Source organism: Streptomyces sp. NPDC002787 (assembly GCF_053592095.1).
In genome coordinates this window covers 1-54,135 of record NZ_JBSFVC010000047.1, presented here as the reverse complement: position 1 = coordinate 54,135, position 54,135 = coordinate 1, and the positions used below count along the sequence as shown (strand labels likewise).

The 54,135-nt window shown below is 71.6% G+C and carries 47 protein-coding genes and 2 pseudogenes; 22 read left to right on the top strand and 27 right to left on the bottom strand.

Annotated elements, in window-relative coordinates; genetic code table 11:
- Positions 1-133: 133 nt before the first annotated feature.
- The 6 genes from ACWD26_RS40205 to ACWD26_RS40180 all read right to left on the bottom strand — a co-directional run bounded on the left by ACWD26_RS40205 (position 134) and on the right by ACWD26_RS40180 (position 11,709).
- Positions 134-5,332 carry a family 43 glycosylhydrolase gene (locus ACWD26_RS40205; RefSeq protein ID WP_451278059.1) on the bottom strand — a complete coding sequence of 1,733 codons (5,199 nt, stop codon included), beginning with the start codon at positions 5,330-5,332 and terminating at the stop codon, positions 134-136.
- A 249-nt stretch (positions 5,333-5,581) separates the two neighbouring features.
- Complete coding sequence (locus ACWD26_RS40200) at positions 5,582-6,541, bottom strand: GNAT family N-acetyltransferase (protein WP_451278058.1); 960 nt, start codon at positions 6,539-6,541, stop codon at positions 5,582-5,584.
- 409 nt (positions 6,542-6,950) lie between these two features.
- Positions 6,951-8,672 (bottom strand): SulP family inorganic anion transporter, encoded by a 1,722-nt coding sequence (locus ACWD26_RS40195; protein WP_451278056.1) that lies wholly within the window; start codon positions 8,670-8,672, stop codon positions 6,951-6,953.
- 200 nt (positions 8,673-8,872) lie between these two features.
- Positions 8,873-9,595, bottom strand: coding sequence for an FAD:protein FMN transferase (locus tag ACWD26_RS40190; protein WP_451278054.1), 723 nt, complete (start codon positions 9,593-9,595; stop codon positions 8,873-8,875).
- A 4-nt stretch (positions 9,596-9,599) separates the two neighbouring features.
- Positions 9,600-10,346: an FMN-binding protein gene (locus tag ACWD26_RS40185; RefSeq protein ID WP_451278052.1), complete on the bottom strand. Its 747-nt coding sequence runs from the start codon at positions 10,344-10,346 to the stop codon at positions 9,600-9,602.
- 19 nt (positions 10,347-10,365) lie between these two features.
- Positions 10,366-11,709, bottom strand: coding sequence for a ferredoxin reductase family protein (locus tag ACWD26_RS40180; RefSeq protein WP_451278050.1), 1,344 nt, complete (start codon positions 11,707-11,709; stop codon positions 10,366-10,368).
- 147 nt (positions 11,710-11,856) lie between these two features.
- Here ACWD26_RS40180 and ACWD26_RS40175 point away from each other — a divergent pair, with 147 nt between their 5' ends.
- Both ACWD26_RS40175 and ACWD26_RS40170 read left to right on the top strand, forming a co-directional pair.
- Positions 11,857-12,546: a response regulator transcription factor gene (locus ACWD26_RS40175; RefSeq protein WP_451278049.1), complete on the top strand. Its 690-nt coding sequence runs from the start codon at positions 11,857-11,859 to the stop codon at positions 12,544-12,546.
- On the top strand, positions 12,543-13,988 hold the full coding sequence (locus tag ACWD26_RS40170) for a sensor histidine kinase (protein WP_451278047.1): 1,446 nt from the start codon (positions 12,543-12,545) through the stop codon (positions 13,986-13,988). Before ACWD26_RS40175 ends, ACWD26_RS40170 begins: the two co-directional genes overlap by 4 nt.
- A 202-nt stretch (positions 13,989-14,190) precedes the next feature.
- Here ACWD26_RS40170 and ACWD26_RS40165 read toward each other — a convergent pair whose 3' ends face one another.
- The 4 genes from ACWD26_RS40165 to ACWD26_RS40150 all read right to left on the bottom strand — a co-directional run bounded on the left by ACWD26_RS40165 (position 14,191) and on the right by ACWD26_RS40150 (position 18,269).
- On the bottom strand, positions 14,191-15,648 hold the full coding sequence (locus tag ACWD26_RS40165; protein WP_451278045.1) for a DUF1996 domain-containing protein: 1,458 nt from the start codon (positions 15,646-15,648) through the stop codon (positions 14,191-14,193).
- 246 nt (positions 15,649-15,894) lie between these two features.
- Entirely contained in the window at positions 15,895-16,938 is a 1,044-nt protein-coding gene (locus ACWD26_RS40160) for a zinc-dependent alcohol dehydrogenase (RefSeq protein ID WP_451278043.1), read from the bottom strand.
- A gap of 162 nt (positions 16,939-17,100) precedes the next feature.
- Positions 17,101-17,871, bottom strand: a complete 771-nt coding sequence (locus ACWD26_RS40155; protein WP_451278041.1) for an SDR family NAD(P)-dependent oxidoreductase — start codon at positions 17,869-17,871, stop codon at positions 17,101-17,103.
- Between the two features lie 65 nt (positions 17,872-17,936).
- Positions 17,937-18,269 carry a hypothetical protein gene (locus tag ACWD26_RS40150; RefSeq protein ID WP_451278039.1) on the bottom strand — a complete coding sequence of 111 codons (333 nt, stop codon included), beginning with the start codon at positions 18,267-18,269 and terminating at the stop codon, positions 17,937-17,939.
- Positions 18,270-18,659: 390 nt separating this feature from the next.
- Here ACWD26_RS40150 and ACWD26_RS40145 point away from each other — a divergent pair.
- The 4 genes and pseudogenes from ACWD26_RS40145 (at position 18,660) to ACWD26_RS40130 (ending at position 23,072) form a co-directional block, all read left to right on the top strand.
- Positions 18,660-18,858: pseudogene (locus ACWD26_RS40145) on the top strand (ferredoxin).
- A 277-nt stretch (positions 18,859-19,135) separates the two neighbouring features.
- Positions 19,136-19,459 carry an SDR family oxidoreductase gene (locus ACWD26_RS40140; protein WP_451278037.1) on the top strand — a complete coding sequence of 108 codons (324 nt, stop codon included), beginning with the start codon at positions 19,136-19,138 and terminating at the stop codon, positions 19,457-19,459.
- A gap of 62 nt (positions 19,460-19,521) precedes the next feature.
- The gene (locus tag ACWD26_RS40135) at positions 19,522-21,354 is read left to right on the top strand and encodes a flavin-containing monooxygenase (RefSeq protein WP_451278035.1); all 1,833 of its coding nucleotides are present in this window, start codon (positions 19,522-19,524) and stop codon (positions 21,352-21,354) included.
- A 17-nt stretch (positions 21,355-21,371) separates the two neighbouring features.
- Entirely contained in the window at positions 21,372-23,072 is a 1,701-nt protein-coding gene (locus tag ACWD26_RS40130; protein ID WP_451278033.1) for an outer membrane protein assembly factor BamB family protein, read from the top strand.
- On the opposite strand, the gene ACWD26_RS40125 is transcribed toward ACWD26_RS40130, so the two are convergent.
- Entirely contained in the window at positions 23,057-23,935 is an 879-nt protein-coding gene (locus ACWD26_RS40125) for a LysR family transcriptional regulator (RefSeq protein WP_451278031.1), read from the bottom strand. The two genes, ACWD26_RS40130 and ACWD26_RS40125, sit on opposite strands and share 16 nt — an antisense overlap.
- 68 nt (positions 23,936-24,003) lie before the next feature.
- Between ACWD26_RS40125 and ACWD26_RS40120 the strand changes: the two genes are divergently transcribed.
- The 9 genes and pseudogenes from ACWD26_RS40120 to ACWD26_RS40080 all read left to right on the top strand — a co-directional run bounded on the left by ACWD26_RS40120 (position 24,004) and on the right by ACWD26_RS40080 (position 31,604).
- Positions 24,004-24,921, top strand: a complete 918-nt coding sequence (locus ACWD26_RS40120; protein ID WP_451278029.1) for an EamA family transporter — start codon at positions 24,004-24,006, stop codon at positions 24,919-24,921.
- A 100-nt stretch (positions 24,922-25,021) separates the two neighbouring features.
- On the top strand, positions 25,022-25,666 hold the full coding sequence (locus tag ACWD26_RS40115; protein ID WP_451278027.1) for a TetR/AcrR family transcriptional regulator: 645 nt from the start codon (positions 25,022-25,024) through the stop codon (positions 25,664-25,666).
- Positions 25,667-25,755: 89 nt separating this feature from the next.
- Positions 25,756-26,160 (top strand): annotated as a pseudogene (locus tag ACWD26_RS40110) (CocE/NonD family hydrolase); the annotation flags it as partial.
- 100 nt (positions 26,161-26,260) lie between these two features.
- Positions 26,261-27,274 (top strand): CocE/NonD family hydrolase, encoded by a 1,014-nt coding sequence (locus ACWD26_RS40105; RefSeq protein WP_451278061.1) that lies wholly within the window; start codon positions 26,261-26,263, stop codon positions 27,272-27,274.
- A gap of 87 nt (positions 27,275-27,361) precedes the next feature.
- The gene (locus ACWD26_RS40100) at positions 27,362-28,012 is read left to right on the top strand and encodes a GntR family transcriptional regulator (protein WP_451278025.1); all 651 of its coding nucleotides are present in this window, start codon (positions 27,362-27,364) and stop codon (positions 28,010-28,012) included.
- 80 nt (positions 28,013-28,092) lie between these two features.
- Positions 28,093-28,848, top strand: a complete 756-nt coding sequence (locus ACWD26_RS40095; protein WP_451278024.1) for a PIG-L deacetylase family protein — start codon at positions 28,093-28,095, stop codon at positions 28,846-28,848.
- Positions 28,848-29,558, top strand: coding sequence for a 4-carboxy-4-hydroxy-2-oxoadipate aldolase/oxaloacetate decarboxylase (locus tag ACWD26_RS40090; protein ID WP_451278022.1), 711 nt, complete (start codon positions 28,848-28,850; stop codon positions 29,556-29,558). The genes ACWD26_RS40095 and ACWD26_RS40090 overlap by 1 nt, the downstream gene beginning before the upstream one ends.
- Positions 29,555-30,643, top strand: a complete 1,089-nt coding sequence (locus ACWD26_RS40085; RefSeq protein WP_451278020.1) for a 4-oxalomesaconate tautomerase — start codon at positions 29,555-29,557, stop codon at positions 30,641-30,643. Before ACWD26_RS40090 ends, ACWD26_RS40085 begins: the two co-directional genes overlap by 4 nt.
- A 10-nt stretch (positions 30,644-30,653) precedes the next feature.
- On the top strand, positions 30,654-31,604 hold the full coding sequence (locus tag ACWD26_RS40080; RefSeq protein ID WP_451278018.1) for a catechol 2,3-dioxygenase: 951 nt from the start codon (positions 30,654-30,656) through the stop codon (positions 31,602-31,604).
- Positions 31,605-31,661: 57 nt separating this feature from the next.
- On the opposite strand, the gene ACWD26_RS40075 is transcribed toward ACWD26_RS40080, so the two are convergent.
- Positions 31,662-32,228, bottom strand: coding sequence for an AMIN-like domain-containing (lipo)protein (locus ACWD26_RS40075; protein WP_451278016.1), 567 nt, complete (start codon positions 32,226-32,228; stop codon positions 31,662-31,664).
- 126 nt (positions 32,229-32,354) lie between these two features.
- Between ACWD26_RS40075 and ACWD26_RS40070 the strand changes: the two genes are divergently transcribed.
- Together ACWD26_RS40070 and ACWD26_RS40065 are read left to right on the top strand one after the other, a co-directional pair.
- Positions 32,355-33,206 carry a maleylpyruvate isomerase family mycothiol-dependent enzyme gene (locus tag ACWD26_RS40070; protein WP_451278014.1) on the top strand — a complete coding sequence of 284 codons (852 nt, stop codon included), beginning with the start codon at positions 32,355-32,357 and terminating at the stop codon, positions 33,204-33,206.
- Between the two features lie 70 nt (positions 33,207-33,276).
- The gene (locus tag ACWD26_RS40065; RefSeq protein ID WP_451278012.1) at positions 33,277-33,795 is read left to right on the top strand and encodes a MarR family winged helix-turn-helix transcriptional regulator; all 519 of its coding nucleotides are present in this window, start codon (positions 33,277-33,279) and stop codon (positions 33,793-33,795) included.
- Positions 33,796-33,937: 142 nt separating this feature from the next.
- Here the strand turns inward: ACWD26_RS40065 and ACWD26_RS40060 are convergent, their stop codons facing one another.
- A complete protein-coding gene (locus tag ACWD26_RS40060; RefSeq protein ID WP_451278010.1) occupies positions 33,938-35,041 on the bottom strand; it encodes an NAD(P)/FAD-dependent oxidoreductase in 1,104 nt (367 codons plus the stop codon).
- Positions 35,042-35,176: 135 nt separating this feature from the next.
- Between ACWD26_RS40060 and ACWD26_RS40055 the strand changes: the two genes are divergently transcribed.
- Complete coding sequence (locus ACWD26_RS40055) at positions 35,177-35,665, top strand: phosphatase domain-containing protein (RefSeq protein WP_451278008.1); 489 nt, start codon at positions 35,177-35,179, stop codon at positions 35,663-35,665.
- A gap of 21 nt (positions 35,666-35,686) precedes the next feature.
- Here the strand turns inward: ACWD26_RS40055 and ACWD26_RS40050 are convergent, their stop codons facing one another.
- The 5 genes from ACWD26_RS40050 to egtA all read right to left on the bottom strand — a co-directional run bounded on the left by ACWD26_RS40050 (position 35,687) and on the right by egtA (position 40,563).
- The gene (locus ACWD26_RS40050) at positions 35,687-35,905 is read right to left on the bottom strand and encodes a dodecin (RefSeq protein WP_451278006.1); all 219 of its coding nucleotides are present in this window, start codon (positions 35,903-35,905) and stop codon (positions 35,687-35,689) included.
- Between the two features lie 269 nt (positions 35,906-36,174).
- Positions 36,175-37,137 (bottom strand): L-histidine N(alpha)-methyltransferase, encoded by a 963-nt coding sequence (egtD, locus tag ACWD26_RS40045; RefSeq protein WP_451278004.1) that lies wholly within the window; start codon positions 37,135-37,137, stop codon positions 36,175-36,177.
- Positions 37,134-37,946: an ergothioneine biosynthesis protein EgtC gene (egtC, locus tag ACWD26_RS40040; RefSeq protein ID WP_451278002.1), complete on the bottom strand. Its 813-nt coding sequence runs from the start codon at positions 37,944-37,946 to the stop codon at positions 37,134-37,136. The genes egtD and egtC overlap by 4 nt, the downstream gene beginning before the upstream one ends.
- Entirely contained in the window at positions 37,946-39,292 is a 1,347-nt protein-coding gene (gene egtB, locus ACWD26_RS40035; RefSeq protein ID WP_451278000.1) for an ergothioneine biosynthesis protein EgtB, read from the bottom strand. The genes egtC and egtB overlap by 1 nt, the downstream gene beginning before the upstream one ends.
- Positions 39,289-40,563: an ergothioneine biosynthesis glutamate--cysteine ligase EgtA gene (gene egtA / locus ACWD26_RS40030; protein ID WP_451277998.1), complete on the bottom strand. Its 1,275-nt coding sequence runs from the start codon at positions 40,561-40,563 to the stop codon at positions 39,289-39,291. The genes egtB and egtA overlap by 4 nt, the downstream gene beginning before the upstream one ends.
- 300 nt (positions 40,564-40,863) lie before the next feature.
- Here egtA and ACWD26_RS40025 point away from each other — a divergent pair, with 300 nt between their 5' ends.
- Positions 40,864-41,700, top strand: a complete 837-nt coding sequence (locus ACWD26_RS40025) for a TIGR02452 family protein (RefSeq protein ID WP_451277996.1) — start codon at positions 40,864-40,866, stop codon at positions 41,698-41,700.
- Between the two features lie 51 nt (positions 41,701-41,751).
- Here ACWD26_RS40025 and ACWD26_RS40020 read toward each other — a convergent pair whose 3' ends face one another.
- The 7 genes from ACWD26_RS40020 to ACWD26_RS39990 all read right to left on the bottom strand — a co-directional run bounded on the left by ACWD26_RS40020 (position 41,752) and on the right by ACWD26_RS39990 (position 48,094).
- The gene (locus ACWD26_RS40020) at positions 41,752-42,198 is read right to left on the bottom strand and encodes a type II toxin-antitoxin system PemK/MazF family toxin (protein ID WP_451277994.1); all 447 of its coding nucleotides are present in this window, start codon (positions 42,196-42,198) and stop codon (positions 41,752-41,754) included.
- A 98-nt stretch (positions 42,199-42,296) separates the two neighbouring features.
- A complete protein-coding gene (locus tag ACWD26_RS40015; protein ID WP_451277993.1) occupies positions 42,297-43,721 on the bottom strand; it encodes a flotillin family protein in 1,425 nt (474 codons plus the stop codon).
- Positions 43,722-43,878: 157 nt separating this feature from the next.
- A complete protein-coding gene (locus tag ACWD26_RS40010; protein ID WP_451277991.1) occupies positions 43,879-44,097 on the bottom strand; it encodes a hypothetical protein in 219 nt (72 codons plus the stop codon).
- 16 nt (positions 44,098-44,113) lie between these two features.
- Positions 44,114-45,538, bottom strand: coding sequence for an amidase (locus tag ACWD26_RS40005; RefSeq protein WP_451277989.1), 1,425 nt, complete (start codon positions 45,536-45,538; stop codon positions 44,114-44,116).
- A 163-nt stretch (positions 45,539-45,701) separates the two neighbouring features.
- Positions 45,702-46,754, bottom strand: a complete 1,053-nt coding sequence (locus ACWD26_RS40000; protein WP_451277987.1) for a helix-turn-helix domain-containing protein — start codon at positions 46,752-46,754, stop codon at positions 45,702-45,704.
- A 171-nt stretch (positions 46,755-46,925) separates the two neighbouring features.
- Complete coding sequence (locus ACWD26_RS39995) at positions 46,926-47,897, bottom strand: alpha/beta hydrolase (RefSeq protein ID WP_451277985.1); 972 nt, start codon at positions 47,895-47,897, stop codon at positions 46,926-46,928.
- On the bottom strand, positions 47,894-48,094 hold the full coding sequence (locus ACWD26_RS39990; RefSeq protein WP_451277983.1) for a hypothetical protein: 201 nt from the start codon (positions 48,092-48,094) through the stop codon (positions 47,894-47,896). The genes ACWD26_RS39995 and ACWD26_RS39990 overlap by 4 nt, the downstream gene beginning before the upstream one ends.
- A 348-nt stretch (positions 48,095-48,442) precedes the next feature.
- Here ACWD26_RS39990 and ACWD26_RS39985 point away from each other — a divergent pair, with 348 nt between their 5' ends.
- Positions 48,443-49,477 (top strand): LacI family DNA-binding transcriptional regulator, encoded by a 1,035-nt coding sequence (locus ACWD26_RS39985; RefSeq protein WP_451277981.1) that lies wholly within the window; start codon positions 48,443-48,445, stop codon positions 49,475-49,477.
- 231 nt (positions 49,478-49,708) lie between these two features.
- Here the strand turns inward: ACWD26_RS39985 and trxA are convergent, their stop codons facing one another.
- Complete coding sequence (gene trxA / locus ACWD26_RS39980) at positions 49,709-50,095, bottom strand: thioredoxin (RefSeq protein WP_451277979.1); 387 nt, start codon at positions 50,093-50,095, stop codon at positions 49,709-49,711.
- Positions 50,096-50,221: 126 nt separating this feature from the next.
- On the opposite strand from trxA, the gene ACWD26_RS39975 reads away from it, so the two are divergent.
- Positions 50,222-51,679, top strand: coding sequence for a dihydrolipoyl dehydrogenase family protein (locus ACWD26_RS39975; RefSeq protein ID WP_451277977.1), 1,458 nt, complete (start codon positions 50,222-50,224; stop codon positions 51,677-51,679).
- Between the two features lie 25 nt (positions 51,680-51,704).
- Here ACWD26_RS39975 and ACWD26_RS39970 read toward each other — a convergent pair whose 3' ends face one another.
- A complete protein-coding gene (locus ACWD26_RS39970; protein ID WP_451277975.1) occupies positions 51,705-52,361 on the bottom strand; it encodes a peptide deformylase in 657 nt (218 codons plus the stop codon).
- A 192-nt stretch (positions 52,362-52,553) separates the two neighbouring features.
- Between ACWD26_RS39970 and ACWD26_RS39965 the strand changes: the two genes are divergently transcribed.
- Positions 52,554-53,963 (top strand): PepSY-associated TM helix domain-containing protein, encoded by a 1,410-nt coding sequence (locus ACWD26_RS39965; protein WP_451277973.1) that lies wholly within the window; start codon positions 52,554-52,556, stop codon positions 53,961-53,963.
- Positions 53,964-54,135 lie beyond the last annotated feature (172 nt).

Genomic DNA, 54,135 nt, shown 5'->3' with positions numbered 1-54,135 from the left:
CCTGCTTTTCAGGGGCGCGGGGAACTGCGCGACCAGCCCCCACCGGACCCGCAGTTGACCACCCGCCCCCACACAAACCGAGCCGCGCCCGGACGGATCCGGACGCGGCTCGGGTCAGGTGTCGCGGGGAGGGCTACTTGCGGCCGATGGTGATGCCCTTCGTCTTCGCCGCCGTGGTGTTCTCGTAGACAACCGAACCCGAGGACTTCTTCCAGATCTTGATCTTGAAGGTGTCCGGGCCGTCGGTGGCCGTGATGCGGAAGGCGTAGCCGGTCTTGCCGTTGACCGTGCCGGAGCCCTGGTAGACCGCCTTCGAGCCGGTGACGACCAGCCAGTCGGAGCCGGTGGAGCGGAACTTCAGCTTGGCCTTGGCGAAGTCGAGCGCGGCCTTGCCGGACGGCTTGGTGTCGTACTTGCCGTACTTGGCGGTGAAGGAGAAGCCTGTCGTGCCGGTCAGCTTCGGGCCTGCCGGGAAGGACCCGGCCGGTGAGGTGAAGCTGCCCTTTCCGGTCGCGGAACCGGCGGCCCGGTCGTAGACGATCAGCTCGGGGAGGGTGCTGCTCGCCGAGGCGCCGTCGTCGTCGGTGACGGTGATCACCGGGCGGAAGATACCCGCCTTGCGGTAGGTGTGCTCGGCCTTGCAGACGCCGGCGGAGATCTTGCCGGTGGTGGGCTTGGTGCCGTCCTTCCAGTCGACCTTGCAGGTGTGGGTGTCGCGGGTGCCCGGGTCGGTGAACTTCGCCGTGACCGAGGTGCCCTTACCCACCGCCACCGGGGACTTGGGACCGGTCGCGGAGGTGATCTTCGGGGCCGCGTTGGTGACGGTCACGGTCGCCGTGTCGCTGCTGCGGCCGCCGGTCAGGGTGACCTCGTACGTGCCGTTGTCCGCGCAGGTGATCGTCGTCTTCGCGGACTTGGCGTCGGCGAAGACGCAGGGCACGTCGTTGCCGATCGTCCACTGGGCGGTGCCCGCTCCGGAGACGGTGCCGTCCAGCTGGATCTTGGCGCCTTCCTTGCCGGAGGCGTCCTCGCCGGCCCGGGCGATGGTGACCGGGTCGATGCTCTCCAGGGTCGGGACGACCTTCTTCAGCATGCCGTCGGCGTCGAACTCCAGCTTGTCGATGGTGGTTTCACGGTGGGTGCCGTCACCGCCGGGGATGGCGAAGCGGTGGTAGACGATGTACCAGTCGTCGGTGTTCGGGACGTGGACCACCGAGTGGTGGCCGGGGCCCTTGATGCCGAGCGAGAGGTCCTTCTCCAGGATCACGCCCTGCTTGGTCCAGGGACCGGTGGGCGAGGAGCCGGTGGCGTAGGCGACCCGGTAGTTCTCGTCACGTGTGTCGTTCTCCGACCACATGAAGTAGTAGGTGCCCTTGCGCTTGATGACGAAGGTGCCCTCGTTGTAGCCGCTCGGCGTGATGTCGGCGACCTTCGAGGCGTCGAAGGAGACCATGTCGTCGTTGAGCGGGACCACGTAGGCGCGGCCGTTGCCCCAGTAGAGGTACGACGTGCCGTCGTCGTCGGTGAAGACCGCCGGGTCGATCATCTGGCCCCGGTGGTCACCCGCCTTCAGCAGCGGCTTGCCGAGGGCGTCCTTGAACGGGCCGGTGGGCGAGTCGGAGACCGCGACACCGATGTTCGCGTCGGCGCAGAAGTAGAAGTAGTACTTGCCGTTCTTCTCCTCCATCGCCGGAGCCCAGGCCCTGCTGTCCGCCCAGGAGACGTCCGGACCGAGGTCCAGGATGACGCCGTGGTCGGTCCAGTTGACCAGGTCCTTGGAGGAGTACGCCTTGAACTGCGTACCGCTCCAGCCCTCGAAGCCGTCGGTGGTCGGGTAGATGTAGAAGGTGTCGCCGAAGCGGACGACGTTCGGGTCGGCGTTGAGACCGGGGAGGACCGGGCTCTTCATGACCACGGCCGAGACGGTCCAGGTGCGCTTCTTCCCGTCCGAGCCCGTGACCTCGTACGTCACCGGCTCGCTGAAGTCGCGCAGGGTGCCGGAGGCGGGGCTGATCGTCGCGCCGTGGGCCAGGGTGAACTGCGGTGCCAGGGCGGTGACATCACTGCCCGGGGTCAGCGGCAGGACGACCTTGCTGTCCTTGTCGTTGATGACCGCGTCGACCTTGAGCGCCGGGTGGGTCGCCGCGGCGATCCCGGTGGTGTTGCCGCTGAGCTCCAGGACCTCGGCGGGCGTCAGGGCCCGGTTGTAGATCCGGAAGTCGTCGACCTCGCCGCCGAAGTACGGGTCCGGGGAGTACAGGGACTTGCCGATGTAGCCGGAGTGGTCCTTGGCGGAGTCGTACAGGTCGGACGGCTTGATGGTGACGCCGTTCACGCGGGCCGTCTCGGCGCCGTCGACGTAGAGGACCGCCGTCTCGGTCGCGCCGTTCAGGGTGACGGTGACGTGCTTCCACTCGCCCGGGGTGAGCTGGGAGCCGCCGATCATCTGCTTCTCACCGGACCAGGTGGCCTTGGTGATCGCGGAGAACAGCTTGCCGCCGCCGTTGGACGGCGTGGCGAACAGGTACTTGTTGCTGTCCGGGCCGAGTCCGAACAGCCACTGGAAGTTGTCGCCGCCCTTCCACTTCACGTACGTGGAGACGGTGACGCTGCTCGTGTCCTTCAGGACGCCGTTCGGGATCTTGACGTACGGCGAGCTGGAGCCGCTGTTGCCGCCGGACATCTTGAACGAGCCGCCGTCGACGCCGGTCCCGAAGTCGGGCGTACGGACGTAGGTGCCGTGGTAGCCGTGGCCGCTGGAGTCGCGGGCGATGCTGCCGCCGGTCTCGTCGAAGTCGTAGTGCAGGAGCAGGTCGGCCGGGACGTCGGGGCCCTCGGCGGAGACCGTGACCTCGGCGGTGACTGCTATCGCCGAGTCACCGGCGATGTCGCCCTTCACCGTGAAGGTGCCGGCCTGCGCGTACTGCGACGCGTCCACGGCCTCCCAGGTGACCGCGACGGGCCGCTTCACGCCGTCCGCGGACTCGGCGATGACGGTGGCCGGCAGGACCGGGGCGTCACCGACACGCGTCTCGACCTTGACGTCCTCGACGTCGGTGATGATCTGATCCGGCTGGTAGGTCTGCAGCAGCCGGTCGTACTCGGCCTGCGTCACCGGCAGCACCGTGCCGTGCCGGGGCTTGGACGGCAGGTCGTAGCCGGTGGACGGGGTCCAGACGCCGGAGGCCAGGTCCGTCGTCTCGAAGGGGATGTAGCCGCGACCGCCGAACTCGTCCAGGAACGCGTACCACTTCTCCTCGGTGTTCGACTTGAACACCAGCGGGCCCTCGGCGGCGCTCATCTCGCCCTTGCCGATGCCCTCGGCGACGGCGGTCCAGGAGAGGTTGCGGAGCGTGTCGCTCTTCTCCTCGAAGATGAACTTGCTGTTGGGCGTGGAGGAGGTGTTGTTGCGCTCGTCCTTGGAGAGGCGGAAGTACTCGCCGTCGTGGCGGATGACCGTGGAGTCGATGACCGAGTAGCCGCGGTCGATCCAGACCTTGGGCTCGCTGAAGGTGTAGAAGTCACGGGTCGTCGCGTACATCATGCGGTTGTACGTGTCGCCGGAGTGGGCCTCGTTGTCGTACAGCTTCGACGCCCAGAACACGACGTACTCGCCACGCTCCTCGTCGTAGTAGGCCTCCGGGGCCCAGGTGTTGCCGGCCGAGTCGGGGGAGACCTTCACCAGGCGCTGGTTGGTCCAGTTCACCAGGTCGGTCGACTCCCACACCATGATGGACTTGCTGCCGGTGCGCTGCGAGGCGTCCCAGTCGCCGTTGCCGTAGATCTTGAGGTCCGTGGCGATCTGGTAGAACTTGTCGCCCTCGGGGGAGCGGATGATGAACGGGTCGCGCAGACCCTTCTCACCGAGCGTGGAGGTCAGGACGGGCTTGCCGTCGTTCAACTCCCGCCACTTCAGCGGGTCGTTGCCCTTGCTGAGGGCCGCGTAGAGCTGCTCGCCGTCCGAGGTGCCCTCGCCGGTGAAGTAGCTGAACATGTAGCCCTTGAGGGCTTCCTTCTTCGGCAGCTCCGGCACCTTCGCGGTGAAGGCACGGGTCTTCTTCGCGTCGCCCTTGGTGACGGTCGCGGTCAGCTCGACGGTGGTGGCGCCGTCGCCGTGTGCGGGACGCTTCACCACGCCCTCGGCGGAGATGACGTCCGTGTTCGCGGAGGACCAGGCGACCTTGGTGGCGAAGTCACCGGACGTCGGGAGCGTGAGGTTGCCGCGGACGTCGTCGAGGTTGTGCACGGTCAGCGCCTCGGTGGCCTGGTCGACGGCGGTCGTGTCGTCGAAGGCGGGCGGGACCGTGACCTCGAAGGTCTTGGTGGCGCTCGCGGGACCCTTCTTCAGGGTCGCCGTCAGTGTGGCGTGGCCGTCCGGCTGACCGGCGGCGGGGCGGGTCACAGCGCCGGAGTCCGAGACCACGTCGGTGTTGTCGCTCGCCCAGGTGATGGTCGAGCCGCCGGCCGTGCCCGTCTTCGGCAGGTCCAGGTCGGCGGTCACCGCGCTGGTGTCACCCAGGGTGAGGGCCGCCTTGTCGGCGGCGACGCCCTCCTCGGCGATGGGGAGCGAGAGCTGCTCGACCTCGGAGCCGGCGAGGGCCCTGTTGTAGACCCGGAAGTCGCGGATCTTGCCCTTGAAGAGCTTGTCGCTGGTGTAGACCGACTTGCCGATGTGGTTGGCGGTGGTCGTGCCCGAGCCGATCGATCCCGGAGTGATGGTGACCGAGGTGTTGCGGCCGACCTCCACGCCGTCCTCGTACAGCACGCCGGTGGTGCCGGTCTGGGTGTAGGTGAGCTGCTTCCACACCGAGCGGGTCAGGTTGTGCGAGTCGGAGGGCCGGGTGTTCTGCTCGGTCGACCAGTTGCCGGACGCGATGGAGGTGCGCAGCGAGTTGCCGGTGGCGAACAGGTAGCCGTTGCCCGCGCCGCCGCTGGTGTTGCCGAAGCCGTAGATGAAGTATGGGCCGGTCTGCGACTCGTCCATCAGCACGTCCATGGAGACGCTGATCGAGTCCATGCCCTTCATGACGTCGTTCGGCACCTTGATGTAGGTGTCCGAACCGTTGAAGGCGAGGCCCTGGCCGTTGCCCGTCCAGCCGGCGGTGCCGTTCACCGTGCCGTCCCGGCCGTTGCCGGAAGCGTCGGCGACCGTGGTGCCGGAGGCGGCGTCGAGCTTGTACCAGAGGGCCAGACCGTCGGTGATGTCGGCGCCGTCCGCGGCGGCCGGAGCGGCGGGCCCCGCGAGGCCCAGGAGCAGCGACGCGGCGGTCAGTCCGGCGAGCGGACCCGCCCAGCGTCTCGCGCGGCCGCGCAGACGTGCGATGTACGTCATGTCGAGTATCCCTGCTGAGAACACGGCTGATGAAGGGGTGGCGAAGGCAAGACGAAGGCAAGGGGAAGGCATCGGGAAGGGGCGGGAACCCTCGCCCTGGGTTTCCCGCTGTTTCGGCCTTGTGACGTCGTGTTGCGAGAGTGTCAATCGGGGTGCGGTGAGGCGTCAAGAGGTTTCGAACAATGTCCGACTGGTCGAACATGGAAAACCCCCGTCCTCGGTGGAGAACGGGGGCTCGGAGGTCCGTGCCTACTTGACGGGGCGTACCAGTTCCCAGGTGTCGACCGCGAAGTCCAGCTTCATGCCGTGCCGTTCGTACAGGGCGAGGGCGCCGCTGCTGTTGTCGGTGTCGACGCCGAGGCCTATGCGGTCGCGGCCCAGGGCGGCGTAGTGACCGAAGGCGTGGCGCAGCAGCAGGCTGCCGAGGCCCTGGCCACGGGCCTCGCGAAGGACGCCGATGCTGGAGATCCAGGCCATGCTGGTGCGGTCGTTGCGCGACCGCAGGGCCGCCGCGTCTCCGAGGCCGTCGACGTGCGCGATCCAGAGCAGCGACCAGTCGACGTGCTCGGCGTCGATGTCGTCCAGCCACTGCTCGTACGTACGCGGCTGGAAGTCGAAGTGGTCGGCGAAGGCCGTCTGCAGCAGGGCGTGGGCCTGCCGGCGGTCCGGCTCGGTGGCGCAGGAGCGGAGGGTGACGCCGGGCGGGGGCGTCGGCAGCGGCTCGGTGGGGGAGAGGGGACGGGCCATGACGTTGTAGCGGCGGACCGTGTGCCAGCCGCGGTCGCGCAGCGCGTCGAGGTCCATGGTGGGCGCGATGTTGAGGTGCATGTGCACCACGGCCCGGTCCGCCCCGTTGGCCGCCGCCCGTTCCGCGGCCCGGGCCTCCATCAGGTCGAACAGGTGCAGGGCGCCGAGCGGTTGGTCGGGCAGCGTGTAGTGGTCCATGTCGATGCGCTCGCCGCCGGACTCGTCCCACTGCAGGCCGTACGCCACCAGCCGGTCCCCGTCGAACAGCAGCCAGGAGTCACGCTCCAGGTCCGCCTCGGGATGCTTCAGATCGGCCTGCACCTCGCCCAACTCGGTCTCGGCACGGCCGATCTCCAGCAGATCGATCTCGTTGAGCAGCGCGCACACCGCCTCCGCGTCGTCGAGCGTCGCCGGGCGCACGGTCAGGCCGGGCGGCAGGGGGGTGGGGTGTGTCGTTGTCATGGGGCCACTGTCCGGGGACAGGGGTGCGGACCGCAACGGGATTTCGGGGCGGGGCGGGCGGTGTGGGGAGCGGGGGCGGCAGCTGTGCCCGCAGTTTCGTCCGGCGGCCGGCGTGCGATGGTCGGCGTGCGGCGTGTGCTGGCCGAATTCGACCCGGTGCGCGTCCGGGCGGGATCCGGCGGGGTCCGCGGACGCGGAGTGATGCTCCGCCGCCACCACCGCCGCCACCGCCACCGCCACGCGGTGCACGGCGTCTGCGGACCGGGCCAGGGAACGGGACGGGACGGGAGAGCGGCGGAGGTTCTGGGCCGTCGGCGGTTGTCAGCTGAGGGCTGACGGCTGACGGCTGATGGGTGACGGCTGATGGGTGACGGCTGATGGCTGACGGCCGTGGGCCGTGCGTCCGGCGTCACCGCTCGCGGCACCACGCCCGGTATGCCGCCACGGCGGTCGGCAGGGTCGGGAAGATCCGGTCGGTGCCGACCGACTTCGCGAGCCCGTACGCGTCGAGTTCGTCGAGCAGGTCCTGCTTCACGCGGGCGAGGGCGAAGACGACGCCACGGCGGGTCAGCTCGCGGCGGAGTGCCTCGACCGCGTCCAGGGCGGTGATGTCGACCTCGACGTTGGCCTCGGTGTTCAGCAGGAACCAGCGCACCGCCTCCCCCTGTTCCTCCTGATCGTCGACCGCGGCGAGGGCCCGGCGGCGGAAGTCCTCCGCGTTGGCGAAGAAGAGCGGGGAGTCGTAGCGGTAGACCAGGAGCCCGGGGATCGTCCGGGCCTCGGGATAGTCGTCCACGTCGTGCATGCCGGCCACCCCCGGAACCAGCCCCTCCACGGCATCGTGGGGACGGGCCACCCGCGTCAGCAGCTCGACCACCGACAGGCCGACGGCCACCAGGACGCCGTACAGGATGCCCCAGACGAGCACGCCGGCCAGACAGCCGACCGCGAGGAGCAGCTCGCGGCGCCGGAAGGCGGCCAGTCGGCGGAAGCCGGCCAGGTCGACCATCCGGGCGGCGGCGTAGACGACGATCGCGCCCAGTACGGCGGACGGGGTGCGGGTCAGCAACGAGCCGAGGAAGAGCAGCACGGCGAGGACCGCCACGCCCGAGACGAGCGCGTACCCCTGGCTGCGGGCGCCCGCCGAGGAGGCGAGCGCGGTACGGCTGGCGCTGCTGCTGACCGGCATGCCGTGCAGCACCCCCGCGCCCAGGTTGGCCGCGCCCAGCGCCAGGAACTCCTGGTTCGGATCGCACCCCGGGCCCTTGTCGGCGCGGTCGGCGAACGCCCGGGCGGTGAGGACGACATCGGTGTAGCTGACGAGCAGGACACCCAGGGCGGGCAGCAGCAGGGACGGCAGCTCGGCGAGGTCCGGCACGGCGAAGCCCGGCAGACCGGACGGGACCTCGCCGATGACGTCGATGCCGAACCGGTCGTCGAGGTCGAAGGCGACCACGGCCGTCGTACCGAGGACGACGGCGAGGAGGGGGCCGGGGAGGGAGCGGGCGAGGACGGGGACGACGAAGAGGAACGTGATCGCGGTCGCGGAGAGCACGACGGTGGCGAGGTGGGCGTCACCGAGGTGCCGGAGGAAGGACCACAGCTTCGGGAAGAACTCCGCACCGGACGCCTCCACGCCCGCGAGCTTCGGCAGCTGGTCCATGACCATGATGAGCGCCAGGCCCGCGAGATAGCCGATCAGGACGGGGCGGGAGAGCAGGTCCGCGACGAAGCCGAGCCGAAGCGCCCGGGCGAGCAGGCAGAGCAGACCGACGACGATCGCGAGGACGGCGGCGAGTGTGGCGTACCGCCGTGGGTCACCGTCCGCGAGGGGGCCGATCACCGCCGCGGTCATCAGGGCGGCGGTCGATTCCGGGCCGACCGAGAGGAGACGGGAGGAGCCGAGGAGGGGGTAGAGGGCGAGTGCGGGGAGCATCGCCCAGAGGCCGACGACCGGGGGAAGGCCCGCGACCACGGCGTACGCCATGACCTGCGGCACGAGATACGCGGCGACCGTCACCCCGGCGATCGAGTCGCCGCGCAACCATGAGCGCCGATAGCCGAGGAGCACGGCGAGACCGGGGAGGAGGCGCCGCCACGCGGGGGTGCGCTCGGCCGAGGTGCTGGTCATACGCCTCCCTTCGCCCGGTGATCTCAGGATCCACCGGGGGAGAGGGGAGCGCGACGGGGGTGAGGGGGAAGCGGGGAACGGGTGTGATTCGGCCATATTTGGCCCTATTCGGCCACATGCACCCGCAGTCGCCGTACGACCCGCACCCCCGAGCCATGAGGCGAAGCCGCCTCCGGCCCGTCAACGCTCCGTCAGGCCCCTCAGGCCGCCACAGGCAACCCCGGCGTGCGAAAGACACGCTGCCGCGCGTCGACCGCGAAGATCTCGCAGCCCTCCCGGGACGCGGCCCACTCGATCCCTTCCGCGCCCATGGCGAACGCGGCGGTGGCCGTGGCGTCGGCCTCCGTGAGGGAGGGTGCCACCACGGTCAGGCTGAGCAGCCCCGTCGCCGGCCGACCCGTCCGGCCGTCGAGGATGTGGTCGCCGCGCTCGTAGCGGGCGGAGGTCGCGACCGCCCCGTCCGTGAGGGACAGGACCGTACAGAGCCGGTCGGCCCGCTCGGGGTGGCGCACGCCCACCCGCCACGGCCCACCGGTCGCGGCCACGTCCCCGCCCGCGTTGAGACAGAGCCGCTTCGCGCCCCGGTCCGCCAGCAGTTCGGCGGCCCGCTGCGCGGCCCACCCCTTCACCATGGCGCAGGGGTCGAGCCCACGCCCCGGCAGCCGTACGTCGAACGCGCCGCCCGACGCCACGCGGTACTCCTCGCACAGCGCGAGGACCTCGGCCAGGTCCCGGCTGACCTCGTCCGGTGCCAGCTCGCCCCGGTCCAGCCGGGACACCTCGCTGTCGGCGCGGAACGGGCTGAACCGCGCGTCGACCTCGCGCAGCCAGTCGAACGCCGGTTCGGCGGCCTCGGGGGTGGCGTTGTCGTCCTCGATCAGCAGCGAGATCGGGAACCCCATGATGTGTTCGACGCGGCGCACCGGATCAGGCCTTCGCGTCGAGCGCGGCCTGGAGGGACTCCCGGTAGCCGCCGCTGGTGATGGTGGCGCCGGAGACGGTGTCGATGTCGGCGCTCTGCGCCGCCAGGGTCTCCTTGACCAGCACCGGGACGGCGGCCTCGGTCTGCGGGTGGTTCGGCTGCTTCAGCATCTTCACGGTGGTGATCTTGTCGCCCTCGAAGGTCACCTGGACCTGGACGTCACCCTTGGAGGTGCTGACCGTCGAGCCCGCGACGGTCCGGTTCGCGCTCTCCGCCGACGCCGATCCGGACGGCGACGAGGAGTCCGACGCCGATTCGGAGCCGGCGTCGGAGCCGGAGTCGGACGAGGACGCCGACTCCGCGTTCTCGTCGATCACGGCCTGGAGGGACTCGCGGTAGGCGTCGCTGGTGATGGTGGCGCCGGAGACGGTGTCGATGTCGGCGCTCTGCGCCTGCAGCGTCTCCTCGACCAGCACCGGGACGGCGGCTTCGGTCTGCGGATGGTCCGGCTGCTGGAGCATCCTGACGGCGGTGATCTTCTCGCCCTGGAAGGTCGCCTGGACCTGGACGGGACCCTTCTCCGTGTCGATGGTCGGCCCCGTGACCACGGAGGAGTCCCCCGAGGTGGACGCGGAGGCCGACGGGGCCGGCTCCGCGGTCACCGTGGTGGTGGTCTCGGTCGAGGGGGCGTAACGCCAGACGGGCACCAGCGCGGCGGCGCTCAGGACCAGGGCGGGTATGGCTCGTTTCACAGTGTTTTCCTCGTGTCCCTCATCCAGCCAGGCTGAAGCGTTCGAAGTGGATCTGCGGCTTGGGCACGTCCAGCTCGCGCAGGTTGCCCAGGACCGCGTTCATCATCGGCGGCGGCCCGCACAGGAACACGTCCCGGTCGGCGATGTCCGGCACCATCCGCAGCAGCTCGCGCGGCGCCAGCAGGTCGGGGCTGACGGGGCCGGACACCAGGTGCAGCTCGGCGCCCTTGTCGAAGGCGAGCTGCTGGAGCTCGTTGTAGAGGACCGCGTCCTGCTTGGTGGCCACGCGGTAGATGACCACGGCGTGCCCCTGGATCTCCTCCAGCAGGGCCCGGATCGGGGTGACACCGACGCCGCCCGCGATGAGCACGGACTCCGGCCGGGTGCGGTGCATCGCGGTGAAGGCCCCGTACGGGCCCTCGGCGAACACCCGGGTGCCGACCTTCACGTGCCGCAGGGCGGCGGAGCCCTCGCCGGCCGCCTTCGCCGTCAGCCGCAGCTGCTTGCCGTCGGGCGCGGCCGACAGCGAGAACGGGTTGGCCTGCCACCAGCGGTCGCGGGTCAGGAAGCGCCACAGGAAGAACTGGCCGGCCCGCGCGGGCATCCGGTCCAGGTCACGGCCGGTCATGTAGATCGAGACGACGTTGTCGGCCTCGGGGACGACCGCGGTCACACGGAGCTGGTGACGCCAGTTGCGCCACAGCGGCAGCACCAGCCGGCCCATGAACACCGAGGCCAGAGCCACCCCCCACAGCGTGTACCAGTATGCGGTCGCGGTCTGCGAGGAGGCGAACGACGTACCCGCCGAGACCTGGTGGGTGAAGGCCAGCACCACCGCGACGTAGGTGTACAGGTGGATGAAGTGCCAGGTCTCGTAGGCGAGCCTGCGCCGGGCGTAGCGGGCCGAGACCACGCCGATCACGATGATGATCCCCAGCGCGACGATCGCGCGCAGCACACCCTCGACGGTCTCGGCGAGGTCGACCAGCTGGCTGACCGGGTCCATGTCCGAGGACTGGGCGTAGCCGAAGGTGATGAACACGCCGTGCGCGACGAGCAGCCACAGTACCGAGAAGCCGGTCCAGCGGTGCCAGGACGTCAGCCGGTCCATGCCGATACGCCGGTCGAGCCACGGCAGCCGGGCCACCAGCACCAGCTGGAAGGCCATGAGGAGCGCGCCGTACAGGCCGGTCAGGCGGCCCAGCACGATCAGCGCGTTGGAGGCGAAGCCCGCCTGGACGAAGAAGACGGCCACCGCGACCACGTTCGCCGCCAGCACGGCGTACAGACCGGTTCGGGCGACCACTTTGGGCCGCGCTCCCGAGCGGCTCACCGCTGTGGGGGGTTGTTGGACAGTGGTCACGAGGACAGCTCCTTGATCGGGTGGGGATACGAGCTTGTCCGGCGAGTGCTGTCGTTTTACTGTCGGACAACTTTCAAGTTTTTATCGATCGGCTGCCAAGCTGTGAGCGGCTATGGAGTGAAGCGACCGGTAGCGCACTATGAGCACGTGGAAAAAGTGCGACTTCTCGTTGTGGACGACGATCCGCCCATCGCCGACCTGGTGGCCACCGTCGCCCGCTACGAGGGCTGGGAGGCGGTCACCGCGCACTCCGGTGAGGAGGCCCTGCGGCAGGCGGCCGAGTTCCGTCCCGACATCGTGGTCCTGGACCTCATGCTGCCAGGGGTGGACGGATTCGGCGTGCTCGACCGGCTGCGCCGGTCCGGCACCATGGTGCCCGTGGTGTTCCTCACCGCCCGCGACGGCGTCGCCGACCGGGTCGCCGGCCTCACTCGGGGCGGTGACGACTACCTGGTCAAACCCTTCGCCGTGGAGGAGCTGATGGCCAGGCTGCGCACCGTGCTGCGCCGCAGCGCCGGGCCGGCCTTCCAGCGGTCCGTGCTCCAGGTGGCGGACCTCGCGATGGACGAGGACACCCGGGAGGTCCGCCGCGGCGAGAAGCTGCTCACCCTCACCCCCACCGAGTACGAGGTGCTGCGCTATCTGATGCGCAAGTCCCCGACCGTCCTCACCAAGGCGCAGATCCTCGACCACGTCTGGGAGTACGGCTTCGGCGGCCGCTCCAACGTCGTCGAGCTGGTCGTCAGCCGGCTGCGCCGCAAGCTCGACGACACCGGCGAACCGCTCATCCACACCGTGCGCGGATTCGGCTACGTGCTGCGGCAGGCCACCGAGTGATCGCCCGCCTCAAGCAGAGCTACCGCGGCATGCGCCTCGGCACCCGGCTGGCCCTCGGCCTCGGGGCCCTGGCGCTCGTCGTGTTCGCCGTCGTCGGCAGCGCTCTGACCATGTCCATGCGCGACTACCTGTCGGCGCAGCTCAACGAGCAGCTGAAGATCGCCCAGATGGCCCAGTCCAAGAGCATCGCGGACTACGGCACGCTGGAGGGAAAGAAGTACTACCGCTGGTACTACGCGGTGTACGACACGTCGAGCGGCGCCCCCGTGCTCCGGAAGCCCGAGGACCCCGCCGACGTTCCCGAGGACATCGACGACTTCACCCTCGTCGCCAAGGCGCAGACCACACAGGACACGGAGGTCCTGCGTACCGAGCATCTGAAGGGGCAGGGCCAGTACCGGCTGCGGGCCTGCGAGGTCGAGCCGGGGGTGGTCCTGGTCAGCGCCGCGCCCATGGACGACATCGAGGACACGGTCGGCCGGCTGATCACGGTCCAGGTGGTCACCTTCGTCCTGGCCCTGATGGCGCTCGTCGTCTTCGGCCGGGCCATGCTGCGACGCGGACTGAAGCCGCTGAGCGACATGGCGCACACCGCCCGGGGCATCACCTCGCACGACCTGACGGACTCGGCGCGGCTGCCGGTGCGCCACGACAACCGCGACGGCGGCCCTGAGGTCGAGGAGCTGCGCACCGCCTTCAACACGATGCTGGAGCACATCGACGACGCCCTCGCCGTCCGCACCGAGGCCGAACAGCGCCTGCGCCGCTTCGTCGCCGACGCCTCCCACGAACTGCGCACGCCGTTGATGTCGGTACGCGGTTACGCCGACCTCTTCCAGTACGCCGCCGCGCACAGCCCCGAGGAACGCGACAAGCACCTGGCCCGGCTGCGCGCCGAGGCCGCCCGCATGGGGTACCTGCTGGACGACCTGCTGATGCTCGCCCGCCTCGACGCCGCCGACGTGGAGACACCGCTGCGGCTGGAGGAGACCGACCTGGTGGACCTCGCGCGCCAGGCGGGGGACGCCTTCCGCGCGGGCCACCCCGGCCATCCGCTGACGGTGACGACCGACTCCTCACCCGTACGGCTGCGCCTCGACCCGCTGCGTGTCCGTCAGGTCCTCGACAACCACCTCACCAATGCCGCCGTGCACACCCCGGCCGGCACGAAGGTCCACCTGGAGGTCGCCGTCGAGTCCGGCACGGCGGAGGTGCGGATCACCGACTCCGGGCCGGGTATCCCGGCGGACGACCAGGAGCGCGTCTTCGACCGCTTCTACCGCGTCGACAAGGCCCGCAGCCGCGACCGGGGCGGCAGCGGTCTGGGCCTCGCCGTCGCCCGCTCTCTCGTCCGCGCCCACGGCGGCACCATCGACCTGACGAGCCGCCCGGGAGCGACGACGTTCACCGTGCGACTGCCGCTGGGCGGGGGGCGGGCCTGAGGGCCGTCGAGGGAAGCGGAGGGGCGCGGCGGCGCGTTCGGAGGTTGGTGGCGCGGGTGCGTCGGCGGGTGCGGGTGGTGTGTGGCTGCTCGCGCAGTTCCCCGCGCCCCTGAAGGACCAGAGGCGCCCCGAGCGGTGGGTCGGATGGCACACGCGTGGGTGGGGGCGTCGTCCTGACGACGCCCCCACCCGTGGTCCGGACTCAGCTGCACTTACGTCCGGTGTTGATGCACTGGACCGCCTTGTTCATCAGCTTCTGGTCGAAGACGTTGATGAAGTCACCGTGGTCGGTGACCGGCTTGTGCTGCTGCTCGGGGAAGCTGTCCAACGAGTAGAACGGACGGGTCTTGCCGTTGTCCTTCACGCTGGGCGCGTCCACGTCGTACACCAGACGCTGCACCAGCTGCGGGATGGCCTTGAACCCGGCCTGGCAGTTGCCGTTGGCGTCGGCGAAGGCCACGTGCGTACGGTGGTTGGCGCTGTCGATGTTCTTGCCGTCCCAGCAGCTCTGGAACTTGAAGGTGCGCACCACGTCGCTGCCCGAGGGGCAGAGCGGGTACTTGTCCTTCAACTGCACCTTGTTCTCGAAACCGGTGCAGCTCCAGGAGGCGTTGGCGTTGGCGGTGCCGTTGACGAACGCCTTGGCGTCACCGGTGATGATGCGCAGGAACTTGGGCATCGCCACCACCTTGCCGCGGGGGCTGCCCACGAAGTCCAGCGTGGCCTTCTTCGCCGTCAGGATCCGGCCCGTGTTGCCCTCGGCGCCACCGCCCTGCTGGGTGGCGTCGAACTCCTTGGTGCCGTCCTGGAGGCGCAGCACCGGCCAGTAGTACGACGACTTGTCGCCCTTGTTCTTGCAGCTGGTACCGGCCTTCGCGAAGTCCTGGTCGCTGGAGAAGGCGTCGTTGTCCTGGTTGCCGACGTAGTCGTGCATGTGGTGCGCGCCGTTGGTGACACCGGGCGCGACGATGACGTTGTCGCTGTTGTACAGCTTGTTGGCGTTCACACCGCACTTGGTGACGAAGACGCCCTTCGAGGCCTTCGCCGACCTGGCCGGCGTGCGCACATTGGGCTTCACCTTGGTGATGTCCACGAAGTCGGCGGCGACGGGACCGTTGCCGGCCGCTCCGGCATTGGTGTTGTTGCCACCCTGGTTGTTGCCACCGCCCTGAGCGGGCGCGGGCTGGTTGCCGGTGGCACGCAGCGTGCAGGCCGCCAGGGAGTCGAGGCCCTGCGGCTTGGCCGCCACCCGGCCGATGGCGATGGCGATCCGGTCGATCGTCGCCTTCCGCTTGTCCTTCAGGGGACCCACGATCGCGTTCTGCGCGAAGTTGGGATCCTGCTGAATCGCCCTCTGCGAGGTGGACAGGCGCTGGTACGCCTCGGAGATCTGCTTGTCGAGAAGGGCCAGCTCCTTGTCGACCTGAGCCTTGGCCTGGGCCGGTACCGACGTCAACTTCTGGCCCACGTCGGGGCAGTCGATGGTGGACGTTCCGGCCGCGAGCACCTGGTTCTGGGCGGAGCCCTTCGCGGCGCCCGTCTCGCCGGCCGAGGCGTAGATGTTGACTGCCACCAGTCCACCGGCACCGACGGCCACTGCGGCCGCCGCGCCCACCGCTCGGCGGGCGGTGTTCGATCTCTTTCGCGTGTTGCGTCTCATCAGGCCTCTCAAGGACGACTCCGGAGCCGGCGGGACGACCGGCACGGGTCAAGCGCGTCCTCACCTACGTAAGGTGCACACCAAATGCTCAGCGAATTCCGAGAATCGTAGGTTCCTCCATTCACGAACAGTGCATGAAAGCCCAATCCGGACCGGATCGGCCGTCCGCGGGACTCGGAGACAGCATCGGGGGCCTGCCTCCGGCGACAACCGGCGCAGGCCCCCGGCGCTGGGGACCGTCGGGCTCTACTCGTCGAACGTCACGACCACCTTCTCCGCCGCCCCCGGCGTCAGCGCCAACTCGAAGGCCCGCTCCACGTCGTCGGCGGGGACCCGGTGGCTGATCAGCTTGGCGAAGCGCTCATGGTGCTCGACGATCTCGGGGGTGACCTCGAAGATCTCGGTGGGGTAGCCCTGGGAGGCGATCAGGGTCAGCTCGCTGCGGAGCATGCCGCCGAGGTCGATCTCCGAGCCCTTCTTCTGTACGGCGACCATGACCAGCTTCGCGCCCCACTTGGCCGCGCCCACCACCGTGTTGAAGACGGCGGGGACACCGGCCGCGTCGATGTAGACGTCGGTGCCGGGCCGGGGCTGGCCGAGGGCGTTGGCGGCCCGACCGTGCAGCTCGGTGAGGCGGGCGGCGACATCCTCGTCCGCCGAGTTGATCACGGCGTCGGCGCCCACGGCCAGTGCCTTCTCCAGCCGGGAGGGGATGACGTCGGCGACGACCACGTGCTTCACCCCGCGCAGTTTCAGCCAGATCGCCGCGCCGAGTCCGATGGGTCCGGCACCGAAGACGACGACCTTGTCGTCCGGCCCCGCCTCGGAACGGTTGACGCAGTGCCGGGCCACGGCCATGGGCTCGTTGAGGGAGGCGACATCGAAGGGCACGGTGTCGGGGAAGACCGCCACCCCCTTGCCGGCTTCGGCGTTCTCGATCAACAGGTACTCGCTCATCGCGCCGTACCTGCCGCCGCAGCCGATGATGCCGGTCGGCGCGTCCTGCGGGTTGACCACGACCCGGTCCCCGACCGCGAGTCCGGCGACGTCGGCGCCGACCTCGACGATCTCACCGGCCGGCTCGTGGCCGAGTGCCACCGGAATCAGTTCACCGCCCAGATGGGCGCGGGACGGTACGCCTCCCATGTGGAGGAAGGTGACGTCGGTGCCGCAGATGCCGCAGGCGCGGACGCGTACGAGCACGTCCTTCGGACCCGGCACCGGACGTTCGACGTCCACGACCTCGACCTTGCCGACACCGGCGGTCCGGACGGACTTCATCGTCGCCATGGGAAGACTCGCTTTCTGGAGAACGGAGAAGAGGCGCCACCGCGCGGGCGGGTGAAGGGGGTGTCGCCGGTCGGGCAGGCGAAGGGTGGCGCCGGTCGGGCCCGGACCCGGACGGATTCCGGGAAACCGGATCCGACCGGGGTCAGCCGTGGGCGGGGTCCGTCAGACGGCGGCCCAGGCGTCGTCGACGGGCAGGACGACGCCGTTGACGAAGGCGGCCGCGTCGGAGGCGAGGAAGAGGATCGCGTCGGCCTGCTCCTCCGCCGTGCCGAGTCGCCCGATGGTGGCGCCGATCAGGCTGCCGATGACTGCGGGGCCGTGGGCCTGCTGGTCGGCGTCGACCTGGATGTTGGTCATCGTGGGGCCGGGGGCGATCGCGTTGGCCCGGATGCCCTTCTTGCGGTACATCACCGACAGGCTCTTCACCAGGCCGATCACGCCGTGCTTGGAGGCGGTGTAGGCCGCGCCGGCCGCGCTGCCGCGCAGTCCGGCCTCGGAGGCGGTGAAGACGATCGCGCCGCGCTCCGCCTTCAGCATGTGCGGCAGGGCAGCCCGGGTGAGCAGGAACGGCGCGGTCAGGTTGACCCGGATGACCCGCTCCCACTCGGCGTCGTCGACGTCCGCGAGGGCCGACATCCGGTCCATGATCCCGGCGTTGTTCACCAGGACGTCGAGCCCGCCGAAGGCCTCCACGGCACGCTCGACGACCTCGTCCACGACCGTCTGGTCGCTGAGGTCGCCGACGACCGCGAGGGCGGTGCCACCGGCCGTCTCGATCGTCTTGCGGGTCTCCTCGGCGGCCTCCTTGTCGAGGTCCGCGACCAGGACCTTCGCTCCCGCCGCGGCGAACTTCAGGGCCGCGGCCCGGCCGATGCCGGAACCGGCGCCCGTGACGACGACGCTGCGGCCGTCAAGACCGATGCTGCTCATCAACTGTCTCTCTTTCGTAGGGTGTGCCGGTTGCCGAGCGGGGGATCTCCGCCCGCGCCGTCCCACGATCAGTCGTCCGATGGCTCATGGGCGCCCGGAGGGCGTGCAGGCCTCGTCAGCCGAGCCGCGCTCACCGCGCTCGCGCTCGTCAGGGTGGGCGGGGACCGCGGGGAGCGCGGCGGAAGCGGCTCGATCCATCGGGCGGCCGCGGCGGACCAGGCGTCGTGCGCCGCGGACGGCCCGTACGACTCAGCGACGACCAGGGCGGGGCGGTTCCGCGCCGGCCGCTCGCAGCCGACGGGGGTGTCGACGGCCATCGCGACGACCAGCCCACCGCACGCGGGCGCCCCGACCGGGCCGGCCCGCAGCGGCACCGGGCCGGCTCGTAGCGACGTTCTCATCGGCGCGTCCTGTCTTCAGTCTCGGGTGGGCCCGTGCGGGGCGGCCGTTCGGCTGCCGGGCCCGACGACGGCACCGGGCCCCGTCCCCACGGGTGCGGCGCGTCGGGGCCGTTCCGCTCAAACGGCCCCGGTCCTGTTCACCCGCGCCCGGGGGGCGGGAGGGGCATCGCTGCGTCCGGCCCGCCCGGAGCCGCTTCGTCCCGCCCGCCCGGAGCCGTTTCGTCGCCTTGCTTGAGTGAGGCAAGCACATATGACTTACTTGAGTCAAGCAATCCGATCAGGCTCGAATTGCTTGAGTTAGGCAACGGGAAGGGTAGGTGCTCTCCATGTCCCCATCGCCGCCGACGGCCGATCCCGCCTCCCCGGACGTGATCGCGATCGAACGTGCCCATGCGTGTGGAGCTCGACCAATCCAAGTGCGTGGCCTCCGGCCAGTGCGTGATGGGTTCCCCCGAGGTGTTCGACCAGCGGGACGAGGACGGCGTCGCGATCCTGCTGGAGGGGCACCCCGCCGACGACCTCAATGGACGGCGTACAGGAGGCCGTCGCCATCTGCCCGGCCGCCGCGATCCGACTGGTGGAGCGGTGAGGCGGATTGTGGTCGTGGGCGTCTCGGCCGCCGGACTGGCGGCGGCCGAACGTGGTCGTTGTCACCGGCGCCGGCGGAATGGGCGTGGCGGTCGCGCGGCGGCTCGGCAGCGGGCGGACCCTGTTGCTCGCCGACGCCTCGGCCGGTCCATGGTCTGCGTCTCCAGCGTGGCCGGCCATGCCGCCTCCTCAGCCGAGAGGACGAGGCCGCACTCGCCACGGCCCCGGCGGAGGAACTCCTCGAGGTCGGTGCCGCCGCCGTCGGGGACAGCGCGACGATGGCGTACATCGTGTCCAAGCGGGCCAACCACGTGCGCGTCGAGGCCGCCGCGCTCGCCTGGAGCCGGCGCGGCGCCCGCATCAACACCGTCAGCCCGGGGGTCATCGCCACCGCCATGTCGAGGGCGGAGGCCGAGGGACCGAGCGGGGCGCACATGCTCCAGATGAGGGAGGCGAGCGGCGCGGGCCGCGCCGGCACGCCGGCGGAGATAGCCGGGGCCGTGGCATTCCTCATCGGCGCCGAAGCGCGTTACATCACGGGCACGGACCTGCTCGTCGACGGCGGTCAGGGCGCGTGGATGCGCCGGCACCGCCCCGCTTGACGCGGCCCCCGCCGCACAGCACGACCCCACAACGGACGTACGAGACCGCAGAGAGGACATCGATGTCCACCCCCCACACCCCTTCCGTCCCCACCACGCCGGACCCGGACGAGCTGGGCTTCGACCCGGACGCCCTGCGTGAGCGGTACCGCGCCGAGCGCGAACGCCGGATCCGCCCCGACGGCGGCGCGCAGTACCAGCGCATCGCCGGTGAGTTCGGCTCCTACGACGACGACCCCTACGCCGACCAGGAGTTCACCCGCGAGCCGCTGCACGACCGCGTCGAGGCGGTCGTCATCGGCGGCGGCTTCGGCGGGCTGCTCGCCGGGGCGCGGCTGCGGCAGGCCGGCGTGGAGTCGATCCGGGTGATCGAGAAGGGCGGCGACTTCGGCGGCACCTGGTACTGGAACCGCTACCCCGGCATCCACTGCGACATCGAGTCGTACATCTATCTGCCGCTGCTCGAAGAGCTGGGCTACGTCCCGAAGTGGAAGTACGCCCCGGGCGAGGAGATCCGGCAGCACACCCGGGCCGTCGGCCGCCACTTCGACCTCTACCGCGACGCCTGCTTCCAGACGGTCGCCACCGAACTGCGCTGGGACGAGACCGAGTTGGAGTGGATCGTCTCGACCGACCGCGGCGACCGCATGCGGGCCAGATACGTGGTCGTCTCCAGCGGCACGCTCAGCCAGCCGAAGCTGCCCGGCATCCCCGGCATCGAGACGTTCAAGGGCCACACCTTCCACACCAGCCGCTGGGACTACGACTACACCGGCGGCGACGCGAACGGCGGCCTGACCAAGCTCGCCGACAAGCGGGTGGCCGTCATCGGCACCGGCGCCACCGCCATCCAGGTCGTCCCCCACCTCGGGGCCGACGCCGGGCACGTGTACGTCTTCCAGCGCACCCCTTCGACGGTCGACGTGCGCGGCAACGGGCCCACCGACCCGGAGTGGGCGAAGACGCTCACCCCGGGCTGGCAGAGCGCGCGCATGGACAACTTCCTCAAGACCGTCACCGGCATCCGGGTCGAGAAGGACCTGATCAACGACGCCTGGACCAGCAGCGCCCGCCTCCAGGAGAAGCTCATCCCGACCGACGCCTACGCGGACGTCCCGGCGGACGAGCGTGAACGGGCCTACGAGATCGCCGACTTCCAGAAGATGAACGAGCTGCGCGACCGCGTGGCGGCGATCGTCGAGGACCCGGAGACCGCCGAGAAGCTGAAGCCCTGGTACCGCTACATGTGCAAGCGGCCCACCTTCAGCGACACCTATCTGCAGACCTTCAACCGGCCCAACGTCACCCTCGTCGACACGGCCGACACCCACGGCGTCGAGCGGATCACCGACAAGGCGGTCGTGGTCGGCGGGGTCGAGTACGAGGTGGACTGCGTCATCTTCGCCACCGGCTTCGAGGTCGGTGTCTCGGGGCTGCTGTCCGGCCGCCTCCCGGCGTACGGGCGGGGCGGCGTCGGCCTGCTGGAGACGTGGATGACGGCGGGCCCGAAGACCCTGCACGGGTTCTACAGCCATGGCTTCCCCAACCTCTTCCAGCTCGGCCCCATGCAGAACGCCAGCGCCGTCAACTACGTCCACATCCTCGACCAGCAGTCGATCCACGTCGGCGAGGTCGTCGCCGAGGCCCGCAGGCGCCACGCCCGGTACGTCGAGCCGAGCGCCGAGGCCCAGGAGGCCTGGGTCGCCACGATCCGGGAGAAGGCCGCCGACCTGTACAGGTTCCAGGCGGAGTGCACCCCGGGCTACTACAACAACGAGGGCCGGCCCCGGGAGCGCAGCGAGTCGTACGGCGACGGACCGGTCGCCTTCCACGAACTGCTCCGCCGCTGGCGCGCGGACGGCGGCATGGACGACGTCCTCGTCGGCGCCGAGTGAGAAGGGCGGGAGACGACATGACCATCCCGGAGGACGACATGACCACTCGACCCAACCGGTACGACGAGACCGGCGACCTCCGTACCACCAGCGCCCGTTGGGAGCCCCGGCGGCTCAACCCGCCCAGCCCGCTGTGGGGTTCCAACGGCGTCGCGTTCGGCCCCGACGGGCGGCTGTACGTGGCGCAGTACCTCGCCGGACAGATCAGCGCCGTCGACACGGCCACGGGGGACGTCGACGTGGTCGTCCCGATGGACAGCCCGGTGCAGTCGCCGGACGACCTCGCCTTCGGCGCCGACGGCTCGATGTACATAGCCGACCTGGTGCCCGGCCGGGTGTGGCGGCGGAGCCCGGCGGGGGAGTACAGCCTCGTCTCCGACGAGGTGACGAACCCCAACGGCATCACCTGTGTCGGCGACCGGCTCTTCATCAACGAGATGAAGCCCAACGGCCGTCTGATGGAGCTCTTCCCGGACGGCGGCGACCCGGTGGTGCTCACCGAGGGCCTGGCCCTGGGCAACGCGATGCAGCTGGGCCCCGACGGCCATCTGTACTACCCGCACATGATCACCGGCCAGGTCTGGCGCATCTCGCCGGACGGCGGAACGCCCGAGGTGGTCGCCGAGGACGTGCACGAGCCGGTCGCGGTCCGCTTCGACCTGGGTGGTGTCCTGCACGTCCTCTCCCGGGGCGTCGAAGGCATCGTCACCCGCGTCGACCTGCACGGCAGCGGTACCCGCACGCTGGTCACCAGCGGACTCAAGGGCCTGGACAACGCGGCGTTCGACGCCGAGAACCGCATGTTCGTCTCCAGCTTCGCCAGCAGCGGCGTCACCGAACTGCACCCCGACGGCCGCACCCGCGAGATCGTCCGCCGCGGCCTCTCCGGCCCCTACGGCGTGACGGTCGACCTCGGCGGCACGGTGTACGCCGCCGACCACTACCGTCTGGCCAGCCCGGCGGCGGCCGACGAGGGCGAGCCGGTCGGCACGACCGCGGTCGGCGGACCCGGCGGGGTGAAGACGCACCTCCTGCGGCCCTTCGCCCACGGCATCACCGCCGACGGCGGACTGCTGCACTACACCTCGCAGTTCGGCGACGTGCAGACGTACGACCCGCGGAGCGGGGCGCTGCGGGAGCGGGCTCGGGGGCTGAAGCAGCCCATCGGCATCGCGGTCGGACCGGACGGTTCCCTCGTCGTGGCCGAGACCGGCGCGGGCCGCGTCGTGGCCGTCGACGCGGGCTCCGAGCCGGAACCCGGCACCGTGACCGTGCTGGCCGAAGGCCTCGACCAGCCCACGGACGTGGCCTTCGACGCGCGGGGCCGTCTCTACGTCAGCGAGGAACGGCTCGGGACGGTGCTCCGGATCGAGCCGGAGGGCGGGACGGCCGTGGTCGCGGACGGGCTCGGCGCGCCGCAGGGGCTGGCTGTCCTGGGCGACGACCTGTTCGTGGTGGAGACCGAGCGGCGCAGGCTGTGCGCGGTCTCCCTCACCACGGGGGAGCGGCGGATCGACGCGGAGGACCTGCCGCTCGGGCCACCCCCGGGCGTCGTCCCCCGCACTCAACCGGCGCTGTACGCGGACATCATGCCGGGCATGGCCCGCCGCTTCGCCGGTCTCGCCGCGGCCCCGGACGGCACCCTCGTCCTGTCGGCCAACGGAGAGGGCACCGCGCTCCGGCTGACACCGAGGGCGGAGGCTCAGCCCGAGCGGTAGAGCGCCGTGAGCAGTTCGATGGCGGCCGGGGTGGCGGGATGCGGGTCGTCCCGCCACCAGGCCAGCCGTACGGCGATCGGCTCGGCGTCGCGCACCGGCCGGTAGACGACGCCGGGCCGCCGGTACTGGTGGGCCGTGGACTCCGCTGTCACACCCACGGCGCGGCCCGTCGCGATCGTGGTGAGCCACTCGTCGACGTCATGCGTCTCCTCGGTCGCGGGGCGGGAGCCGGGCGGCCACAGATCCGTGGTGGTCGTGCCGGTGCGGCGGTCGACCAGCAGGGTGTACCCGCTCAGGTCGGTGAGCCGGACCGAGCGGCGCCGGGCCAGCGGATCGTCGCTCGCCATCGCGCACACCCGCCGCTCCAGGCCCACGATCGCCGAGTCGAACCGGCGCTCGTCCACCGGCCGGCGGACCACGGCGAGATCGCAGGAGCCCTCCGCCAGCCCGGCCGTCGGGGAGTTGGCCCGCACGAACTGCAGGTCGGTCTCCGAATGTGCGGCACCCCAGCGCCGCTGGAACGTCAGCGTGTGCCGCCCCAGCGCCGCCCAGGCGTAGCCGACCCGCAGCCGCACATGGCCCGAGGTCGCCTCCCGCACCAGGTCGTCCACCTCGCCGAGCACGCGCCGCGCGTGCGCCACCACCCGCAGCCCGGTCGGCGTCGGCGTCACCTCGCGCGAGGTCCGCCGCAACAGCCGTACCCCCAGGGCCCGTTCGAGCGAGGCCAGGGTGCGGGACACCGCCGCCTGCGAGACATCGAGCACGATGGCCGCGTCGGTGAAGGTGCCCTCCTCGACGATCGCGACGAGACAGCGCAGCTGACGAAGCTCCACATCCCGGCCGGCCGGTTCCGTGACATCCATGACCGCAGCGTATAGATCGGGACGCGAATGCATTTTGCGCAATGGTCGGCCGGACGCACGATCAGCTCATGGACACCTCCGCCGCCGTCTCCGTCTCCGCCTCCGCCTCCTCCGGCACGGCCGCCGCCTCCCCGGCTCCCGTCCCGGAGCCGGGCGGTGCGCGGCTGGCCGGGGTTCTCACCATGGTCGGCTGCGGGGTGTCGAACCAGGTCGGGGCCGCGCTGGGGTCGCTGGCCTTCCCGGTGCTCGGGCCCGCCGGGGTCGTCGCGATACGGCAGTACGTCGCCGCGATCGTCCTGCTGGCCGTCGGCCGGCCGCGGTTGACGTCCTTCACCGCGCGGCAGTGGTGGCCGGTGGTGCTGCTGGCGCTGGTGTTCGGGACGATGAACCTGTCGCTGTACACCGCCATCGACCGCGTCGGCCTGGGGCTCGCGGTGACCCTGGAGTTCCTCGGCCCGCTCGCCATCGCCCTGGCCGGCTCGCGCCGCCGGGTGGACGCGTGCTGTGCGCTGATCGCCGCGCTGGGCGTGGTCACTCTGATGCGTCCGCGCCCCTCCGCCGATTACCTCGGGATGGGCCTCGGCCTCCTCGCCGCCGTCTGCTGGGCGTCGTACATCCTCCTCAACCGCACCGTCGGCCGCCGCATCCCCGGCGTGCAGGGCTCCGCGGCGGCTGCCGCGCTCTCCGCCCTGGCCTTCCTGCCGGTCGGTGTCGTCGTGGTCGTGCGCGACCCGCCCACCGCCGGGGCCGTCGGCTACGCGATCGCCGCGGGGATCCTCGCCTCGGCCGTGCCGTACCTCGCGGACGTGTTCACCCTGCGCCGTGTGCCCGCCCAGGTCTTCGGGCTCTTCATGAGCGTCAACCCCGTCCTGGCCGCGCTGGCCGGCTGGATCATGCTCGGGCAGGGCCTGGGGTGGGTCGAGTGGGCCGCCATCGGCGCGGTGGTCGCGGCGAACGCGCTGGGCGTCCTCGTGCCTCGGCGCTGACACCCGCCGTGCGCCCCGGACGCGGCCGCGCCGACCCAGCGGAACCCGCCCTTCCTTAACACTTGCTCATTTCTTAACAGCTGTCCATTATCGTGATCTCATGGCACCGGAACCCACCGACTCGACACCACCCCAGCCGCCCATGGACCGCAGGGTCCGCCGCTCCCGGTCCGCGTTGACGCGCGCCGCGATCGCCCTGGTCGCCGAGCGGGGCACGACCGCCATCCCGGTGTCGGAGATCGCCGAGGCCGCGGATGTGAGCCGACAGGTGCTCTACCAGCAGTTCGGCGACCGGGACGGGCTGCTGCTGCAGGCCGCGCTCGACCTCGCCCGGCGCGAGCTGATCGAAGGCCTCCCGAACGACGCGGCGGACATGACCGACCGCGCCGGAGTGCTGGCCATGGCGCGGCACTTCGCGGAGCACCGGGCGTTCTACCGCGCGATGTTCACCGGGTCCTGCGCCTTCGACCTCAACCAGGCGCTGACCGAACTGATCACCCCGGTCAACCGTGACGTCGTACGACGGCGGTACGGCGCCCATCTCGACCCCGAACTGGTCGACGACCTCGCCACGTTCCTGACCGGCGGCGCCTCCGCCGTCGTCAACACCTGGATCGTGGCGGGCGAGGAGCCGCTCGACCCCGAGGAGTTCACCGACCGGCTCATGCGGATGGTGCCCGTGGTCACCGCCGTCCTGGGCCGGTCCACCCCACTCCCCACGCCGAACCAGGAGCCACGCCGGTGAACCTGAGCAGCCATCTCCTCCAGCGCGCACTGAAACTCCCGCCGCCGCTCACCCGGAACCTCGTCGTCGAGCGGGACCTGCGCGTGCCGATGCCCGACGGAGTCGACCTGCTGGCCGACCGCTGGGCGCCGCGCGGCAGTGCCGAGGGCCTGCCGACCGCGCTGATCCGCTGCCCGTACGGCAGGCGCGGCGCGATCGCCCTCGGGGCGGTCAGACCGCTGGCCGAGCGCGGCTACCAGTTGGTGATCCAGAGCACCCGCGGCGGCTTCGGCTCCGGCGGCACCCTCGACCCCATGCGGCAGGAACGCGCGGACGGCCTCGCGACCCTCGACTGGCTCGTCGGGCAGCCGTGGTGCGGCGACGCGATCGTGCTGGTCGGCACCAGCTACATGGGGTATGTGCAGTGGGCCGTGGCCGACCGGCTGCCGCCGCAGGTCAAGGCGATGATCCCGCACATGACGGAGTCGGCGCTGACCCTGGAGTTCCTGCGCGCGGACGGGGTGTCGCTGCAGACGCCGTTCGGCTGGGGCGCCATGATCGCCAAGCAGGAACGCCCGTTCGCGATGGTCCGACAGCCCTTCGAGCTGAAGGGGCATCCGCCGCGCCCTGGACACCCTGCCCCTCGCCGACGCCGATCTTGCCGCTCTCGGCCACCGCTCGCAGTACATCCAGGACATCCTCGCCCACGACGCGGACGACCCGCACTGGTCCGACCTGGACCACCGCGAGCGGGTGGCCGACGTGACCGTCCCGGTCAGCTCGATCGGCGGCTGGTACGACATCTTCCTGCCCGGCCAGATACGCGACTTCACGACCCTTCAGGCGGCCGGCCGCGAGGCCCGGCTGACCATCGGCCCCTGGACGCACACCACGTTCGACAACACCCTGACACGGGAGGCCGTCGAGTTCGGCCTCGCGCACGCGCGCGGCGAACAGCCCCCGGAGCGCGCCCCGGTGCGGCTGTACGTGACGGGGGAGGAGGCCTGGCGCGACTTCGCCTCCTGGCCGCCGAAGGGGTACGAGGAGCAGCGCTTCCACCTCCACCCCGGCGGGGCCCTGGCCGTCGAGCCGCCGGCCGCGCCGGAAGCCGACGGGTACCGCTACGACCCGATGGACCCCACACCCTCCGTCGGCGGAGTGGCCATGCCGCCCGGCGCCGGACGCGTCGACAACACCGCGCTGGAGTCCCGCCCGGACGTGCTCACCTACACCACCCCCGTACTGGAGGAGGACGTCGAGGTCGTGGGCGAGGTGAGCGCCGAGATCTGGTTCCGCTCCAGCCTGCCGTACGCCGATGTCTTCGTGCGGCTCTGCGAGGTCGACGGCAAGGGCCGCTCCGTCAACGTCTGCGACGGACTGACCAGCCTCACCGGCGCCGACGAACTCGGCCGCGCCACCGTCCGCTTGTGGCCCACCGCCCACCGTTTCCGGCGCGGCCGGCGCATCCGCGTCCAGGTGTCCAGCGGTGCCTTCCCGCGCTACGCCCGCAACCCCGGCACCGGCGAGCCCCTCGCCACCGCCACCACCCTCCGCGCGGCCGACCAGAGTGTCCATCACGGTCCGCGGCATCCCTCGGCAGTGATCCTGCCGGTGCGCACAGCCGCGTAAGCAGTGCTCTCTTTGTGAAAACAAAATTGTTGACAATGTTGTTGGCCTAGATTTACGGTCGACAGGCACTCACTCAGGGAGGGCACGATGCAGGAGGAAGCCCGTCCGGGCACCGGGGAGCAGGCCAAACAGCTCGCGCTGGCGAAGCTGCGGCAGGCGATCCTGCACGGCGAGATGGCACCGGCTCAGCGGCTGGTGGAGAACGAACTCGCCGAGCAGTTCGGTGTGACACGGGCCAGCATCCGCGCGGCACTGATCGATCTGGAGGCCGAAGGGCTGGTCGAGCGGATCCGCAACCGGGGCTCGCGGGTGCGGGTGGTGACCGTGGAGGAAGCGGTCGCCATCAGCGAGTGCCGTATGGCCCTCGAAGGGCTGTGCGCGGCGAAGGCGGCCACCCTGGCCACCGACGACGAGCTGGCCGAACTGGCCGACGTCGGCACGGCGATGACCAAGGCCGTCGCCGACGGCGAGCCGGTGACGTACTCCGAGCTGAACCAGCGGCTGCACGCCCGCATCCGGGAGATCTCCGGGCAGCAGGTGGCGGTGGAGCTGCTGGAGCGGCTCAACGCCCAGCTGGTGCGCCACCGTTTCCAGCTGGCGCTGCGGCCGGGACGGCCCCAGCACTCCCTGGGTGAACACCTGGCCATGATCGAGACGATCACGGCGAGGGACCCGCGGGCGGCCGAGGAGGCCGTCCGTGCCCACCTCATGAGCGTGATCAGCGCGCTGCGCGAATAGCGCGTCGCTCCCGTGCGCTCCGGGGTGGGCCAACAGGCCTGATCGGCCTGTCCGGTCCGTCCACCAAGGAGATCCGACACATGACCGACGGCACGGCGCCCGCCACCGCCCCACCACGATCGACCCTCGTCATCACCGCGCACGCGGGCGACTTCGTCTGGAGGGCCGGCGGCGCCATAGCCCTGGCGGCCTCACGCGGGGAGAAGGTCACCATCGCCTGTCTGACCTTCGGAGAGCGCGGGGAGTCCGCGAAGGCCTGGCGAGAGGGCCTGAAGCTCGACGAGATCAAGGCGATCCGCCGGGAGGAGGCAGAGAAGGCCGCCGCCACCCTCGGCGCGGGGATCGTCTTCTTCGACGCCGGCGACTACCCGCTGCTCGGCACCCCCGACCTCACCGACCGGTTGGTCGCCGTCTACCGCGTGGCCCAGCCCGACGTCGTCCTCACCCACCCCCTGGAGGACCCCTACAACGGCGACCACCCGGCCGCCGCCCGCATGGCCCTGGACGCCCGCGTCCTCGCCCAGGCCATCGGCTACCCCGCCGAGGGCGAGATCATCGGCGCTCCGCCGGTCTTCTTCTTCGAGCCGCACCAGCCCGAGATGTGCGGCTTCAGGCCCGAGATCCTCCTCGACATCACCGAGGTCTGGGAGACCAAGCGCAAGGCCATGGAGTGCCTCGGCGCCCAGCGGCACCTGTGGGACTACTACACCGACCTCGCCGTACGCCGGGGCGTCCAGCTCAAGCGCAACGCGGGCCCCAACCTGGGCCTCGCCCACACGACCATGGCCGAGGCGTACATGCGCCCCTACCCCCAGGTCACGGGGGTGCTCGACTGATGGGCGGCGTGATCGTCACGGGCCCGCCGAAGGCGGACGCCGAGGACGTCGAGGCGATCGCCCGGTACGGCGTCGCCACCGTCCACGAGGCCATGGGCCGCACCGGCCTGCTCGGCACCCACCTCCGCCCGATCCAGCAGGACACCCGGATCGCGGGCACCGCCGTCACCGTGCTCTCCTGGCCTGGCGACAACCTCATGATCCACGCCGCCGTCGAGCAGTGCGGCGAGGGCGACATCCTCGTCGTCACCACGGCCTCGCCCTCCACCGACGGCATGTTCGGCGAACTCTTCGCCACCGCGCTCCAGCGGCGGGGGGTACGCGGCCTGGTCATCGACGCGGGCGTCCGCGACACCGCCGAACTGCGCGCCATGGACTTCCCCGCCTGGGCCGCCGCGGTCAGCGCGCAGGGCACGGTCAAGGCCACCGGGGGCTCCGTCAACGTCCCCGTGGTCATCGGCGGCCAGATCGTCCGCCCCGGCGACGTGATCCTCGCCGACGACGACGGTGTGGTCGTCGTCCCCCGGTCGCGGGCCCGGCGGACGGCCGAGGCCTCCGAGGCCCGCGAGCGCAAGGAGGCCGCCTCCCGCGCCGCCTTCCTCGACGGTCAACTCGGCCTCGACCGCTACGGGTTGCGCGAGACCCTCGTACGCCTCGGGGTGACGTATCGGTCCTACGAAGACCATGTGGGCGAGGAGGCCCGGCCGTGACCGGGTGGCCAGAGGGGATCCGCTGCATGCTCATGCGCGGTGGTACCTCCAAGGGCGCCTACTTCCTCGCCGAGGACCTGCCCGCCGACCCGGCCGACCGCGACGACCTGTTGCTGCGGATCATGGGCAGCCCCGACCCGCGCCAGATCGACGGCCTGGGCGGGGCCCACCCCCTGACCAGCAAGGTGGCCGTGGTGTCCGCGTCGGCCGACCCCGAGGCCGACGTCGACTACCTGTTCCGCCAAGTCGGCGTCGACAAGCCGGAGGTGAGTGACCGTCAGAACTGCGGGAACCTCCTCGCCGGGGTCGGCCCGTTCGCCGTCGAACGCGGACTGGTGACCGCCGGCGAGCCGGAGACATCCGTACGCGTCCGCATGCTCAACACCGGTGACCTCGCCGTCGCCACCTTCCCCACGCCCGACGGCCGGATCGCGGTCACCGGGGACGCCGAGATCTCCGGGGTGCCGGGGACGGCCGCGCCGGTGGTGATCGAGTTCCCGCGGAGCGGCAGCCCGCTGCTGCCCACCGGGAACGCGCGTGACGTCGTCGCCGGCACGGAGGTCACCTGCGTCGACAACGGCATGCCGACCGTTCTGATCCCCGCCCCGGCCCTCGGTGTCAGCGGCTACGAGGCCCCCGAGGACCTGGAGGAGGACACGACCCTCGCCGGCCGGCTGCGCGAGATCAGGCTGGCGGCGGGCCCGCTGATGGGCCTCGGCGACGTCGAGCACACGACCCTGCCCAAGCTCAGCCTGCTCGCGCCGCCCCGCGACGGCGGCGCGGTCGCCACCCGCACCTTCATACCGGTCCGCTGCCACACCTCCATCGGCGTACTCGGCGCCGCGAGCGTGGCCGCCGGGCTGCGCGTCGACGGCGCAGTGGGCGAGCAGATCGCCCAACTCCCGCCCATGGGCGACCGATTGCGCATCGAGCACCCCACCGGCTACCTCGACATCGAGACCCGCGTGGAGTACGGCCCCGACGGCAGCCCCACGGCGAGCCGCACCGCCGTCGTCCGCACCGCCCGCAAGATCTTCGACGGCACGGTCTTCGCCCGGCCCGCCGACCCCCCTTCCCGCTCCTGAGGAGTCACCGATGACCCCGCCGCTCGGCGACATCGCCCACCTCGGCCATGTCGAACTGCTCACCCCCGACCTCGACCGCAGCCTCTGGTTCTTCACCGAGATCCTGGGCCTCACCGAGAACGGCCGCTCCGGCGGCTCGGTCTATCTGCGGACCTGGGACGACTACGAGCACCACAGCCTGACCCTCACCGCCCACTCCACCAACGGCATCCGCCGCACCGCCCTGCGCGCCGCCGGCGAGGAGGCCCTGCGCCGCCGGGTCAAGGAACTGGAGAACACCGGCCGCGCGGGCCGCTGGGTCGAGGACGAGCCCGGCATCGGCCCCCTCTACGTCACCACCGACCCCGACGGCCACGAGGTCGCCCTGTACTGGGAGAGCGAGTGGTACGAGGCGCCGGCCGACCTCAGGCCGGGCCTGAAGAACCAGCCCCAGGCCAAGCCGGGCCACGGCGTAGGGGTACGCCGCCTCGACCACGTCAACTTCCTCGCCTCCGACGTCGGGGCCAACGCCGCCTTCACCCGTGACGTGCTCGGCGCCCGCCCCACCGAGCAGATCGTCCTCGACACCGGGAAGGTCGCCGCCCAGTGGCTGACCTTCACCAACAAGTCGTACGACGTCGTCTACACCGAGGACTGGACCGGCTCACGCGGGCGCCTGCACCACATCGCGTTCGCCACCGACACCCGCGAGGACATCCTGCGGGCCGCCGATCTCTGCCTCGACCAGGGCGTGTTCATCGAGACCGGCCCGCACAAGCACGCCATCCAGCAGACGTTCTTCCTGTACGTCTACGAGCCGGGCGGCAACCGCATCGAGCTGTGCAACCCGCTCACCCGGCTCGTACTGGCCCCCGACTGGCCCCTGATCACCTGGACCCAGGCCGAGCGCGCCAAGGGCCAGGCGTGGGGTCTGAAGACCATCGAGTCGTTCCACACGCACGGCACACCGCCGGTCGACTGACGCCTCCTTCACCGGCATCGCGGCCCTCCGCAGCCCCCACCGGTCAGCGGTGGCGGCTCACCAGGTGTGGGCCACGTCCACCACGAGACGCCCGTCCAGCTGCAGCACCCGGAAGGGCAGCCGGGCGCGCAACCCGAGTCCGAACTGCGACTGCCCCTCGAAGGTGCCGGCGAACTTGGCATCCCGGAAGGTGCGGTACCCGGTGAGGTCCACGCCGGGCAGAGGCTGCCCCGCCCGGCCGGGGTACGTGGGAGTGCCGGAGTTTTGGGCGGGCGCCCTCACGATCACCTCCAGGACGGCGCCGCCGCCGACCGGGATGGGGTCGCCGGTCGGGTCCTGGATCAGCCGGTCGACGTAGCGCACGGTGTACCCGAGCTGGTCGGCGGACGCGTCCGGAACGTCGACGACGAACCGGTCGTAGCAGTCGTGGCGGCCGGTCCTGGCGTTCGTGATGTACTCACCCGCCGTGCTGGACCAGTCCGTCTTCTCGAGGCTGCCCCAGCCGGTCGGGCAGGCCGCCGCCCCCGGTGCGGCGGACGGTGCGGCCACGGCCGGCACCGCGACCGCACCCAGCGTGGCGGTCACCAGAGCGGCGGTCACCCAGACTGTCCTGCTTCTTGTCATCACTGTTCCCCCAAGTGCCTGAACGGTCGGTATCAGGGGAGACAGCCGGGTTGGTCCGAAGGTTGCACACCCCGGGCGCGAAGTATTCGATGGCAGGCCGGGGCTCCCGGCTGACAGGCTCTGACCATGACTCCCGAGTCCCATGCCGCGTCCGGTACTTCATGGCTGGGCGACCCGGTCGACGCCCGCCCGCTGTTCGGTTCGGAGCTGGCAGCACTCCTCGACATCTTGCGCGGCCTGCGGCCCGCCGACTGGAGCAGGACGGCGGTTGCGCGCTGGACCGTGCACGACCTCGCCGCCCACATCCTCGGTGACTACCAGGGACGCCTCGGTCGCACCCCGGGCGGAAACCGGGGTGCCTTCGCGCCGGGAGAGACGCTGGCGGCGTTCATCCACCGCACCAACCAGGAATGGGTCGACCTCCACGCCGATGACAGCCCCGCCTCGCTCATCGACGCCCTGGAGGCGGCCGGGACCCAGGTCGCCCGGCGACTCGCCACCGCCGACCTCGAAGCGCCCGCCCTGGGTGTGTCGTGGGCGGGAGCCGACCCGGCGCCGGGATGGCTGGACATCGCCCGGGAGTTCACCGAGTACTGGACGCACCGGCAGCAGATCCGCCATGCCCTCGGCCGCGACACCGACCAGGACCCGGACGCCTTGTCCACGGTCCTGGACACCTTCATGCGGGCCCTGCCCCACACCCTGCGGCATACGCCCGCACCTGCCGGGACCGCCATCGAAGTGACCGTCGAGGGGCCGGCCGGCGGCAGGTGGACCGCCACCGCCACCGCGGGCCGCTGGTCACTGGCCGAACCACCCAGCGGCAGGCCGACCGCATCGGTACTCCTGGACGCGGAAACCGCCTGGCGCCTGTGCACCCGTGGCATCGATCCCGCCACGGCCCTTGGCCGGGCCCGCGTCCAAGGAGAGCGCCGACTGGCCGAAGCCGCCTGCGGGATCGTCTCCATCGTCCACTGACGACGCCCACCTGGCTCGTCAGCGCGATTAATTTACTTGAGTCAGGCAACAAGATGGTAATGTGGCTTCCATGTCCCCATCGCCGCCGCCCTCCGACCCCGCCTCCCCGGAAGTGATCGAGATCGAGCGAGCCCTCAGCCGCATCACCTACCTCAGCACCCGGGCCCGGGCGCACGAGCGTCTGATGAGCCTGGCCGGCGTGCCGCTGGACCGGGCCGCCGTGGCCCTGCTGCGGCAGATCGCCGACTCCGAGCCGCTGCGCCCGGGGGAGCTGGCCAACCGCCTGGGCGTCGAGGCCTCCCATGTCACCCGGCAGGTGCAGCACCTCCAGAAGACCGGCTACGTCACCCGCGTACCCGACCCGGACGACCGCCGCGCCCAGCGCATCGAGCTGACGCCCCTCGGCCGGCAGGCCATAGGCCGCATCCGGGAGGCCGGCGTCCGCGGCATGCAGATGGCGCTGTCCGACTGGTCGCCCGAGGAACTCCAGCAGCTCGCGGGCCTGTTCCACCGGATGGTCGACGACTTCCTCGCCCACGCCAACGACCTCGTGGAGCAGGAGCCCGCCGACTCCCCCCACACCGGCTGACCCGCCCGAAGACCGGCCGGCCCCTCCGAGGCCGCGCGAACGGCCCCTTCCGCCGCCCGGGCCGAGGCCGTGCGCGCGTCGCCCGGCCCGGGGCCCTCGTACGCCGCGCTCCGGACGCCCCGCGAGGGGCTGGGCGCGGGCCTCAGGCGGTGTAGCCGAGCTGCTTCCGTATGTACGGCGTCATCAGCGTCCTGGCCTTGGCCAGCGTGGAGGTGCGGGCGCCGAGCACGGCGCTCTCGCCGCCCGGCACGGGGATGAGGGTGAGCCCGTCGGACGGCCCGAGGGGCACGATCAGCGGGGTCCGCTGGATCGGCCGGTACAGACGCGGCTCCTTGCGATGCCTGCCCGAACTCCCCATGTAGGCACGGATGTTGTGGGCGGCGATGTCCGCCTGGGCGATAGCGACGGGAGAGATCTTCAGCTCGCTGACGTCGTTCACGTCACCGACCGCGAACACGTCGAGCCGCCCGTCCACCCGCAGCATCCGGTCCACCTTCACGTGCCCGGCGGAGTTCAGCCAGCCTCCGTGCCCGGCCAGCCGCAGCCAGAGCGTGTTCGGGGTGGTACCGGTGGCCCAGAAGGAGAGGTCGGCCTCGAAGACGTGGCCCCGGCCGTCCCGGTAGGTGCCGTAGTCAGCCCCGGGGGAGATGAACGAGTCCAGCCGCACTTCCACGTCATGGGACTCCAGCCAGGTCAGAGCCCGCCGCCCGGCCCACCTGCTGCCGGTGGAGTTGAGCAGCACCGGCCCGGCGTGCGCGAGCGTCACCCGCGCGTCCGGCCGGGCCAGCCGGATCTCGGCGGCCAGCTCCACACCGCCCGGCCCACCGCCGACGACCAGCACATGCCCCGCGGCGGCCACCCTCTCCTGGTGCGCGGCGAACGTCTTGGCCGCCTCCTCGGTGGTCGTACCCAGGAAGCGGGCCGGCTCCGGATAGTCCGCTCCGGTCGCGATCACCACCACGTCGTACGGCAGTCGCTCACCCGTGGCGAGCTTCACGTGCCGCTCGCCGGTGTCGATGTCGACCGCCTTGCCCACCACCACACGGCCGTTGCGCAGCAGCCGGTCGTACGGGATGAAGGGGGTCGTCGTCCATTCCTCGTGCACGCCCGCCCGCAGCGCGGCGATGCGGTGGAAGAAGACCTCCTTGCGGTCCACGAGGGTGACCCGTGCGACCTCGTCCAGTTGCTTGGCGAGGCGGATGCCCCCGTATCCGCCGCCGATCACGATCACTTCGCCGTCAAGCACACCGATTCTCCTGTGCTGGGTGGGGGGAGAGATGATGAGCCTAACTCTTGAAACTTAAAGCTATGGGTGGGGTTTGTGCTCGTCGCGTGAAGCGACCACGGACGACACGAGTCACCGCCCGCCTAGGGTGGGGCCGTGACCGACAACGACCGGCCCCTCGCCGTATTCGACCTGGACAACACCCTCGCCGACACCGCGCACCGGCAGCGGTTCCTGGAGGTGAAACCACGCGACTGGGACGCGTTCTTCGCCGCGGCCCCGCAGGACCCGCCGCTGGCCGAGGGCATCGCGCTGGCGCGGGAGAGCGCCGAGGAGTGCGAGGTCATGTATCTGACCGGGCGTCCCGAGCGGTGCCGTCGCGACACCGTCGACTGGCTCGCCGCGCACGGGCTGCCCGAGGGGCGGATCTGGATGCGGCGCGACAACGACCGCAGGCCCGCCCGCCGCACCAAACTGGAGATCCTCCGCCGGCTCGCCCGGACCCGCGAGATCCGCGTCCTCGTCGACGACGACGAGCTGGTCTGCGAGGACGCGGAGCAGGCGGGCTTCACGGTCCTGCGGGCACGCTGGGCGGCCACCTCCGCCGCGCTGAAGGTGGCCCAGGAGCGGGAGGGGCGGACCTGAACGCTCGCCGAGCCGGTCGGTCTACTCGGCGGTGTCCTCCAGCCGGAAGCCGACCTTGAGGCCGACCTGGTAGTGCGCGATCTGCCCGTCCTCGATGTGCCCCCGGACCTGTGTCACCTCGAACCAGTCCAGGTTGCGCAGGGTCTGGGCGGCGCGGGCGACGCCGTTGCGGATGGCGTGGTCGACGCTCTCGCCCGAACTGCCGACGATCTCGGTGACCCGGTACACGTGGTCGGTCATGCGGGTTCTCCTTGTCGCGTACTCCGCCGTGGCCGGTGCGCCACAGTCACTCCACGGTGCCTCAGGCTGCGCCGCACCGCGAGACAGGGGCGGCGGGGGCGGTCGCTCGTCTGCGGGTGGGAGGGGGTTGCTCGCAGTTCCCCGCGCCCCTGCTTTTCAGGGGCGCGGGGAACTGCGCGACCAGCCCCCACCGGACCCGCGGCTGGGGCTCCGGTGGGGCGCAGCCCCTGGGAGGGGACGGGTAGGGGCGGCGGGGGCGAGGACCCCTGTTACGCCACTCGGCTCAGCGACAGCGCGAACCGCCCCTCCCGGTCCGTCCACCAGCACGCCAACTCCAGACCCGCAGCCGCCAGTTCGGACCGCACACCCTCCCTCCTGAACTTCGCCGAGACCTCCGTCCGCAGTTCCTCCCCGGCCTCGAAGTGAACCGCGAGATCGAGCGCCGGGATCTTCACGGTCTGGGCGGTACGGGACCGCAGCCGCATCTCGATCCACTCCCGCTCGGCGTCCCACAGGGCGACATGGTCGAAGGCGTCGGCGTCGAAGTCCGCGCCCAGCTCCCGGTCGACCACGTTCAGCACGTTCTTGTTGAACTCGGCCGTCACCCCCGCCGCGTCGTCGTACGCGGCGACCAGCACCCCCTCGTCCTTCACGAGGTCCGTGCCCAGCAGCAGCGTGTCACCGGGCGCCAGCAGGGCCCGTACCGAGGCGAGGAACGCGGCGCGCTCCACGGGGACGAGATTGCCGATCGTGCCGCCGAGGAAGGCCACCAGCCGCGGCCCCGGCGTCTCGGGCAGCAGGAGCCCGCCGGTGAAGTCAGCGATCAGAGCGTGCACGCTCAGCTCCGGCCGCTCGGCGACGAGCGCCTCGCCCGCCTGCCGCAGCGCGCTCTCGCTGACGTCGACCGGCACATAGGTGTGCAGGCCGGGCATCGCGTCCAGCAGATGCCGGGTCTTGTCGGAGGAGCCGGACCCCAGCTCGACCAGGGTGCGCGCACCGCTCGCCGCGGCGATCTCGCCCGCCCGGTCGATGAGGATCTCGCGCTCGGCGCGGGTCGGGTAGTACTCGGGCAGCTCGGTGATCCGCTCGAACAGCTCGCTGCCGCGGGCGTCGTAGAACCACTTCGGCGGCAGCGTCTTCGGAGTGTGGGTCAGGCCGTCCAGGACGTCGGCGCGCAGGGCCGCGTCCGTGGCGTTCTCGGGCAGGGTGCGGGTGAGAAGGAACGGGCTCACGCAGGGGGCTCCTTCGGTGGTACGGAGGCTGTGTCGTCGTCGTGCGGGAGGAGCGGTTCCTCCAGCTCCTTGAGCGGGGTGAGCAGGACGTCCGTGCGGCTCGCCGCGAGCAGCGTGCGGTCCGGCACCTCCACCCAGTGCGGATCGTCGTCGTACGGCTCGGACGCCACGACCGTGCTGCGGCCGGGCTCGGCGAGATACCAGAGGGTGTCGCCCCAGGCCGTCGCGGTGATCGTCTCGCCGTTGGTGAGCAGCAGGTTGAGCCGGGACCCGGGGGCCGCGCGGGCGACCTCCAGGACCGTGTCGGCCAGCGCCTCGCCCTCCTCGTCGCCCGCCCGCAGCCGGTTGAGGACGAGCGCCCACACGAGCGCGGAGTCGTTGCGGGCCTCCATCGACAGCAGCTCAGCGGCGGGCAGACCGTCGGCGAGATGGGCCAGTGACCGGGGCCAGCCGACGATCGCCCCGTTGTGGCTGAACAGCCAGGGCCCGGCCGCGTACGGGGCCGCCGCGGCCTCGTTGTCAGCCCCCGGCATCGTGGCGTCCCGTACGGCGGCCAGCAGCGCCCCGGTACGGACCACTCGGGCGAGGTCGATGAAGGACAGGTCACCCCAGATGGGTCCGGACCGGCGGTACCGCCCCGGCACCGGATCCCCCTCGGCGTACCAACCCACCCCGAAACCATCGGCGTTGACCGTGCCGTGCCGCTGCCTCCGGGGCGCCCACGACTGCCGGAACAGACTGTGCGGGGGATCCACCAGGACTCCACCGAGCGCCGACTCCGGTCCGAGGTAAGCGAGATGACGGCACATCAGACCGTCTCCGGGGAAGCGTCGCGTGCCGTTCGGAACCCGCTGAAGATCTGCCGCCGGATCGGATAGTCCCAGTTGCGGAACGTCCCCCGGCACGCCACCGGGTCCACGGCGAACGAACCACCGCGCAGCACCTTGTGCTCGGGGCCGAAGAACACCTCCGAGTACTCCTTGTACGGGAACGCCGTGAACCCGGGGTAGGGCAGGAAGTCGCTCGACGTCCACTCCCACACGTCACCGATCAACTGCCGTACCCCGAGCGGAGATTCACCCGCCGGATAGCTGCCGGCCGGTGCCGGACGCAGATGCCGCTGCCCGAGGTTGGCGTGCTCGGCCGTCGGATCGGCGTCGCCCCACGGGTAGCGGGTCGAGCGGCCGGTGACCGGGTCGTGCCGGGCGGCCTTCTCCCACTCGGCCTCCGTGGGCAGCCGGCGCCCCGCCCAGCGGGCGTACGCGTCGGCCTCGTACCAGCACACGTGCAGTACCGGCTCGTCGGCCGGAACGATCTCGGTGACACCGAACCGCCGCCGCAGCCACTGCCGGCCGTCCCGGCGCCAGAACAGGGGCGCCTTGATGCCGTGCGCGCGGATGTGGTCCCAGCCCCGGGCCGTCCACCAGCGCTCGTCCTCGTAGCCGCCGTCCTCGATGAACGCCTGGTAGGCACCGTTCGTCACCGGCGTGGTGTCGATGTGGAACGGCGGGATGATCCGCCGGTGCGCGGGCCGCTCGTTGTCCAGCGCCCACGGCTCGGCCGAGGTGCCCATCATGAACTCCCCGCCGGGCACGAGGACTTCGGCCGGCCCGGTGAAGAGCGGGACGGGCTCGGGGTCCGGCGCCGACAGGACCGCCGGGCCCCTGCGGAGCTGATGGGTGATCAACATCGTCTCGTCGTGCTGCTGTTCGTGCTGGGCGACCATCCCGAAGGCGAAGCCGGCGTCGGTGAGCCGGGTGCCGTGGAAGTCGGTGCTCTCCAACACGTCCAGGGCCCGCCCGCGCACCTCGGCGAGGTACTGGCGGGCCTCCGCCGGGGGCAGCAGCGGCAGCGAGGGCCGCTCCGCGCGGGGATGCTCGAAGGCGTCGTACAGCCCGTCGATCTCGGGCCGCATCGCCTCCCGCCCGGCGACGTTCCGCAGCAGCCACAGCTCTTCCTGGTTGCCGATGTGGGCGAGGTCCCACACCAGCGGCGACATCAGCGGGGAGTGCTGCGCGGTGAGGTCGGGTTCGTCGACGGCGGTGGTCAGGAGCGCGGTTCGGGCCCGGGCCGTGGTCAGGGCCGCCAGCGCGCGCTCCCGGAGTATGTCGGGGTCGGCGCCGGTCGTCGAGGCCGGCGTCTCGGGTGCGGTCATGCGGGGATGTCCTTCCCGTGGAACAGGTCGAGCAGATCGTCGGCGGGGCAGCGGCCCCGGGCCACATAGCGGTCGGTGAACGCCGCGACCGCGTCCAGCACCTCGGAGCTCGCGCCCAGCCGGGGCAGCGCCTCGGCCGCCGCGGCGAAGCAGACGGTCGCCGCCTCCCGCAGCTCGGGGTCGGCGAGACCGTCACGGGTGGCCGCCACCCACAGCGGATTGCGTGGCGGGGGCTGTGAACCCGCCCGCTCGGCAAGGGTTTTGACGGTCCGATAGGCGGTCTCGGCGGCCTCCGGGTCCTCGAACAGCGCCGTCGTGACGGCGAGCGGCACGATCCACCCGTCCTCACCGGGCTGGGCGTCGATCATGCGGAGCTCCAGATGGCCACGCGGGCGCACCGGCGGGAACAGTGTCGTCAGGTGGTAGTCGAGGTCGGCGCGGGTCGGCGGGGTGTCGGATCTCGTCCACTCCCGGAACGTCATCGCGCCGGGCACATCCCAGGGGCCCTCGTCCGCCCGCACACACATCACCGGGGCGTCCAGCACCAGCCGCGCCCACGCCCCGCGCGGATCACCGTCCAGCACCGGGGCGTCGGTACGGCCCGGGTCCATCGCCGCCCACAGGGCCTGACGGGTCGAACGCCAGCCGGTGACCCGGCCGCGCGCCAGCGGGGAGTGCGCGAACGCGGCGAGCAGCACCGCGCCGAGCTGATGCGCGAGCCACCAGCGCCGCTTGTGGCCGAGGGGGCCCGGCTCCTCGTACCCGGCGTCCAGACACACCTGGACCGAGGCGGATGAGCACATCATGGACCGGCCCTCGGGTCCGAAGCGGTCGAGATAGATCTCCATCGCGTCGTACCGGGGCTCGTGGAGGTAGCGGGTCGGAGGGTTCCAGGGTTCGTGGCCGAAGCCGCTGATGCCGAGCCCCGCCTCGCGGAGTGTCGCGCGTACGGCGGTGAGATCGGCCGAGACGGACCCGACGCACTCCATCAGGGAGGCGGCAGGCGCCGAGCTGAGCTCCAGCTGGCCGCCGGGCTCGACGGTCAGGGGCGAGTTCAGGCGCAGGGTCCGCAGTGCGGCGTAGGCCGCTTCGAGTCGTGCGGGTGATGCCGGGAGCCGCGGATCACGCAGCTCGTGGATGTGCCATTCCAGTTCGACACCGAGGGTGCGGGGTGGGCCCGTCTTGAAGCAGATGCCCCGTACCAGGGCCTCCACCTCCGCTTCGGTGACTGCGGAGCGTTGCTCCGTACAGCCACTCAGTGAGTCTGACATGTCGGGATCCTCCTGAGATTCCACCATGCCGCCGATCCGACTCCGCAGGGCCGGACCGGCAGTGCTCGTCCCACCCAAACCCCTTGCGCCGCTCTCGCACAAGGGGGCACATCACGGCAACGCGGATCGGCGATCTCTGTTTCCTGGAACTTCAGGCACCCCTTCCCGAACCCGTACAGGACCATTCACGCCAGGGAAAACTCCGTTGCGGTCCTCCCTCAGCATCGCCCAGGATGCGCCCATGAGCACGACGGGGGAGCGCGCGCGGGCCAGACGCGCGGCGCACACGAGGGTGGCGTCATGAGCGCACGTCTACGAGCGATCGCCCACGAGACCGAGAAGATCGTCGCGGCGGGCCGCTACCGAGCTCCCGCCGGCCACGAGGTGTCCCTCGCGACCGAGATCGGGGCCGCACGCTCCGGCACCCGCCTGTACGGTCCCGAACCGGTGGGAACACGGCAGGCGAGCCCAGTGAAGTCGATCATCGAAGTCACCGGCGAGAGCAGCCTGGAAGCCGCTCACCGCCTGACGGCCACCGACACCGCAGCCCCCGTCGCCGTCCTCAACTTCTCCTCCGCCCGAAACCCCGGCGGCGGCTACCTGAACGGCGCCCAGGCCCAGGAGGAGGCCCTCTGCCGGGCCTCGGCCCTCTACGCCTGCGTCCGCGAGGCCCGCGCCTTCTACGACCACCACCGCGCCCACCGCGACCCGTTCTACACGGACCGTGTCATCCATTCACCCGGCGTGCCCGTCTTCCGGGACGACCGAGGCACCCTCCTCGACACCCCCTACGCGGTGGGCTTCCTGACCTCCGCCGCCCCGAACGCCTCGGTCGTCCGGCGTACGGTGCCGGAGCGCGCGCCGGAGTTGCCGCGTGCCCTGGCCGTACGTACGGAACGCGTGCTGGAGACGGCGGCGGCGAACGGCTACCGCCGACTCGTCCTGGGCGCCTGGGGCTGCGGGGTGTTCGGCAACGATCCGACGCAGGTGGCGGCGGCGTTCCGCGGGCTGCTCACGGACGGTGGACGATTCGAGGGCGCCTTCGGGCACGTGGTGTTCGGGGTCCTGGACCGTACGAAGGGGGCGGTGGTCCGGAGCGCCTTCGAACGCGCATTCGCGTCAATCGTGCCCCTCTAGCGGCGCGGGGAACTGCGCGACCAGCCCCCCGACCCGCAGTCGGCGCACGGACTATCGCCACCCGTACCGTTCCCGCAACCGATGCACCACGGAGTTGAACCGCATCCGGTCCAACGCGCACGCCTCCCGCCGCATCCCCGCCTCATGCAGCCTCAGCACCCGGTCCACCGCCACCCACGAGTCCCGCCCCGACCGGTCCCACGGCCCGCTCCCGATCGGCACCCACTCCCGGTCCCCGTCGTGCCGTTTGCTGGACAACCGCACGGCCAGCAAGGTCCCTTGAGCCTCCCGAGCCACGACGAGCACGGGCCGGTCCTTCCCCCGACCGTCGTTCTCCTCAAAAGGCACCCAAGTCCACACGATCTCCCCAGGATCGGGGTCCCCGTCATGCGCGGGCGAGTACTCGGTCCGCACCCGCCCGACATCACGGGGCTCGGCCTCGACGGTGGCGAAGGGGCCGTAGCGACCCGGCACATCCTGCTCGGCAAAGGAAGTCACAGCGCACACGCTAACCCGCGCCCCTGAAGGGGCGCGGGGAACTGCGCGATCAACCACAGACAGCCCGCGGTCGACCCCTCACACCCGGAGCCACGGCGCTATGCCTCCCTGTCCACCTGCACCTTCTCCACGGCCACCTTCTCCACCGGCACCCCATTGACCCCGGCCGAGCCGCCGGCAGGCACGGGCACCCCGTTCTGGTTCATGGACGCCAACAACTGCCGAGCCAGCCCCAGCCCGGTCCCGCCCATCGTGAGCGCCTTGGCGAACATGTCCGCCATCCCGTCGGCCCCGTTCAGCAACACCATGTTGTCGACGTTGCCGAAGGCGGACGCCCCCGCCTGTACGATCTCCGGCCACTTCTCGGCCAACTGCTGCGCGATCACCGCTTCCTGGTTCTCCGCCAGCGCGGCGCTCCGCGCCTTGATGCCCTCGGCCTCGGCGAGCCCCTTCGCCCGCGCGGCCTCGGCGGCGGCGAGCCCCTTGGCCTGCCGGGCGGCGGCCTCGGCCTCACCGGTGGCACGGGTCGCGTTCGCCTCGGCGACGGCCGCCAGTTCGGTCTCCTTGGCCTTGGCCTGGGCCGCGGAGATACGGGCGTCGCGCTCGGCCTCGGCGAGGGTGCGCTTCTCGTAGGCCTTGGCGTCGGCCGGTTTGCGGACGTCCGCCTGGAGCTGCTGCTCGCGCCGGGCCGCCGCCAGCTCCGCGACCCGGGTCTCCTGGACGACGACCTCCTGGAGGGCGGCCGCCTCGGCGAGGGGGCCGGCCTGCTTGGCCTTCGCCGAGGCGTTGTCCCGCTCGGCCTGGTAGCCGGCCTGAAGGATCTCGCTGTCCCGGGTGGCCTCCGCCATCCGCGCGGCGGCCTGCTGCTCGGCCTCGGTGGCGAGCCGGTTGGCCTCGGCCTGCGCGATCCGGGCGTCCCGCTGGACGGCCGCCGCGTGCGGCATGGCCAGGTTCTTGATGTAGCCGGTCGGGTCCTCGATCTCGTGGATCTGGAGCGAGTCGACGATCAGACCCAGCTTCTCCATCTCCGTACCGCAGGCCGCCCGCGTCTGCCCGGTCAGCTTCTCGCGGTCGCGGATCATGTCCTCGACCGTCAATCCGCCCACGATGGACCGCAGATGACCGGCGAACACGTTGTGCACCCGCTCCGAGACCCGCTTCTGCTGATCGAGGAAACGACGGGCGGCGTTGGCGATGGACACGAAGTCGTCGCCCACCTTGAAGATGACGACACCGCGGATCTTCAGTGGAATGCCCTGATGGGTCACGCACTCCACGGCCAACTCGGTCTGGTTCAGATCGAGCGAGAGCTTGCGCACCGCCTGCATTCCGGGCAGCACGAGCGTGCCGCGTCCGGTGACGATACGGAAGTTCATCCCCTCTTCCAGGCCCTCCATCTTGTGCTTGGAGCCGGAGATGATCAGAGCCTCGTTGGGTTCGGCGACGCGCCACATGAGTTTGAACAGACCGACCAGTACCAGGACGGCGCCCACGGCCGCCCCCGCGATCATGCCGATGAACATCGGCACACCCCCTCAGCCAGGTGCCCTTTCGGCACCGAACGTCGGGAGTGTCCCGCGCGGCACGGCAGTGGTACAGCCACCGAGGGACCGTTGTTGCAGTCCTGATGCGAACCGGTTTCGGAAGACCGACACACCGGCAGTCGGACCCGACGATCCGTCAACTGTCGTAGGCGACCGACACGTACACCGTGCGCGGTGGCAGATACTCCATCACCATCACGAGCGTCCCCGGCTCGATCCGGTCCTTCGCGGAGGCGGGGTACGCCAGGAAGTGCTCGGCGCCGCCCCGCACCCGGACGATCACCTCGCCGACGAGCCCGGGACCGACCGCACCGGTCACCCGTCCCATCAGCCCGACCATCGACGCTTCGCCCATGGTCACAGCGTACGGGTCACACCGTGAGGTCCGAACCCGCGGCGGACCGCTGCGGCGGCCACAGCTCGTGCCAGCGCTGGTCCGCCTCCAGCTGCGCGGCCAGCGACAGCAGAAGGGGCTCGCTGTTCGCCGGCCCGAGCAACTGTGCGCCCACCGGCAGCCCGTCCACGAAGCCCGCCGGGACGTTCACCCCGGGCCAGCCGAGCACGTTCCACGGCCAGGCGTACGGGCAGGCCGCGATCATCGCGCGGTCGGTGCCGAGTCCGCCGAGGTTCAGCATGGCGCCGACGCGCGGCGGGGGAGCGGCGGTGGTGGGCGCCAGCAGCACGTCGTACGACGTGAAGAGCGCGCCGATCCGCTGGTGGAGGTTGGTCTCAGCGCGGCGGGCCAGCCGCAGGGGCGCCCCGCCGAGCAGCCGGCCGAGGCGTGCGGCGTCGAGGGTGCGCCGGTCGAGGAGGCTCCGCTCGGCGATCGCGCCGACCCGTTCGGCGATGCCGGCGGTGGCACGCGGGACGAACGTCAGCCCGATCTGTCCGTAACGCGGCTCCGCCTCCTCCACCACATGCCCCAGCGCGGCGAGTTGCTCCGCCACGGCCCGCACGCGCTCCCGTACACGGGGGTCGAGTCGCGCGGGCAGTGCCGTGAACGGCGGCTTCAGGGACAGGGCGATTCTGAGCCGCCCCGGTTCGCGCCGCACCGCCTCGGAGGCGTCGATGGCGGGAGGCCGGTGCAGGTCGCCCTCGTGGTTGCCGCTCGCCGCGTCCAGGAGGAGGGCGGCGTCGGCGACCGTGCGGGCGAGGGTGCCGTTGACGGTGATGCCCTGGAAGGACTCCGCGTGCGGCCAGGTGGAGATGCGGCCGCGCTGCGGTTTGATGCCGATGAGATGGGTCCAGGCGGCCGGGATGCGTACCGAGCCGGCGCCGTCCGAGCCGAGCGCGGCCGGTACGAGGCCCGCGGCCACGGCCGCCGCCGAGCCGCCGGAGGAACCGCCCGGGGTGTGGTCCGGATGCCAGGGGTTCCGGGTGGCGCCGAAGGCCGGCCCCTCGGTGAACGGCCACTGCCCCAGCTCGCACGTGTTGGTCTTGCCGACCACGATGGCCCCGGCCGCCCGCAGTCGCCGTACCGCCTCACCGTCCTCCGGCAGCGACGGGAACTCGCCCTGACAGCCGAACGCGGTCGGCTCGCCCGCCACGTCCATGTCGTCCTTCACGGCCACCGGCACCCCGAGCAACGGCCGCCGCCCGCCCGCCGCCAGCTCCTTGTCCGCCGCCTCGGCCTCCACGAGCGCCGCCTCGGCCCGCACCCGCCGGAACGCGTTGACCGTCCCCTGACTCGCCTCGATCCGGGCCAGCGTCCGCTCCACGAGCGTTCGCGACGTCACTTCCCCGGCGGCCAGCGCACGAGCACACTCCACCAGACCCGGCGCACGGTCGACAGCCATACGGAACACCTCCGAAGCAGCTTTTCTACCGAACGGTAACGTCCGGGTGGCCGTCGCGGTACAGGAAGAACGACTTGCCTGACGGGCACGGCGAGTCGCGCCGGAATACGGTGAGGACGGTGACGGAGGCGGGGCTTTGTCGTGGCGTGCCGCGCGGCGCCGCTCAGCCGCGTGCCAAGGGCCGCATGGTGAGCGCCAGATGGAGCCGGAGCCGGCCCTGGGGCGTGCGGACCGGCCAGCCGAGGAGGGCCTCCGCATGGGTCAGTCGGTCCTGGAGCGTGGAGTGGTGGACGTTGATCCCGGTGGCCGCCGCCCGCAGGCTCGCCGTCGAGGCGACCGCGTGCAGCGTGGCGAGCATCCAGGGCGAGTCGGCCGCGGCCCGCTCCACGTCCCGTACGTCCGGCGGCGGTTCGGCCCCCGGTGCGATCAGCTCGGCGAGGAGGGCGATCCCACCGAGGTCGTCGGCGTACACCACCCGCTCACCCGGATCCCGCGCGGTGCCCTCGGCGGTGAACCGCAGCGCGATCCGCGCCGCCTCCCAGGAACCGGGCAACCCGAGCACCGGCACCGCCGGCCCCACCCCGACCCGCTCACCAGGAAGCCCGGCCTCGCGGCGGTCACGTGCTTCGCTGTCGGCCGGCCCGCCCTCCCGGTGTACGCGCAGGATCCCGGGGCGGCCCCCGAGCGGGGCGAGGGCGCGGGCGCGGGTGGTGGGGTCGTCGGGGTCGAGGCCGAGACGCCGGGCGGCGTGCACTCGGGCCCGCTCGCCGGCGGTGGGGTCGAGGACGGTCTCCACGAGGGCCGGGTCGTCGACGGGGGAGAGGGGCGCACGGCCCCGGGTCCGGTCCAGCACCACCCGGAGGGCGCCGGCGGCCCGCTCCAGGATGACCGCGTCCACCACGCTCGGCTCGGCGGCCTCCCCGGCCCGCTCCAGCCACAGGGCGGGGACGCCGTCCGGGACGAGCGCGGCGGACGGCCACGCCGGGTCCGGCGGCAGATCGCTGTCCTGGCGCCGCCCGTCCGGCTCCACCCGTACGTGCACGCGCCGCTCGGCGTCCACGAGCCGCGCGGGACACCCGGCCAGCACGGCCGCGCCGCGCACCAGTGCCTCCAGGCCGGCCCGGGACTCGGCCAGCGTGTCGAAGTAGGCGATGACCCGGACGGCGGCACCGGCATCCGGATCCAGCGCGGTCAGGCGCCCCACCAGCTCTTTCATACGACCCATAGTGCGCCATGACGAGACCGCCGCGGCGGGCCGCCGCCGGGTGGAGCGAAAGTGGGGCGGCCCCTGCTTCTCGCTTTCAGGGGCGCGGGGAACCGCGCGGGCGGCCACCTGCGGCCCGCGGCCGCCCGACCACAGTCATCCCTGAGCTCTCCGGCGCCCCGGCTACCCGAGCAGCCGCTGCAACCACCGCACATGAGCCTCCCGGCAGTCGCGGGAGACCGCGGCCTGCGGCGCGAACCCGTCGAACCCGTGGAACCCGCCCGGCCACACATGCAGCTCGGCGACCCCACCGGCCTGCCACAGCCGGGACGCGTACGCGACGACCTCGTCCCGGAACGTCTCCGCGGACCCGACATCGAGGAACGCCGGCGGCAGCCCGGTCAGGTCCTTCGCCCGCGCGGGCGCCGCGTACTCGGACACCTCGGGCCCGCCCCGCAGCTCACCGAGCAGCGCCGTCCACCCCGTCTCGTTGGCCGTCCGGTCCCACACCCCGAGCCCCGCCATCTGGTGGGCGGACGGCGTGTCGTTGCGGTCGTCGAGCATCGGACACAGCAGCATCTGCCCGATCGGCCGCGGCCCCTTCCGGTCCCGTGTGAGCAGCGCGAGCGCGGCGGTCAGACCACCGCCCGCACTGCCTCCCACGATGACGATCCGCTCGGCGTCACCGCCGATCTCGGCCGCGTGCCCGGCGGTCCACAGCAGCCCGGCGTAGACGTCCTCGACGGGCGCCGGATGCGGATGCTCCGGCGCCAGCCGGTACTCCACGGACACCACGACCGCGCCCAGCTCCCGCGCCCAGGCCAGCGGCGCGTCCACGCCGACCCGGTTGTCGCCGACGACCATGCCGCCGCCGTGGACGTGGTAGATCACCGGCAACGGTCCAGGCGTCGCGGGGGTGGCGGGGCGGCAGATCAGCAGCGAGATCTCCGGCTCGCCCTCGGGTCCCGGCACCAGCCGGTCCTCGACCTCGAAGAACCCGTCCATGGTCAGATCGAGCTGCGCGAGCAGCTGGATGCCCGGTCCCTGGCGCATGGTCGCGATGTCGTCCAAGGTCAGCTGCCGCGGAAGCATGTCCCTGATCGCCTCCAGAGCCGCCGCGAGCTCGGGATCGAAGGGGGGTGGGACCATGGTCATGGCTTCTCCTCGTGCGGATACCGCGTCCACGGTGCGTACCGCGCGTGACGCGTGCCAACGGTTCGTACCGCGATGATGGGCGCGACGGCAAGCCCCGAGGAGGCCGTCGTACGGCGGCGGATGCCCGCCATCCGGCGGGTGGCCCACCGGAGCCGTCCCCAGCCGGGCACACAGTTCACGCCATAGCTTTCGAGCATGGCGGCGGTATGGCGGCGGCATGGTGTTCGCACAGGTGGCCGACAGCTTGGTGCGCGGGGGAGTCGCGGGAACGCCGGCCGAGGGTCGCCCGCATGGCGCGGCCTGCTGCGAGACCGTGTACCGGCCGTCCGTTCCGACCGGTGAGTCTGCTTCGGTCCGACTGGGAAGGGCCGCCGTCACCCACCTTCACAGGAGTGGCGCGAAATGGTTGCAGGGTTGAACAGATTTCGAACACATTCGCCAAACTTCCCAGCCACAAAGATCGGTGGCCCGAACCTGAGCTCCCGCACGGCCGTAACTCCCCCGGCCGGAACGACCTTCACCGCTTCTGCAAGGATGCCGTCCTCATGGTGCAGATACCGAAAGAGCCCGCCCCGCCCTCGCCCCTGCAGCGATCCGTGCCCACGAGCGCCGATGTGGCACGTCTCGCCGGTGTGTCCCGTGCGACGGTCAGCTACGTCCTCAACAACACCAGCGCCGTCCGTATCAGCGAGCCCACCCGCCGCCGGGTCCACGAGGCCGCCAAGGAACTCGGTTACGTGCCGCACGCGGCCGCCCGCAGCCTGCGCGCCGGACACAGCCGCATGGTGCTGATGCCCACGCCGAACGTGCCGATCGGCCCGCTCTACAGCCAGTTCATCAACGAACTCCAGTGGGCCCTCAGCCGTCTCGACTACACCGTCGTGCAGTTCGGCGGCATCGGCCTGCGCGGCGACGACGCCGCCCGCGCCTGGGCCGAGCTGCGCCCGGTCGCGGTGATCGTGCCCGGCGTCGGTCTTGGCCCGCAGGGCGTGTCCGTCCTCAAGCGCTCCGGCGCCAAGGCCGTCGTCACCCTCACCCCCGACCCCGTCGACGGCGCCCACGCGCTGATCCTGGACCACGCGAGCGTCGGCCACAGCGCCGGTCGGCACCTCGTCGAGCGCGGCCGTCGCCGGATCGGCGTCGTCGTGCCCGAGGAGCTGGGCCTCGGCGTCTTCTCCCAGCCCCGGCTGGCGGGCGTACGACGCGCGGTGCAGGGCACGGAGGCGACGGTCACCGAACTGCCGCTCGCGTACGACGAGGACGCCGCGACCCGGCTCGCCCGCCGCTGGCGCTCCCTCGGCCTGGACGCGGTGTTCGCGTACAACGACGAGTACGCGATGCTGGTGATGCGGGCCCTGCAGGACGAGGGCATCGACGTCCCCGGAGATACGGCCGTGGTCGGGGCCGACGACCTGATGCTCGGCAAGCTGCTGCGGCCCCGCCTGAGCACCGTGCACCTGGAGCTGCCGGCCGGACGCGACCTCGCGGAACTGGTCGACCGCCTGGTGCGCGACCCCGCCACGGTCCCCACGACCCACGACGTACTGGACGCGCGGATCGTGCACCGCGAATCGAGCTGAACGGCGCCAAGTCCGTGACGCGGACGAGGAGTCGCGTCCACGAACGGAAGTGTCAGGGACGGAAGCGCCACGGACGGAAGCGCCACGGACGGAAGCGTCACGGACGGCCGTCGCGTGCGGGGTGCGCCGCCCATGTCGAGCTGTACAAGGAGGGGCCGGCACAACTCCTCGACCCGTACTGGGAGTTGTGCCTCGACCGGGTCCGGCAGGCGACCCGCTCCGCCCGCCGGCTCACTGACCGTTCTGCTGGGCCTGTGTCTGCTGCTCGGCGACGGCCTTGCGGACCTCGTCCATGTCCAGCTTGCGGGCCTGCCCGATGACATCGGTCAGCGCGGCCTCGGGCAGCGCGCCCGGCTGCGCGAACACGGCGACCTGGTCACGGACGATCATCAGCGTCGGGATCGACTGGATACCGAAGGCCTGGGCCAGCTCCGGCTGCGCCTCCGTGTCCACCTTGCCGAACACCAGGTCGGGGTTGTCCTCGGCGGCCTTCTCGTAGACCGGGGCGAACTGACGGCACGGGCCGCACCAGGACGCCCAGAAGTCGATCAGGACGAACTCGTTGTCGGTGACCGTCTGGTCGAAGTTCTCCTTGGTGAGCTCCACGGTGCTGCTCATGGCGTGCATCCCTCTTCCTGATCTCGGCGCTCGGGCGAGCCGCTCTCGACAACGCCACCCCGCGACGGCGTATTCCGCGCGCGTACCCGTGTGGCCACGGCGCACACCAACAACCAGACTGGCCCCATGACGGATACGGAAAACACCGAAGACGCAGGCGAAGCGGCGACCGCCGACTACGACGTCGTGGTGCTCGGGGCCGGACCCGTGGGGGAGAACATCGCCGACCGCACCCGCGCGGCCGGCCTGTCCACCGCGGTCGTGGAGAGCGAACTGATCGGCGGCGAGTGCTCGTACTGGGCGTGCATGCCCAGCAAGGCCCTGCTGCGCCCCGCGCTCGCCCGCGCGGACGCCCGCCGCGTACCCGGCCTGCGCCATCTGGTGGAGGGCACGCTGGACGCCGCCGAGGTGCTCGCCCACCGGGACTACGAGACGGCCCACTGGAAGGACGACGGCCAGGTCGGCTGGCTGGAGAGCATCGGGGCGGCCCTGTACCGCGGCCACGGGCGCCTGGCCGGGCCCCGCCGCGTGGTCGTGGACGCCCCCGACGGAGGACGCCACGTCCTCACCGCCCGGCAGGCCGTGGTGGTCTCCACCGGCAGCCGCGCCCTCCTGCCCGACCTGCCGGGCCTCGACCGGGCAAGGCCCTGGACCAGCCGGGAGGCCACCAGCGCGCAAGCGGTCCCGGGCCGGCTGATCGTGGTCGGCGGCGGTGTCGTCGCCGTCGAGATGGCCACCGCCTGGCGGGCTCTCGGCTCCGAGGTCACCGTCCTCGTGCGCGGCAAGGGGCTGTTGCCCCGCATGGAGCCCTTCGCCGGGGAACTGGTCGCCGAGGCGCTCACCGAGGCGGGCGCGGACGTCCGTACCGGTACCTCGGTGACGGAGGTCTCCCGCGAGAACGGGACCGTGGTGGCCCACACCGACACCGGCGACCGCCTGGAGGCCGACGAGATCCTCTTCGCCACCGGCCGCGCCCCGCGCACCGACGACCTCGGCCTCGACACCGTCGGCCTGGAACCCGGCGCGTGGCTGCCCGTCGACGACAGCCTCCGGGTGACGGGCAGCGACTGGCTCTACGCCGTCGGCGACGCCAACCACCGGGCCCTGCTCACCCACCAGGGCAAGTACCAGGCCCGGATCGCGGGCGCCGCCATCGCCGCCCGCGCGGCCGGAGTCCCGATCCTGGAGAGCGACCCCTGGGGCGCCCACGCGGCCACCGCCGACCACGCGGCCGTCCCCCAGGTCGTCTTCACCGACCCCGAGGCCGCAGCCGTCGGCCTCTCCCTCGCCGAGGCGGAGGGAGCCGGCCACCGCGTGCGCGCCGTCGACGTCGAGTTCTCCTCGGTGGCGGGAGCGGGCCTGTACGCCGACGGCTACCGGGGCCGCGCCCGCATGGTCGTCGACCTGGACCGCGAGATCCTGCGCGGTGTCACCTTCGTCGGCCCCGGCGTCGGCGAGCTCATCCACTCCGCCACCATCGCCGTCGTCGGGGAGGTCCCGATCGACCGCCTCTGGCACGCCGTGCCCTCGTACCCCACGATCAGCGAGGTGTGGCTGCGGCTGCTGGAGGCCTACCGGGGCTGAACCGGCCGGGACTCTCGCACACGCCCTAGTCGGGGAGAAGGAAGCCGAGGGCGCGGGCGGCGTTGGCCGGAGTCGGGTCGTTCCAGCGTTCGGCCATCGCCTGGTTCGAGGACAGGGAGCGCAGCTCGGCGTGGTCGAGGTAGAGCGTGCCGTTCAGATGGTCCGTCTCGTGCTGGACGATACGGGCGGGCCAGCCCGAGAACTCCTCGTCCACCGCCCGCCCGTGCTCGTCGAGCGCCCGTAGCCGCACCTTGGCGTGCCGGGCCACCACCGCCTGCCAGCCCGGCACGCTCAGACAGCCCTCGAAGAAAGCGTCACGGAAGGAGCCCACGGCCTCGTAGGCCGGATTGACCAGGACGCGGAACGGCTGCGGGACGCGACCCCGGGCCAGCCGTACCTCCTCCGGGACCGGTGCCGGGTCCTCGATCACCGCGATGCGCAGGTCCACCCCGACCTGCGGTGCCGCGAGGCCGACGCCCGGCGCCGCGTGCATGGTGGCGCGCAGGGCGGCGGTGAAGCGGGCCAGCAGATCGGGGCCCAGCTGGCCGTCGAAGGGCTCGGCGGTGCGGCGCAGGACCGGATCGCCCGCGGCGACGATCGGCAGCGGGCCCTCGTGGGCGAGGAGCTCCTCGACCCGGTCGCTCAGGGGGCGGGACTCGGTGCGATCACGTTCGGAAGCCATCGCGCCAGGATGCCAAGCACGCTCGCGCGACGCGAGGCGGCTCTCGCGGTGACGCGTTCGCGAGGGGGGACGGACCACCCGGCCTCTCACGCTCCCATGTGACGCGCATCACGCGAAGTGCCGGGAACTCCAGGCCCTCACGCCCCGACTACTGAACCGCCACGACGTCCCCGCATCCTGGAGCATCCGCCGATGACCATCGCCCCCTCGACCGAGACGGACGAGCCCCAGAAACCCGTCGCCAAGCCCGACGGCACCACGAAGGGCTGGGCCTCCCTCCGGCCGCTCGTCCTGCGGCTGCACTTCTACGCGGGCGTCCTCGTCGCCCCGTTCCTGCTGGTCGCTGCCCTGACGGGTGGGCTGTACGCCGCCTCGTTCTCGTTCGAGAAGATCGTCTACGCGGACGAGACGACGGTCGCGAAGGTGGGCGACGAGAAGCTGCCGATCTCCCGGCAGGTGGCCGCCGCCCGCAAGGCGCACCCCGAGGGCACCATCTCCGCCGTACGCCCCTCGCCGGAGGACGACGCGACGACCCGGGTGATGCTGACGGGCGTCGAGGGCATCGACGAGACCAACACGCTCGCGGTGTTCGTCGACCCGTACACGGCACAGGTACGTGGCGCGCTGGAGCAGTACGGCTCGACGGGCGCGCTGCCGGTGCGGACCTGGATCGACAAGTTCCACGCCAACCTCCACCTCGGCGAGACCGGCCGCCTCTACAGCGAACTCGCCGCCAGCTGGCTGTGGGTCATCTCGGGCGGTGGCCTGGTGCTCTGGCTCGCCCGCCGCCGCGCCCAGCGCAAGGTGCGCGGCACCAGCGGCCGCCGCCGCACCCTGGGCCTGCACGGCACGGTCGGCGTCTGGGCCGCCGCCGGGTTCTTCTTCCTCTCGGCGACGGGCCTGACCTGGTCGACGTACGCCGGGGCCAACATCGAGGTCCTGCGCACCGAACTCCACCAGGCGACCCCGGCCATCTCGGCCGCGGCGGGCGACCACGGCGGTCACGGCGACGGCGCGGTGGAGGGAGGGGCCGCCGCGGAGGGCGACCTGGACAAGATCCTCGCCGCCGCGCGCGCCGAGGACCTCGGCGACCCGGTGGAGATCGTGCCGCCCGCCGACGCGTCCTCCACGTACGTCGTACGGCAGGTCCAGCGCAGCTGGCCCACCAAGCAGGACGCGGTGGCCGTGGACCCGGCGACCGCCGAGGTCACCGACACCCTCCGGTTCGACGACTTCCCGATCCTCGCCAAGCTGTCCCGCTGGGGCATCGACGCCCACACCGGCGTCCTGTTCGGCCTGGCCAACCAGCTTGTCCTGGTGGCGCTCGCGGCCTCCCTGGTCGTGCTGATCATCTGGGGCTACCGCATGTGGTGGCAGCGCGGCCGCGCCTCGTCCTTCGGCCGCCCGATCCCGCGCGGCGCCTGGCAGCAGGTACCGCCGCAGATCCTGGTCCCCGCCCTCGCCCTGATCGCCGTACTCGGCTACTTCGTCCCTCTCCTCGGTATCCCGCTCGCCGTGTTCATCCTGGTGGACGTCGTCCTGGGGGAGATCGCGTACAGGCGCGGCAAGCGGTCGTACGGCGGCCGGGTGGAGGTGAAGTAGGCGCCCGGCGGAGGTGGAGCGGGCCTCCTGGGCGCAGGCGCAGATGCAGGCGCAGACGCAGACGCAGTGGAGCGAGGGGGGGCGGGCGGCGGGGGGGGCCCCCCCCCCCCCGATTCGGGGCGGTAGCCGCCGCCCCCGGGGGGGCTGCGGGAGAAAAAAATAGCCAAGGGCT

Coding starts and splice junctions, on each gene's coding strand:
- trxA (WP_451277979.1), bottom strand. CDS start 50,095: ATGAGCAGCACCGTGGAGCTCACCAAGGAGAACTTCGACCAGACGGTC.
- ACWD26_RS40150 (WP_451278039.1), bottom strand. CDS start 18,269: ATGAGAACGTCGCTACGAGCCGGCCCGGTGCCGCTGCGGGCCGGCCCG.
- ACWD26_RS39975 (WP_451277977.1), top strand. CDS start 50,222: ATGACGGATACGGAAAACACCGAAGACGCAGGCGAAGCGGCGACCGCC.
- ACWD26_RS40125 (WP_451278031.1), bottom strand. CDS start 23,935: ATGGATGTCACGGAACCGGCCGGCCGGGATGTGGAGCTTCGTCAGCTG.
- ACWD26_RS40075 (WP_451278016.1), bottom strand. CDS start 32,228: ATGACAAGAAGCAGGACAGTCTGGGTGACCGCCGCTCTGGTGACCGCC.
- ACWD26_RS40005 (WP_451277989.1), bottom strand. CDS start 45,538: ATGGCTGTCGACCGTGCGCCGGGTCTGGTGGAGTGTGCTCGTGCGCTG.
- ACWD26_RS40090 (WP_451278022.1), top strand. CDS start 28,848: ATGGGCGGCGTGATCGTCACGGGCCCGCCGAAGGCGGACGCCGAGGAC.
- ACWD26_RS40065 (WP_451278012.1), top strand. CDS start 33,277: ATGTCCCCATCGCCGCCGCCCTCCGACCCCGCCTCCCCGGAAGTGATC.
- ACWD26_RS39985 (WP_451277981.1), top strand. CDS start 48,443: ATGGTGCAGATACCGAAAGAGCCCGCCCCGCCCTCGCCCCTGCAGCGA.
- ACWD26_RS39965 (WP_451277973.1), top strand. CDS start 52,554: ATGACCATCGCCCCCTCGACCGAGACGGACGAGCCCCAGAAACCCGTC.
- ACWD26_RS40160 (WP_451278043.1), bottom strand. CDS start 16,938: ATGGCGACGATGAAGTCCGTCCGGACCGCCGGTGTCGGCAAGGTCGAG.
- ACWD26_RS40195 (WP_451278056.1), bottom strand. CDS start 8,672: ATGACCAGCACCTCGGCCGAGCGCACCCCCGCGTGGCGGCGCCTCCTC.
- ACWD26_RS40095 (WP_451278024.1), top strand. CDS start 28,093: ATGACCGACGGCACGGCGCCCGCCACCGCCCCACCACGATCGACCCTC.
- ACWD26_RS40050 (WP_451278006.1), bottom strand. CDS start 35,905: ATGACCGACCACGTGTACCGGGTCACCGAGATCGTCGGCAGTTCGGGC.
- ACWD26_RS40070 (WP_451278014.1), top strand. CDS start 32,355: ATGACTCCCGAGTCCCATGCCGCGTCCGGTACTTCATGGCTGGGCGAC.
- ACWD26_RS40130 (WP_451278033.1), top strand. CDS start 21,372: ATGACCATCCCGGAGGACGACATGACCACTCGACCCAACCGGTACGAC.
- ACWD26_RS40115 (WP_451278027.1), top strand. CDS start 25,022: ATGGCACCGGAACCCACCGACTCGACACCACCCCAGCCGCCCATGGAC.
- ACWD26_RS40000 (WP_451277987.1), bottom strand. CDS start 46,754: ATGAAAGAGCTGGTGGGGCGCCTGACCGCGCTGGATCCGGATGCCGGT.
- ACWD26_RS40205 (WP_451278059.1), bottom strand. CDS start 5,332: ATGACGTACATCGCACGTCTGCGCGGCCGCGCGAGACGCTGGGCGGGT.
- ACWD26_RS40025 (WP_451277996.1), top strand. CDS start 40,864: ATGAGCGCACGTCTACGAGCGATCGCCCACGAGACCGAGAAGATCGTC.
- ACWD26_RS40120 (WP_451278029.1), top strand. CDS start 24,004: ATGGACACCTCCGCCGCCGTCTCCGTCTCCGCCTCCGCCTCCTCCGGC.
- ACWD26_RS40200 (WP_451278058.1), bottom strand. CDS start 6,541: ATGACAACGACACACCCCACCCCCCTGCCGCCCGGCCTGACCGTGCGC.
- egtA (WP_451277998.1), bottom strand. CDS start 40,563: ATGTCAGACTCACTGAGTGGCTGTACGGAGCAACGCTCCGCAGTCACC.
- ACWD26_RS40165 (WP_451278045.1), bottom strand. CDS start 15,648: ATGAGACGCAACACGCGAAAGAGATCGAACACCGCCCGCCGAGCGGTG.
- ACWD26_RS39970 (WP_451277975.1), bottom strand. CDS start 52,361: ATGGCTTCCGAACGTGATCGCACCGAGTCCCGCCCCCTGAGCGACCGG.
- ACWD26_RS39990 (WP_451277983.1), bottom strand. CDS start 48,094: ATGCTCGAAAGCTATGGCGTGAACTGTGTGCCCGGCTGGGGACGGCTC.
- ACWD26_RS40010 (WP_451277991.1), bottom strand. CDS start 44,097: ATGGGCGAAGCGTCGATGGTCGGGCTGATGGGACGGGTGACCGGTGCG.
- egtC (WP_451278002.1), bottom strand. CDS start 37,946: ATGTGCCGTCATCTCGCTTACCTCGGACCGGAGTCGGCGCTCGGTGGA.
- ACWD26_RS40100 (WP_451278025.1), top strand. CDS start 27,362: ATGCAGGAGGAAGCCCGTCCGGGCACCGGGGAGCAGGCCAAACAGCTC.
- ACWD26_RS40015 (WP_451277993.1), bottom strand. CDS start 43,721: ATGTTCATCGGCATGATCGCGGGGGCGGCCGTGGGCGCCGTCCTGGTA.
- ACWD26_RS40135 (WP_451278035.1), top strand. CDS start 19,522: ATGTCCACCCCCCACACCCCTTCCGTCCCCACCACGCCGGACCCGGAC.
- ACWD26_RS39995 (WP_451277985.1), bottom strand. CDS start 47,897: ATGACCATGGTCCCACCCCCCTTCGATCCCGAGCTCGCGGCGGCTCTG.
- egtB (WP_451278000.1), bottom strand. CDS start 39,292: ATGACCGCACCCGAGACGCCGGCCTCGACGACCGGCGCCGACCCCGAC.
- ACWD26_RS40140 (WP_451278037.1), top strand. CDS start 19,136: ATGGCGTACATCGTGTCCAAGCGGGCCAACCACGTGCGCGTCGAGGCC.
- ACWD26_RS40080 (WP_451278018.1), top strand. CDS start 30,654: ATGACCCCGCCGCTCGGCGACATCGCCCACCTCGGCCATGTCGAACTG.